Here is a 57,671-nt window from a genome sequence, read left to right on the forward strand (position 1 = left end):
ATATTGTGTAGGTCCATAGACAACCTGATGATTTTGGATGGCTTGTTTCCTTCGTTCATTCTCTTGCTGTAATTGCTGCATGAATCCTTCATAGCTAATGTCTTTAACAACGTCTTGTTCTTTGGCAATCAGTTGTCTGAGCTTAATGCGCACGCTGTCGTCTAATGCTTGCTTCTTCAACATCGCTGCAGGAATTTGTCCTTGAAACGACGTGGTCCAGAATTCGGGTGTCTGCTCTGCGTTATACTTTTCTTGAAAATAATGAAGGACGCTTGACTTATTCCTTCGAACCGCTCGTTCAAACTCGGAGAGGCTAATGGGAACGTCATTGATTTTTGCAATGTAGTCTTCCTCATCTTTGGCATGCCTCTTCTCTTTCGCCCATGTGGCAGAAGTGATGATCGTAAGTACAAGCAGAAATACGCCCGCAACCACCCACTTTGGTTTTCGAATGAGTTGATGGGCTTGATCCATGACATCACTCCTCCTTCGTCACCAACTAAAGAACTGTCACTCCGAGTCTACAACTAAGATTGTAATATCCGGACCGAATGGAAACAATTTCAATTCATTGACATACACTTTCGTTTTCTTTACTTTTTTTAAGTGAAAATACAGAAAACCGTTGGAGTTGCATTTCCAACGGTTTTTCCTGTAAACATTGATTTTGTTCGAATTAGCCGTGTAGTTTGCGGTACACCTCATAGCTTCGCCGCGCGCACTCGGATATAGCGATCGGATGAAAGCCGTTAATTTCCGAATACATCGTGTCACTTAATTTGGAAGTCCAGTTTTCCGGCAGCTGCTTCGCCCCATCGATGGCGCCCATGATCGAACCGACGGTTGCCCCGTTGCAATCCGTATCCCAGCCGCCGAGTACGGAGGTCGTGATCGCCGTCTCGAAATCGCCTCGAGCGAATACGAGCGCGGCCGCGCACAACGCGGCGTTGTTATTCGTGTGCACCGGATGGTAGTGCTTGAACGATTCCCAAATCCGGTCAACAAGCTCCAGCTGGCTCGTCGCTTCATTCGCGATTCTGACGGCTAATCGAATATCGCTAGATAACCGGCAATGACGCGGAATTTCGCTTAAACCGATCTCGACAATACGCTCCGGATCATTTTCTGCAAACGCCGCAGCAATCATGGCCGATACGAACATGGCGCCATAAATACCGTTCTTCACATGCGAGAACGAAGCGTCGCGCCAAGCTAACTCTGCTGCGAGCTCAGGCCTTCCTGCCGCTCCATAGGCCAATCCGTCAACACGAATTTGCGCTCCAATCCATTCGCGGTATGGGTTCAAATGAGTTCGCACCCAATCCTTCTGTGCTTCGGAATCCTCGCCGCGGTTCCAGCCGCACTGGTTCGCCAGCGCCGTAAAATTCGCATACGATTGCGCCTCCGCGGTAAATACTTTGCCGAACGGCAAATGCTTGAACCACATCAATCCAGTGTCCCACGAGTCCCAAGCCAGCCCCTTCTCCTCCAGCATCAGAAGGCCCAGAACGGTATATCGAATATCGTCATCGGTTTCCATATACTGAATTCGCTCTATCTCGCTTTGCCGTGCATAATCAGCCAATTCGATTCCATGTTGTTCCTGTGCCCGGGATTGTCCTGGCGTATAGTTCTTAATTGGCCAAGCGTCCGCTCCTTCAAACCACAGCTGGACGTTTTTCCAGCCCGGATTTTCGTTTGTACCGTTCATGAACGACCAGCTTTCCAGAGGTTTGCCGAGTGCGCAACCGACGCTTCTGCCGAGCCATGCACCATGAAACTTGTTCCGCCACTGCTCCTCTGTCCAGTCCACATTCATATTGCGAGGACCGTCCGGTCTCACCGCACGAATCTCCTCCAACCCGTTCGGTTCATAATACGGGAAGTTAGCCGCAATAGGAAGCGCTGCCAACTCTTCGTAAACAGCCGTCAGCTTGCCAGCATCCTGTCTCGCGTCTTCCAACTTCTGTTGAAACCCTTCGACCTCGCAGCCCTCTTCTGTACGCTGCTTGATTTCCACTTGCACCAAATTTTGTAGCACTTGCCATCCCCAACTTGACATGAGCTTATCCCCCGATCTTCATCATCATAACTGAATGAATGGTTTACTTCTTCATTCTAACGAGGGAGAGCTTCTCGCGTCGTCTTATTTTCACCCGATATTTTCTCAAAAAGGGCTAACTTTGCGGCCTGCTCACGATAATCGAGCGGAGCAGCGCCAACGATCTGCTTAAACGCGCGGTAAAACGGCCCGGGACTTTGAAAGCCCGCTGCGAACATCACGTCCGCAATCGGCAGATCGGAGCTCGCTAGCAGCTTTTTTGCTTCATTCACTCGCAGTTGGAGCACATATTGCTTAAACCCGATGCCGAGCTTCTCATGAAACAGATGTCTCGCCCGGGATGGACTCAATGCCAACCTTTCGGCGACATCTTCTAGCGATAACGGTCCCCGAAAACGCTCGTTTAGATAGTCGAGCGCAGGCTTGATCCGGTAATACGACGTCAACGTGCGATTCCAGTCGGCGGACGGGGTTTCTTCGACATAATGGCGGAGCAACAGGGCGCATATTTGCAAAATTTTACCCCGCATCATCCCCCGATAGCCTCGCAGTTTACTCTCATGTTCATCTGCAAGCTCAAGGAACAGATTTCCGATTTGCCGGGCTGCCGTAAGTCCGCCAGAAATTCGGTTCTGGAATTTCGTCGGCAAATAGACAAACGGAAGCAGCAGCTCCTGGTCCGCTTGTTCGATAAGGGTCGGATCAAAATATAAGAACAAATACCGACTAGGGTTGTCCGCATGCGATGCGGCGGCATGCCGTTCCAAATGATTGACGACAAATACGTCGCCCGGTTGAACGGGAAACGTTTTATCTCCGAAATAAAACGTTCCGCTCCCCGACAAGCAATAGCCGATTTCCAAATGGTCGTGCGTATGGAAAGGATCTACGTGCACATGCGGCGACCAATCAAATAGGTGAATCAATGGTTCTTTCGCCATGCGACCAAACCGCTCCTTAATGGTTGTTTTTAAATGAGCATCTCCTAAAAAAAAAGCAATAGTAAATGAACTAATTCGTATAAAAAAAATCCCTTGAAGTTGCAAAGGAAGTACCGGCTTGGCGAAACTCTTCAGGTGTACAGTGGTTGGGATGCTTGGTTTTCTACAGAGTTTTCAGAATTCTTTTAGGTACTCTACATCACTTACCGCTAGACTTTTTAATTGTTTGTTTAAAGAATTATTTTATCTTACGCTTTTTACGATAGGTAAGTTGTCTTAAAACATCAAGAGCCGCTTCTCCTATGAAGGGTGTCTAGTCATTTTTTCATTTATGCGTAACAAGTATTGTTTTATCCCATAATCTACCTTATGATAAAAGCACATCTACAAACAAGGAGATACAACATGAAAAAGACTATTGCAATACTTCTAATGCTAGTAATATTACTGCCCTCCCAAGCATTTGCAGCGTCAGTATCTACGTCATACGTAGAGAAATTATATTTCGAGTCTTATAAAGACAGTGTCAAAGAAGTTCGGGCGGCACAAAAGAAAATGAATAAAGTAGTATGTCCAGACGTCCAAACGCTTACTTCCAAGTCTAAAGCTTCCATGGCTAGATATAAGACCGTTGTGAAAAGTAAACCAAGCAAGGACGTTTTAGCCAAAGCAAAAGCAGATAAAGACCAGGACAAAAAGCTACTGAGTAAAGCTAAGAAAGAATGTTCAGCTAGCAAAAAGAACATAAAAAAAGAAAGTAATCAGGCCCTTAAGGATATTGCTGTTTATAAAGCTGGCTTGGTTAAAGTGATTAAGACTCACCTGGAAGGTAAAGATAGTTTAAGTCAGGAACAGTTCACCAAGACGGTGCACGACGGGCTCACCCACATAGACTCCAGCTTTAGAGATATACTTAATTCATTAAGAACCCACTCCCAATAGTTGTTTATTGATGATCAGTAACTATTGGGGAATCTTAGAACAAGTCCTGAAGGCCCGCTGCTTCAGGACTTCTTCTTTTCTTAATTTCAATTCATCAAGAATCACTTCTTCAGGAATTAGATTCCCGAATCCAACCTTCTCTAAAAAATTCACCATAATTTTCAAAGTCTTATTGACCATGTGTAAATTATTCGATTATAATAGATAAAAGTAAATAATTGTAATGTAAAGGAGGATTTACCTTTGCCGGAAAGTGATATTTCAATTGAACCTATAGAGATAGACAGTCTTGTCAGTATGATTAAGATGGCGTACTCTTTCGAAAATTGGGAGAGGGTAATATCATTGTCTACCACACTGCTAGATTCAGTGAAAGATATCCGACTTGAACAATCGCAATTGATAAATACTAACAAAAGATTGAATAGACATATTTCATATTACTTTGGTTATAGTTATCTAATGAAAGGGTTGGCACATCAAAAATTAAAGCAATATTCAAAATCAATCGAATGTGTCTCGTATTATGCTGACTTGAGTTGGCTTGATGATTCAACAGAGTCTGCAAAGATAGTTATCGAAGACTTTCATTTTTTCTCAAAAGCAAACTCATTAACATTAGAAATACTAACTGGAAACAAATACAAAATGTCAGAATACATTGATTATCTTGAAAACAACTCTGATCAGGTTTTATCGGGACTTATTACGATTCTTGAGTCAGCAATTGTACATCACTTTAATATCGATAATGAACTCTCATTATTAATGCGCCATGTTCGCGACTATAGTTTTTACAAAGAACAAGTTATTGCTTCTAAGTACTTATCCCTTCAATATATGTTGGCTCTATACAATTATTTAAATAAAAAATATTCTGATGCACTAGATTACACTATACATAGTTTGGTAGCTTCTGATAAACTAAATAACGATAAGTATTTTAAAAAGTCTATTGCATTATTTGAGATACTTAAAACTTACGCATCAGTCCCTCAATTAACCGAGTATTCAAACATACTCAATAAAATATTTAAGGGAGAGATGGAAAATGAAGAAAGCTTTAATTTTAGCAGTTATTTTGTTGGGAGTAGTGAACAGTAATCCAATAGAAGCAGAAACTTCTTACAATGAACCTATTATTAAAATGTTTAATCACGGTGCAGAATATTAATCATCCTAGCAGCGAATTATTCTACGGAATAGTTCGCTGTTTTTAATAAGGTCTGTCAATAATTTTGTGTAAACTTTTTACCAGGGGTGAATACCCCTGGTTTTTTCATGAAATCTTTCTTTTATGAATACAACTTCTGCATGTACTTCTTGATATAATCCTTCACTATTTTAAACCAATTTTCTTTTCAGACATATTACCCCAGATATCAACAATTAATTCAAGGGTAAAACGAGACAAAATACCCAGGATATGGAATCTACAATATGTTATTGTTAGTTTATACCAATTTTAAGGAGGAAATAAACTATGAATATCAAATCCGTAGCTATAAGCGCCCTAGTAGGAGTATCTATGCTATTTGGAAGTGTGGGTGTGAGTGCTTCTCCTGCCAATACAGATTCTGTCTCTCCTTACGCAAACCTAAGTTTGATCCTTCGTCCCGGAGAAAGTCATCATTTTCAAGGTACTGTCTTTGTAGTAAATAATGCAATGGGAGCAATCACTGTGCAACTACCAAGTTCAGTCAAAGGATTAAAACCTGGACAAGCTGTAATCGATGTGTATGCAAATGGGCAATATACCAGATATGATGTTTTCGTAAAAGCATTCTAATAAAAGGAACAAAATACTCTCATAACTGATGTTTATTGTGTCTGAGACACTACGCAAATAGTCCATTTACTTTTGCGTAGTGTATTTTTATCTGCATTTTATTTTATCATCAGAAATTTCCGATCTCATCGAGAAGATGTATGGTTATTTTTGTCCTTTCATGCTGTTACATCTTTTGATACCGTTGGTACATTATCCGTTTCAAAATATAGTGGCAGTGATTCCATCCAAGAAATATAATTAATCAAATCTAATGATTTTCTTTCAAATTGCTTTATTGTCTCTTGCCCGCATTGTCTAAGAGAAGTTTCCCCGATCCAATAAATCTCCCAGTTGCACTAACACTTGCTTATCACTATTCCAATGTTCATCAATCAATTTATTAAAAGTATGAAAGCAACCGTGCACATCACCAACTACAAATAACTCCATGTTCAGCCCCCAAGTCAAAATCGTTTTAGAAGATAATATTTATCTCTTTAGAAAAATGTCTTGCAGTACTTACGCATAACGTTCTTCATACCCTAAGGATTTTTTGTTAACTACCAACAACAAATTCAACCATATACTGTTTACAAACGAGTTCATAACCAATCGACTGATATAGACGAATTGCGCCTACATTCTCCTCTAGGACATTCAGGTATACGTTTGGTGTAACCAATCTCCCCGTGCGAGTTAGCTCTGCGCAGACCTTTTTTCCGTAGCCTTGTCTTCTCCATGCGACGTCAGTTCCGATATTCCCCAGTTCAACGTAATCCTCACTATAAACGTGGTATCCTCCTACCGCAACCAGCTCCCGTTGTTCAATTACACCATAGAACGGGTGACGTAGTTCTTCTCTTGTAAAAGCCATTGTATGTAGTTCGGCCATTTTCGACTCAATAAGGTCAAAATAAGGCGGTCCCAAGTGTAAAACGCATTTATCGACTGGTGGCAACGCTTCCTGATGGATATGCTTCATTAGAAGTAGTTTTTTCGGAGACTTGAGAAGCTCAAGCTGAGAAGCGAGAACTGCCATTTCTTCTTCATTAACAATAAAGTTACCGATGGCATCGTTAGGTAAATGAAGTTGTTCTTTCATGAATGATAGCATTGACCGGAGACAAAATGACTTTTGGACGGGAAAGACAGAAAAAGCATAAAAGGGAAGCCCCATTAAAAAAGCCATTACTCCTAGCAACTCGCCCTGGTCTGTATACTGTCCGTAATGCACCGTATTTTGCTTACGGAATGTAAGGTATGAATAGTACAGAAAATGCTGTTCCCTATTTATCGAACTCAAGATTACTTTCAACTCTGTTGGCGTTAATTCTCGAAACATATTCCCTGCCCCCATCAACGATTGCTGTTACAAGCTACAAATCAACCCCAAATTCGTTCCATTTAAAAATAATGTTTATCCCTCATTAACATGAAATCTTTTGTTTTCATTCTAGTATAAAGAATCAGGGTGTAGTGTAATACTCCCCATTGTGATTGTCAACACTACATCAGACAAAGTTTAAGGATATTTGGTACGTTGCGATGAAATTCCTATTTTGTGAATCCTAGCTGATGGTTTTTCATCAGAGATTTGTTTGGATGAGAAACTATCATGATGCTCAAATGGTGTCGTTATAGTAGCGGCCAACAATAAAAAGGTCTTGTCTCCTAGATATTTGGAGGCAAGACCGATGCTGCAGTAATTATCCTGAAATCACTTTATCCTTACCAAGTGAGTTCCTCTGCAATTTTGGTATTAAGGCATAGGCAAACGTGAATAGCGGGCTTAACCATAAAAAGGTTGCATAGGGTATATATTCGATAACCGGAACACCAAGTGTAGCTGCAAAGAAAGCACCGCTGACGCCCCATGGAATCAATGGGTTAACGAGCGTCCCGCAATCTTCGAGCGTACGAGATAGCGTCTTCGCTGGAATATTTCTGCGGGTATATTCATCCTTGAACATTTGACCGGGCAAAAGGATAGAGAGATATTGCTCGCCGGTCATGCCGTTTACCGCAATAGATGATGCACCTGTCATGAGGACAATGCTGCTGTTACGCTTCAATGGTTGAATAACTTTACGGAAGAATGCTTCGATGACGCCGCAATGCTGTAACAATCCTCCTAATGATAAAGCAATTAAGATCAGAGATACGGACCACATCATAGATTGCAAACCGCCGCGGTTGACGATGGAAGCGACCGTTTCGTTGGTGATCGTGCTTTTGTAGCCGCTCTGCATTACACTGAACCAGAAATCGATTGCCGTCTGCTGCTGAATCAAGGCGGTTACTAGAAGTCCGGTGACAATACCGACGACTAGCGTCGGGAGGATCGAAATCCGCTTAAAAGAGCAAGCAATAACTGCGATCGGCGATACCAACGTTAACCAGTGAATATGGAATCCGTCATGCAATGCAAGCTTGATTTGTTCTATCGATGATAAATCGATGGTATTGGTCTTTGGCGCGAGCAGGAAAAAGACAGTTGTTACGACAAGAGCAGGCAGCGTTGTGTGTACCATGTTGCGAATATGTGTGAATATGGATACGCCAGCCACCGCGGGAGCAAAATTCGTCGTATCCGATAATGGCGACATTTTATCACCAAAACAAGCCCCACAGATGATCGCTCCAGCAGCAAGGGTTGGAGAAATACCCGTCGTTAACGCAATCCCCATGAAGGCGACGCCAACCGTGCTGACTGTCGTGAACGAGCTTCCGGTGAACATCGAGACGACGATGGTGATATATAACGCGCTCACTGCAAAATAATGCGGTTTAATATAATCCATACCATAGTATAAAATCGTCGGGACCGTACCGCTCATCATCCATACGGCGATCAGAATACCAATGAGCGAAAGGATGAGAATCGGCATAATGGCCGTTTGAATGCCTTGAATGATAGCGGATTCGAGCTTCTTCCAAGAAAAGCCGAATAAGCGCAATAAGGTGGCTGTGCCAACCGTTGTTGCGAGAAGCGGGAGATGCGGTTCTGCTTTTAAAAGAAAGATTGATACAAACAGAAGTGCCAGAATAAAAACGATGAGAATAATGCTTTTTGAGAAACTCAGCTGTCGATCCATGATGATAGGACTCCTTATACATTGTTATGGCTGAATAAGATTCATACCCCTGCACTCTTTTGCTTTTAAGCTTTTTTGCTTTTCGGCATTGAAGTACAGAGGTAATATTAACGATAAGTATGAATAGAGTCAATGTTATGAACATACAAAGCTGGGTTTTTCAGCTAAATGGAGCGATATTCATATCGTGATGGAGAGAATGAAAAAATGCCAAAAAAGGCGACAGCTTCGAGCAGTCGCCTTCAGACAAACTTGCGTATTTATTATTTGGATTGAATATACCCTTCAGCTTTAAGCAATTCAGCAATTAGGACGGCACCGCCTGCTGCGCCACGTAAAGTATTATGCGATAGTCCTACAAATTTATAATCATATATCGAATCCTCGCGCAATCTTCCCACCGAGACTCCCATACCGTGCTCAATGTCACGATCCAGTTTCGTCTGTGGTCTGTTCTCTTCTTCAAAATACGTTATGAACTGCTTTGGTGCACTTGGCAGATCAAGCTCCTGCGGTCGTCCTTTGAATTGCAGCCAGCGATCCATAATTTCTTCTTTCGAAGGTTTGTTCTCGAACGATACAAATACAGTAGCTAAATGTCCATCCGTTACGGGAACGCGAATACACTGCGTAGTAATTAAAGGTGAATTTGCTTTTATAATTTCGCCATCTACAACGCTGCCCCATATGCGCAGCGGCTCCTGCTCACTTTTCTCTTCCTCACCACCAATAAACGGGATTACATTATCTAACATATCTGGCCAATCCGTAAAGTTTTTGCCGGCTCCAGATATCGCCTGATACGTCGATGCAACCACATTTGTTGGTCTGTAATCGAGTAATGCATGAAGTGCCGGTACATAGCTCTGAATGGAACAGTTGGGTTTAACAGCAATAAACCCAGTCGAAGTTCCCAGCCGCTTTCTCTGTGCAGCAATCACTTCAATATGCCCTGGATTAATTTCCGGAATGACCATCGGAACGTCAGGTGTCCAGCGATGAGCTGAATTATTGGAAATAACGGGTGTACCCGTTTTTGCGTAAGCCTCTTCTAATGCTTGAATTTCATTCTTTTTCATATCAACAGCGCAAAAAATAAAGTCGACCTGAGCGGCAACCTCCGCTACTTTCGAAGCATCCTGAACGACGATATTTTTCACTTTTTCAGGAATTGGGCTAGACAGCTTCCATCTGCTTTGCACGGATTCTTCATATGTTTTGCCTGCCGAACTGCTACTTGCTGCAATGACCGTTACTTTAAACCAGAGATGTTCATCCAGCAATTGAACAAGGCGCTGACCAACCATACCTGTTCCACCGACAATACCAACTTTAAGTTTTTCTGACATTAGTTACTCAAATCCTTTCGTGATGACATTATGCTTCCGTGCATCAACCATCATCCGCAGTACAGACAAGGCTATGCAATGAGCTTCTTCTAGATAATTATTCAAATAGTCTGAATTGGTGTACGTTTCTTACATGTGTACTGCGATCTCCTTACCAAACAATAAAAAAATCCCACCCCCAAGACCGTAGTCTTAGGGACGAGATTAGTATACTCGTGGTACCACCCCAGATTTGCCAATATGTCGCCATATTAGCCTCATCAAGTACAGCATTACAGTGAATGCATATACTCTAGCTCTGTAACAGGAGCTCCTGTCACACCATCCCTTTCTAATAAAGTTCCGATGTGCTGCTCTGAGGCTTTATTCAATAAGGAACCCTTTACTCCTTTTCAACTGCCGGAGCTCTCTGTGAAAGAATTCATTTATTTACTCGTCTCTTCATCGCATTTGATACGATTATCATATAATAAACCATTTCAGGGGTAAACATTATTTTTTTAATTTTATAATAATAGCTCCAGACCACATATATGCCGACTATAAATGCGGTCTCGATTCGATGATAATATTAGGCTTCTATCAGATGCAAGTACACCAAAGTTCCAGCATGTTACAGCTATACTGCTTATTATTTATATATGTCTTGAATAATTGCAAGATCGAAATCATTTACGACCTCGTAAGTCCAGGAGTATTTCTTATGCATACTGATACTATTGTGTATTCTCATGAGGTTCTGATCGTTGAACAACACTGAAAACGTAGGGCCGTTTTTGGGATGAATATACATCCGATAACTGGCTTCTCCTATTGGAGGATCGCTATCGCTGACCCTTAATTTGATATCAGCAAAAACATTCATGATCATGTTTATTGTCTTTCTGTCCGTAATTTTGATTCCTAGATCGTCGGGTTCGTGGAATTCTTTCATCAAATGGATCGAACGAATTTCTTGCGATTCACCCATCTGATCGAGGACTAGCGCCTTAAATGATGTCCTGGATTGGATCGCTGAAAACACGAGAGCACTCAGAACAATCAAAGCAACAAAGGTTATAAAAATCTTCCATGACCTATCACTCATGTCGACACCTGCCAATATTTTCTAGAAAGTTGAAGTTGATCATAATCACACTAATGATCTTCTTGTACCTTCTGAACGATCTTTTCTATACAGTTTTCTAAGCCATCTATAAATGTATCGACCTCTATGTCATAAACCTCTTCCTTGTGTACAAACTCTAGTTGTTCTTGGGCTTGCCCTATTCTTCGGTCATGGAAAATATACACAAAAATATTGTTTTCTATTTATACCCTCTTTATATTGTTGTATGATATTGCAGATTCGCACGATCATATTTATATTCTTATCATTGTGAGTTGGATTATTAGGCAAATGTAAACCCCACTCATTGTACCCATCTTCAGTACTGACAAATCCAGATGCATAAGGTCCTCGGCCATCTAGGTTTATATGCTCTAATGTAAGATTCTCTTCATGAAACACAGCTGCTAATATGTTTTCTGTTCCCAGGAAGAATACAGGATATTTTATATTTTTAAAAAAATCTTTATACTCTTTTTTTGCTACTTCTTCAAGATATTCTTTAGAGATTATTAATCCATCGAAATGTTGATTTTCGTCTTCAACTAAATCTTGAAGCTTTATATTCACGTAATTCACATTATCAATTGCTGGAATTTGATTAGTTCCTAATACAGCTATCTTTAAAGCGATAGAGGGACCACTTGGAGTTTGATGTTCAGAAATCTCTTCTTTTTGATTAGAACAGCTGACCAACATAGTAGAAAACAATAAGAGAAGTAAACAGAATTTTTTTATCATTAAGACTGCTCCCTTTTCTTTTAGTGTTAGATATGGTTTCACAGCTAATGAGATTCTCCTTACTCTTCGAAATGTTCACATTTATTCCAGACTCGGAAGCCCTCAAGAACCAAAGCTTAAGGTCACGACTTAAGTAGTTACATGTATATAATTAACAATTTCGAATTTATTTAGAAGTTATGGTTTGCTGAAAGTAGGCACTACGAAGATTACTAGTAGGCCAGCGATATATTACTCCTTAGATCAGTTGGTCTGTTTTATTTCTCAGAAAAGCTTTGAATTCTTCAAGAGATGCAAATCGGTTTACTTTGACTTCATGGTTTGTGAGATGGCTTTCTAAAAGATCGTCTAAATTTTCTATTGCTGTTTGAAGTGGTGTTAAGTCATCAGGATTAAGAAGATTGATTAGGTTGGGAAACCCAAGCTCCTTATATAAATCCAGATAAACCATAGTGTGATCTAATGTGCTTGGCCAATGCCCCTTTTCAGCGAAATAAAGGAAGTGGGCAATTTGATCCTGTACACCAATAGCCCCGTAAAAGGCTGTTGAATAATCGTTCTTTTCACATGCTGTTACAACCTTATCTAGCACCCCTTTTACCTCTTCGTAATATCCCAACATTCTGTCCGGATAAGAAGGAGAAGTGGTGTATATTTCCTTTTTATTCAAAACCAATTCAAGAGTATCCGATACTAGCTCTTCACAAGCTTGTCGAACTTTTGAAGCAACCTTAGCTGTCATGATTGCGTCAATCAACATTTCTAAACGAGCTGGTTTCAATGGAAGTCGCATAATCTGATCCATGTTTTTGCCCCAGCCCTTTGTATAAAAAGTCTGGTTTAATAGTGCAAGACATTCAAGTACTTTCGTTAAAACCTCGTACGCTTCTATACGGAATAAGGTCAGACTATCAGACTCCTCATTCCGTCTCATTTTATATAAGTGTACATAGACATCGTGCAACAGCGCTTCAGCTCTCTCTGTGAGATGCTGTCCATTCTTTGGATCTTGCATATCGTTGATCTTCTCTCGCAGCTTCATAAAACGAGTATGGTCTTCATCTGATCGAACGTACAGTATACAACTGTCCGCAATAATCGTAGTTTTTGAGTCCTCCATTAGAGCCATTTTTTCAGCCCGTTCCCAACTAATAGGCCAAAAGTCAAAGCTTATATCATTCACAATAAACTGAATGCTCGCACGGTAACCATCAGACGTTGCTGGAATGAAGAAAAAGTCTAAATCCGACCGTTTTGTTGCTGTTCCTTGAGCATACGAACCATAGTAAGCAATTATAGCAATGTCATCTGAACAATGGGTCCTGATATGATTCACTAACGCGTCAGAAACATCAAATACGTTTAACAATTAAATTCCTCCTCTAAATCCTCATCACTTATCTCGAGATCTCAGCACAAAAAAAGCCGTGAATGAACATAGTTCATTCACGGCTTTTTGTAAAAGACAACTATAAATAGACCGACGTCTACTAATAGCAATCTATACGAAGCAGTGATGATCAATATGGTTCAATCAGACATGCATGAACATTGGTAAGACAAAATTCACCTCTCTATACTGAGTGTGAGATGCCTACTTAGCTCATGTGCTATTCAGTTAATTATTAACCGATAACTATTGTCTGGAACATATTCATCATCAAAGCACTGATCCCACCATTTCTTTAAATTATTCCAAGTATAACCCTTCCTCACTTAATCAGCCAGCATTTTTTTGGCGAAGCTGAGCACATCCGATTTCGCGCTTTCAGCCCAAATGGTGTAACGTACTTGCTTTTCCTCATCCACCCAATCCAAATGGTCTGTTCCCTTCGAATCTGTTGTATATATACATTCTACACCGTTAATCTGAATGGTTTCAGTCTTCTGGTTGGGTTTCGTAGACGGTACAGGCCTCCCGCCAATCGGCTGTGAAGGATTTAGGTAGGTGGCAACTACGGAAACCTTCACTTTGCCTTTCTCATAATTGAGGATTGTGCTGAACGATTCACTAACCTTTACAGATTTGGAGTATACGGATTGTCCGCCTTCTGCTGCCTCGGCCTTCAGCTCTTTTTCCAATTCCTTGTACAAAGCAGACGTCTCATCTGGGCTCTTCAAATATAGAATCCCTTCCTTGAGTTTATATCCTTTTGGCAGAGCAGTAGGCTTCGTTAGGGACGGTGCTTTCATTTCCTTGGCTTTGGCTAAATAGTCGTTATACTTATTAAGAACGAAGCCTTTTCCTGTAAAGAATATTTTATCAAGCCGGTTATATTCTTTGTCTGAAACATAATAAGCGATCATTTGTCCCGATTTAAGTCCTTTTGTCAGTTTGTCGATTTGATCATCGATCGAGGCTGTTTTGTTCTCTGATTTGGTTGAAGCGGCAGCTATGGGCTTCATTTGTGTTGCTGATGTACTTGCTGCAAATGCATTGGCTGATCCAACCATCATCGTCGCAGCGAGAAACAATGCGATTTTCATCTTATTATTCATCATGTAACTTTCGTGCTCCTTTTGGCGTAAGGCCTTTTGATTTAAATTACATTTCGTATAACACCTTACGAACAATAAAAGGGACGATTTGTTACAAATAATTCAAAATTTATATTTGAGTATCTATTTATCACGATGATGCCCGCGGCTATCTTAGCAAACTCGTCATTAGGCAAAGGATCCTTCGGATCGTCGGTAATCATATATAATACTTCCTCGGTCTCACTAAGCCATGTTAATCTGCGGCTTTGACCAGTAGAGGAAGACAAGATCATTTCTGTTCCCTTTACTGTCAGTTTTACTGCTTGTTTTGAGGGAACCTTTACCGTCGAACCCTTAGATCTGGCGAAAGCAATCATAGTCAATTGACTCTCCCCTTTACGGTATTGGATCACTGTTGAGGCTACCTGGGACCAAGGGACGATTTTGTAAAACAGCTCATGCTCCTCCTCAGACTTCTCGGCCTTTTCCTTAAGTTCATTCAAAAGACTTTCATATTCCGGTGTATTCAATACAGGTTCGTTCGTAATTTGAATTCTGCCATGATCAAATGTATATCCTTCAGGGACATAGGCAGGATTCTGTATCTTGGGAGCACCTTTTTCCTCAATATCTTTTGCAAGATCATCATAATCTTTGTGCTGGTTCGGGAGATAGAAATAATTCAGGGGGTGCTCTTTGGCATCCGCAGTCATTTGCATATCCTTGATATAATAAACAGCCTGCTCACCCGGTTTTAACTTTTTCTTCAGCTCCGCCTCTGTCTCCTCTCTACGTTTTTGGTTATATTCTGGGACTGAGAATTTCCACGGCTCCATCGTAGATAGAATGATTTGTCCTTCCTTGTTTTTGATTTGTACCAAATATGTGCTCGCGTATACAGTAATGGAGGAAAGAACAATAATAGCAGAAAGTGTAGCAATGAGAATGGATCTCCGACGATTACCCTGTTGTTTCCCATGTCTCAATTGGTGGATTTGGCGTACCTTTTGCATAATAGCGGGGGTCACGTCTACATCTTCATCAACGGAGTGTATTTCCATGCTTCTCAAAGCTCGATCTTGGTCCGGCTGTTCTGGATTTCGCATAGCTCCGCACCCCCTTTCTCCTTAATCAGCTTCATTACTTTCTGTTTCATCCGCGCATATTTTTTCTTCACTGCACTTGAATTCTTATCCAGAATTTGAGCAATCTCCGTAAACGGTTTATCTTCAAATACTCTTAGTACCAGTAGATTACGTTCTTCATCCGACAGCTTGGTCATCGCATATTCCAGCGGCTCACTGAACCATCGGCGTTCCAGCGTCTGCTCCGCACTTTCAACGACCCCTGCCGCTTTAATAAGCCGATTCACCCTTATGCGAACGCGTCTCTTACGCAGCATATTGAGACAGTAATGATAAGCAATCTTGTATAGCCAAGATGAGAACGATACCTTTACTTCATACAAGTGGATCTTAGTGAATGCCTTGATGAATATGTCTTGAACAGCGTCCTGGGCATCCTGCCTGCAGCCGAGGATTCGGCAGCAGTATATGTATATTTGTTTTTTGTACGTTTCGACGATCAGTTCGAAACAATCCACCTCGCCAGCTTTAACACGCCTTATGTGTTCCTCTATCGAGTCCAACTCTTAGACACACCCCGCTTTTTCCTTGTATAAGTTATATAACACTTATTCATACGTAAAAGTGACACCTAAACACTGAGTTCGAGTGGAGTGCCGAGAGGAGTCGCTTTTGCTGCCCCTGGCGCGTAGTATGTTTCTTCCACTTGAAGTAAAGCAATAGATGATGAAGACTCTGAACTTATCATTGAACCAACAAAGAAGGCTGCCGGAGGCAGCCTTCTTTGTTAGTCGTTGAATATTTTTTTGGTTGTTACGGGTTTTGTTTATTTCACTAAGCCTTTTTTACTCCATAACTCTTTAAAAGAGTCACAATGTTCTACTAAATAATCAAATTTGCCTTCACCAACGACAGAACCATTCCCCACCACAATTATCTTATCAACATCTTTTATGAAATTTAATCTGTGTGCAATAATGATTATTGTTTTGCCCTTGAATTCATTGAAAATGGTTTCCATTATGCTTTTCTCAGTAATATTATCAAGCGCTGACACAGGTTCATCAAGTATTAAAACATTTCGTTTTTGTGAAATAATTCTGGCAAATGCTAATCGTTGTCTTTCTCCTCCCGATAATTTAACCCCTTTCTCGCCGACCAAAGTATCCAATTTTTCTGGTAAAGCTAATATTTTTTCCTTTAAATGAACTTTTTCCAAGATATCATAGATTTCTTCGTCTGAAATAGTATGATCAAAGTCAACATTGCCCCTAATCGAAGTATCAAAAATTGGAGTATCTTGTGATAAATATGAGATATGATCATAATAACTATTCAAATTAATATCATCAATATCCATACCATCCAATAAAATATTACCTTCGTTCTTTTTTAGTAATCCTACTATTAACTTTATAATTGTTGATTTTCCACCCCCACTTAATCCCACAAAAGCAACAGACATCCCTTGCTCAATAGAAAATGATAGATTGTTCAATGTTCTAACTTTTCCATAATCAAAGGATACATTCCTGAATTCAATATTCCCTTTAATTTCATTAACTGCTACTCCAGATTCTAAATTTTCATCTTCTGGGGCGTTAATAAAAGTCTCAAATCTTTTATACGTAACTTTGTTAAGCTTATAATCTACAAATAAAATATTGAAAATTGCGATAGGTGTATAAATCTTATCAATAAACAAAAATAATGCGACCATAATCCCAATCGATGTCTCGCCTGCTAGAATGCTTTTTATGCCGTAAATCAATACAATTATTTTTATAAGTGTAATAAACAGCTCGAAAATAGCAAAGAAAGATTCATGTATCATCTTAAGTTGAGAACTTTTATTTACTATGTTACGTGCTGTTTGGGTCAGTTTATTTATCTCTTTATCATATCTTTTATTTGTTCTAAAAACGACCAATTCCATAAATCCACGTATTGAGTATCTAGACATATTTTCTTGTTCTTTGAGAATGGTTGACTTAATTTTATACAAATATTTCAAAAGCATATTCGTTACAAAAAAGATTACGACATAACCAACTGCAATAACCAACATAATTCTTATGTCATAAAAACTAATAAAGAATAAGCTAAACAGAATGGTTGGTAATAACTCATGTACTGTTCTAAGGAAAAAAGAGAAAATGATACTATTCCCAGCTGATGCACCATTTTCAATAACCTTAATCATTTGTCCAGTACCAATTTCTTGATACGCTTGATAATCAATTCTTGATATCTTGGATAATGCAATAATCTTTAATCTTTCTGTTATACTATTCGATAAATGTGTACTAGGATATTCGTCAAGATAATTGAAGATAACCGTTCCACCTAACAATACCCCATAAATAATGATTAAATTTGATATTTCCCCTAAACTGTTGATTTTCACAGCTTGATCTAATATTTTTTGGAAGACAACAATCCCTAAACTGCTTAAAAATTGAATTGTAAAACCTAAAAAAGTATATAAAAATATCCACCATTTAAAGTACAAAAGACACTTTTTCAACATTTTAGATAAACCCCAATCTTTTAAATGAGTATAAAAAAACCAGGAGTCCACGCAATTCAACTATAAGGAACCTTCATTTGAATAAATTCACGGTTCTTCATGTTAAATAGCTAAGTGCCCTGGCTTTAATTATGACTTGCCGACACCATTCAAAGTTCTAGTTTTAGTACAATCAAAAGGACAGACTGCCCCCTTGATAGCTGGTACGCGTTTTTACCCAGCCCGAAAACTAGTTACTTCGAACGATACGGAAAGACATCCTTTTCACCTCAACTAAAAGATTATTTATATTGTATCTCTTCAATGGTTATTGTTCAAGAATTTTCCCGACTTTACATTGATTGAAACACTTGGAGTTATTCTTTCACAACCAGCCCGAATATTTTCGTAAACAGAATTGCCTGAGCCGGAGATATAATACAGCCCTTCAGATCCTCCAGTGTACAGCCCAGGTTATGAAAGTCCGCTCTGCTTAAGTCAATTCCGGCTAATTTCGTGCCAGAGAATTGAGCTTGATCGATGATTGCTTCATCAAATTCGACTTTGTACAGTTCAGAATGATAGAAATCCGACTTGAGTAGCGAGGTGGAACGGAAAGACACCTGCTTCATATTCGCAAAGCGTAAGGCTGCGTAATCTCCGGTACAGTGATGAAAGGATGTGTTTCGAATCGTTGCGGCTGTAAGATCAAGTCCGAGTATTTTGCAGTGGTTAAACTGAGCTCTGTGAATAATTGCATCACTAAAATCAGCATTAGACAAATCACAGTGGTTAAACACGACGTCGGTCAGTTCCACATGTTTTAGTGAAACGTGTTCAAGCGTAACATTTTGAAACACCGTCTGGTCGAACAGTGCTTTATTTGCATTAAGATATGAAATTTGTTCGTCCTGAAAGATGACTTGTCTAAAGGCAGCGTCATCCTCTATTCCGCAGTCCGTCAGCAGGATGGGTTCGAGCTGTCTGGGGATTTTGGGTGATGTAATCTTTACGCTGTCACTGGTCGTTCGGGAAGTTGATGACATGATAGATTCCTCCAGTAAGTTCAGGTATAAGTTCAGGGTCACTCCCTCATCTTAGGACACATTGTTAAGGTGTAATAAAGTACACACTTGCATCCTCACCTTTTTTCAAAGTGTCCAGTCTATGGCTACCAGTTTACTCATTAATGGTTTGTTATTCAACTATCGTTTCACGTGAATGTACTTAACTTCTTTAGCTATAATATTTGTCATTGTCTGGTATAACGATAAAAATAATAATTTATACCGATAAGATTTTTTTATGACTAAAATATGAGAAAAGAAGGCCCGGATCATGAGTCAAAATTATTACTTGCCGTTCATCAGTAAACCGATCAAAACTGTGCTCAAACCATTGCAGGAGATTGGAGTAATTCTCTTCTCCTCCCTGCTTGTGGCGGCTGGTCTCAATTTGTTCCTGATTCCCCATCAGCTTTTATCCGGTGGGGTTACGGGGGTTGCTTCCATCATTGGTTATATAACTGGGTGGAATATTTCCGTCGTATATTTTTTGCTTAATGTCCCTCTCATCTTCTGGGGATGGAAGGCGGTCGGACGGAGATATATCGTCCTTAGCTGCGTCTCGGTCGTCAGCGCCACTTGGTTTATGGCTATGATTCCTGTTATCCAGATAACCAAAGACCCTATTCTGGCCGCCGTATTCGGCGGCATCATCTCGGCGGCGGGCATCGGCTTTTCGCTGCGGGTCGGCGGCTCTACAGGCGGGTTCGATATCCTCGGCTCCATCGTAACGCGCAAATGGGACGTTCCGATGGGCAACTTCTTGTTCCTCTTGAACGGCATAGTGATTTTGACACTTGGCATTTTCCGGAGCTGGGACCTGGCGCTTTACTCCATGTTATCTACGTTTGTGAAGGGAAAAGTGGTCGACATAATTCATGTCGGGCATATCAAGGTCACCTGCTTCATCATAACAAAGCAAAAAGATCAGATGCTTTGTCAGCTGCGCAAGCTGCACCATGGAATAACGTGCATCCATACGGAGGGGGGGTACAGCGAGCAAGAAAACTACACGCTTATGACAGTAACCACCCGTTATGAATTGGCGGCCGTCCGAAAAACGGTAGTCCAAACTGACCCTGACGCTTTTATGAATGTGGTGCAGTCCACGGAAATTGTCGGACGTTTTGCGAGACCGAAGCTTTAGCCGCTTCCATTGCGCAGGTTTGTTTGAGCATCAACATCTTAAACTCAAACAACGAAGGTTGCCGAATCATAGTGTAGGCAGCCTTCAAGTTAAATCGAATACCTTTCTTTTGTGCACATTCCTTGCCTCACCCAATCGTTATTCGTTGCTTAACAGGCGGTCGAAATTATCGACAACCTGTTAAGCAAACCTTCCAGTTGAGGATGTAGAAACGAGAGTGTCATTATCCCGCCAACCACATACGGCAAAGGTACTAACTTTAATATCGTAGTCCAATATGAGAACGAAGTGGATGTCAGTGCACTTTGAAAATCTGTCTAAAAGGTCCTTCCCGGTCAAGGTCGACCCTTAGCATTATGTAGACTCCTCAATTTAATATATATATATAATTCACTAATCTAATCCTAATGAAATAGTTATTTGATTAAGTTAATCCCTCGGATAATTAACTTGCATGATATCCATGAAAGGAACTTTCGTAATATCACCACTCTTTTTGATGTGTACTTTGCCTGTCCTGGAGTCCATCTGATCGATCTTGCCACGAACAGCCTCTTCCCATCCCCAAACAGTTAAAACTATCTCTGATTCCTCTTGATAAGCCTCTATGAGTTGATTTCCGAGTTCTTCTAACACAAACTCATCTCTTGTTGGTCTTTTTGCTACTTTGGATTTAGCCATATCATAGCCCTCCTGATATTGTGTATATTCATGCTGCAGTCTTGTGACTAAAAGGGATGCTTAACCATTTTCCCATTCTCTATCATATATCCAAATGGAATCTCGGACATCGAAAGAACTCTCCCCCTCTTGGAGCTAGAAATTCATAGTCTTATTGACTAGCGATGAACAATATAAGTTTTTTAATTCTTTCACTTCGTTAACTGGAGTTGACTTAATAAGAACATGCTTGGCTGCATTTACTCCGAAATTATTTACATGAAAATAATACATTCCACTTTTTGATTCAAAATGAGCCGTAATGTTGGGGGGTCTTGTTCTCTCTTCTAGTTCGTTCATTCTGCGGTCAAGATAGACTTGTCATGTCTTAACCTCTCCCTCTCCATTATATACTATTGTTTTCCTATGATTGGTTGGAAGTGTGATCTTAACTCTTTTTCTATTTCTCCTACTATTGAGTATAAATCTTCGTAGGCAAGTTCGCTTAGATTTGAATTACCTCCCAAGAAAGATAAAGGGGCGTAGAGATTGCATGCAAAGATAGGGGTCGGCTCATACGTATATTCCAACAGCTTCTGTGTCAGGTGCTTATCTGTATCGTATTCAGTAATCGTTATTTTATATACTTCTAATAGTACGGTACAATGGAAGAATATCGGAAATTGGAATTATTATCACAACTGGAGGTTTCGATGAATTTGAATACTGTACATAATCAACTTTACGATTTAAGCAAGTTAGAAACGATGCTGCATGAAGACCATATCGCGTGGAGCTTTAGAAATATGAACCAGATTATGCCCAAAAACGATATTCAAGCCCCGGAACACAAATTTCTGTTTCAAATAAACGAACAGCCGTTAAGCGAATTAAATTACGAATTCGACGGCAGAAGCATCAAAGTCTCGGATTATTTGCAAAAGGTGTTCGCCACCGGGTTTCTGGTCATAAAAGACGATACGATTGTGACCGAGCAGTATTTTAACGGGTATAATGAGCATTCGACTGCGATGTCTATGTCCGTGGCTAAATCGATAGTTTCCGCATTAATCGGCATTGCGTTTGATGAAGGGGCAATGAAAGATGTTCATGATCCCGTGACCTTATATTTGCCCGAGTTAATCGGAAGCGGCTTTGACGGGGCGAGTATTAAGGATATACTGCAAATGTCTTCCGGCGTTCGCTTTAATGAAGATTACAGTGACAAAGATGCGGAAATTCACACTTTCTTGAGTGATGTGTTCGGCGAAAAGGCTGTTCCCATTTCTGAATACGTACAAAAACTGACAAGATTGCAGGCGCCTGGACGTTTCCAATATAAAAGCGTTGATACTCAAATTTTGTGCATGCTAATTGAAAGAACAACCGGAAAGAAAGCCTCTGCTTATTTGGAAGAAAAAATATGGCAGCCGCTTGGCATGGAACACGATGCTTATTGGAACACCGATCTGCATGGCACCGAGATAGCATTCACGTTCGTTAACGTGACACTTCGGGATTACGCCAAGTTCGGAAGACTTTATTTACATAATGGAGATTGGAATGGCCGCCAAATCGTATCTAAAGAGTGGGTCAAGCAATCGGTTACGCTCGACGGCCGGGCGGATTTGCTACCTGGGGCAGCTAATGATTTCTTTGGGTACCAATACCAATGGTGGGTTCCTCAAGACAGCAACGGCACTGAATTTATGGCGCGCGGCATTTACGGGCAGCATATTTATGTGAACCAGAAGGAACGCACGGTTATCGTTAAAACCGGAGTTGATCCGACGATATTTAATGTTCATGATTACGAGGCGGTCACTGCTTACCGCACGATCATCGAGCATTTGAAATGATGAATAAACAAGCTGCAGTCTAGTGTGGCTGCAGCTTGTTTTGCTTATCTAGCACGTATCCCTTCGTTCCTGACATAGTCTCCCAAGGTTTGATATAATTGTCTTGAATCTGTGACTGTTCTATTTTCTCATTAGCAAGGAGGTAAATTCCATCCGTAACGATGAGCTGAACGATTCAAAAGCACACGCCGAGCCATTAGATGATACTACAGAACCAGTTCATGAATGGGAAGAAGAATTTTGGAACATGGAGAACGACGATGAAGATGATGAGCTGAATCCTCCACCCCAAAGAACATGGATCAAAAAAACAATTATTGTGATGCTGGCCCTTCTACTTTTCGGCAATCTGATCGCTTTTATACCGCAGATATATAATCTGCCTTCACTCCGTTTTTTGAAAAAGGATTCAGAGTTATCGCAAGAGGAACAGATCCAGAAATATAAACAATCCGTTGTTAACGTCAGTGTCGGCGATAGAAAAGGCACAGGCTTTAATATCGCACCGAGCGGCCTCATTATTACGAATCAACATGTAATGGCAGATGACAAGGCTGGCATTATTCAGTTCCTTCATGGAAAATCATATCTGGCAGATGTCATTGTCAGTGACATAGAACTCGATATCGCCATACTTAAGATTAGAGACCATGAGACCAACCTGCCTACGCTGCAACTGGAAACAGAGACATCGTATCAAGAGGGCGACCCTATAAATGTCATTGGCAATCCGTTAGCATTTTACCGAATCGCCACTGAAGGTACCGTGCTAGGATTGACTTCATCTGAGAAGCGTGAGCTTCCCATGCTTATGATACAGGCGCCTATCCATAACGGAAACAGCGGCAGCCCTGTGATCAACAAGGAGGGGAACGTTATCGCTGTTGTGTTCGCCACCTCAAATATGACACAGGAAGATCAATCCATCACCGTAGGGCTCGCCATACCAATCGAGTATTTGCAGAAATATGCAGAGATAATTTTTGAATAACAGTGCAAGAATTGATTCAGGCCAAACTAAACAACCTTAGTCCGATGGAATATCGAACTAAGGTTATTTTATGTGTTCAGTTTTAAAATACTGTCTACTCTACGGGGGCACGGTCACAGTCATCTGATAGTAATCTCGCCTATGGCGCAGGCAATTTGATCACAGCAGTTAACCCTTGTCCAGTGTCGCTCTCTAGTATAAGTTGACCCTGGTGAGCTTGCGCGATGCGTGCAACCATAGGAAGCCCAAGACCATGCCCCTGGCGAACGGGACGGATACGCCCTGTAGTATAGGGAAGCACAACAATGTCGGATAAATACTCTTTGGGGATGCCAGTCCCGTTATCAGAAACTACAAATAGATAATAGGAATCTTTCGGTGACCGTAAGGTTTCCAGCATAATCTCGCATCCTTCCGGGTTATGCAGCACGCAGTTATGTACAAGATTCGTTACAGCACGATACAATAATCTCTCATCCCCCATAATGTATAGGCTCTCTTCTTGGATATTTAATGTAATTGAATAACGTTTATCCAGGCCATTATTCAGAAATTCAGTTGCCACCTGTCTAGCCATAACCGAAAGCCTGATTTGCTTCAAGTGAAGCGGCTGCATTTCGTACTCAAGCATAGAAACAAGGTTCAAATCACTCACCAGAGAACGCAGCCTCTCCCCTTGGCGGCGTATAATGCCAGCCTGCTGCTTCTGTTCAGTCGTCAGCCCCGGCTGGTCCTCCAGTTCACTGGCATACCCCAGAATCATCGACAGCGGTGTACGTATATCGTGGGAAATCCCTGAAATCCAATTGGATCGTGCTTCATCCCTCGCTTTAAGAGCGTCATTTTTACTCTGCAAGATGTTGGACGTAGCATTTATACTTTCTGATAAATCGTAAAAAATCCCCTTGGTTTCGACATGAACCTGCTTCTCCTTCGCAAGTGATTGAATTCCGTTAATCAGGGGCCTTATGCCGCGAATGAGTCGGGTACCGATCAGCACTGATAGCAATAAGGCCAACGCCACATTACACACCAGCAATAACAAAATTCTTATAGGTAGCGACTTGAGCCAGTCAGTCAAAAAATTAAATTGATATTTTCCATAACTGTTTTTAGGATAGCCAACAACCAGCAGTCCCTCTTTATGCTCCCATACATACACCGGATATTCTTTTAGATAATAATGTGAAAACTTGGCCACATCCGTGATGTTATAGGTATGGGGAATCTCTTCAGGGAGCCGGTCACTCCACTTCATCTTCCCCTCTGAATTCAACAGCATAGCCCAAGCCTGATTCGTAGCCAGGAGACTTATCGCCTGTGGAGCCAAGGTATAGTTTCCATCCTTACCTTCGAGCCCCGCGGCAATTTGCTCTACAACTGACTCCGGTGATGGCTGTGTATGGATTTCCTTAAATATAAGAGAACCAAGTAGAATCAGGTTGAATAGCAGTAACATCAAAGAAACCAGAATTGTCGATCCGACAAATCGCCGTAAAATTCGGACAACTCCATCCATTAGCGGCACTCCTGTACCATAAGTTTGTAACCTAAACCTCTTACCGTTAGCAAAAACACGGGGTTAGAAGGGTCCTCTTCTATTTTTTCCCGAATTCTTCGAACATGAACCATTAATGTATTCTCGTAACCATAGCAGTCATCTCCCCATACCGCTTGGCATAAAGCATCACTTGTTACAATTCGGCCCTGATTCTCATACAACTTAATCAGGATGGAGTGCTCTTTGGCTGTCAGTGATAATTCTGTCTCTTCTCTCTTTACTACAGCACTTTCCAAATCGATTAACTGTCCACCGAGTCGAAAGACAGGTAGTCTCTCGACAACATTGGAAGCATACACCCGCTTCAGAATAGCCATCAGCCGCAAAATCAGTTCCCTCGGCAAAAAAGGTTTGACCATATAATCGTCAGCCCCCATCCCTAGGCCCAACAGCCGTCCTCATCCTCGCCACGCGCAGACAGAAACAGCACAGGCATGTCCGAAAAAGATCGGATTGATGAGAGAAGCGAAAACCCGTCTCCGTCAGGCAGCATAACATCCAGAATGGCCATATCTGGTTTCTCCAGCCTGCAAATGGACAACGCAGTGTTAGAATCCTTTGCTGTGTAAATACGAAAAAAGCCCTCTTTCCGCAAGAATCGCTCAATCATTTCCCGAATTTCCGGTTCATCATCAACAATCAATATTTTTTTATTCTTCATCAAGTCCAAATTACATCACCCTATTTAATTATACATGATAAAGTTTTGCATCCGATTTTCCCATTTCTATTTAAGGTAACTGTAAGGTTATCTTCAGCTGAGTGCAAGAAGCTCGCTCTATATTTAAAACAAGATAAACAATTATTGAAATGGAGCTGAGTTGATTGATGAACGTTTCCCCTATAATTGAAACCCGTAATCTGTCCAAATCTTATGGCGGCACACATCGGGTACACCAGATTAATTTAGCTGTTCAAACTGGTCAGATTTTTGGCTTTCTCGGTCCTAACGGAGCCGGCAAAACCACAACGTTAAAAATGCTGCTGGGGCTTATCAAGCCTACTGAAGGCACAGTCAACGTGTTTGGTAAAGATTTGAGGAACAATCGCCCGGACATTCTGAACAAAACAGGTTCTCTTATCGAATCTCCATCTTATTACGGTCATCTGACCGGCTTGGAGAACATGAGAGTCATGCAGCACCTGCGAAACGTCCCAAGCAAAAATATTGATGAAGCACTCAAAATTGTTCGCCTTGAGAACCAGAAGCATAAACGAGCTGACCAATATTCGCTGGGCATGAAACAACGTCTTGGTATTGCCATGGCCTTACTCGCATTTCCGAGTCTGCTGATCTTAGATGAACCTACGAACGGCCTTGATCCGGCAGGTATCGGCGAGATCCGGGAATTAATAAAGTCACTCCCTAAGCAATACGGGATGACCATTCTGCTCTCCAGTCATCTGTTGACAGAAATCGAACAGATCGCTACTTCTGTAGGCATTATCAGTGATGGAAAACTTCTTTTTCAAGGAACGATGGAATGCCTTCAGGCAAGCAACAAGGCAAAGATACTTATTCAAACGAATGATATGGCCCGGGCTGAAAAAGTGCTTTTAACTCAAGGGTACATGCCCAGAATACTGGGAAAACGGCTTGTGCTCGAATATTTGCGCGATGAAGAAGTAGCCCGGATGAACAAACTGCTGGTTGAACACGACATCCCGGTAAGTCGTATTGAGGAACACCAAAAAAGTCTGGAGGATATTTTTCTTGATCTTACCGGAAAGGAGCGGAGTCTGTGATTAAAGCATTATCGCTGGAGTACTTCAAAATTCGTCGTAAAAAGATATGGGTCATGCTGACTCTATTCCTTAGCGCAGAGATGATATGGGCATCCATGTCCATGAGCATCTCCATTTCCCGCAGTGCAGCTAATGCAAGCTGGGAAGCACTGATCTTTAGCATTTCTTCCATGAACGGTCTGTTTTTGCCGATTATTTCAGCAATTGTTGTGTCGCGCTTATGTGATATGGAGCACAAGGGGAGCACCTGGAAAATGTTAATGACCACCAATACAGGGCGTAATCATGTGTACGCAGCCAAATACATATGTGCCAACAGTCTAATTCTGTACGGAATCGTTGCGCAAGTCGTGTTTATCGTAGGGTTCGGATTATTCAAAAACATCTCCGGACTGCTGCCCGTATCACTGTTGATACAATTCATTGCAGGAACGCTGTTAACCACCTTAACCATAACGGCTTTACAACAATGGTTATCGCTTGCGGTGAAAAATCAAGCCTTTGCCTTATGTCTGGGCATGTTAGGCGGTTTTATCGGAACAACGTCAAGCCTATTTCCTTCAGCAATACGCCATTGGTTTATCTGGTCCTATTACATGGATCTAAGCCCGGTCACGTATATCTACAAAGCTTCCTCCGGAACATACGTGACGGAAACGATGCCACTCGGTTTGCTGATAGTGTCAATTGTAACGACTATAATTTTTTATTTTGCCGGTAATACCCATGTCTCAAGGCAAGCTATCTAAGGAGGAAACTACATGTTCAGGAGCATTTCTGCCGAATGGCTTAAACTTCGTCATTCCCGGATCAGCCTGGTACTGGCAATCCTGCCTGTCATCAGTCTGCTGATCGGAGGTTTTAACTTTTACGTCAATCAAGCTGCCCTGCAAAATGGTTGGTATAGCTTATGGACACAGGTCAGTTTATTTTACGGGGAATTTTTCTTGCCTATACTCATTGCCATCTGCTGTGCTTATGTATGCAGACTGGAACATGCCAACCGGAACTGGAATATGATACTGGCTTCCCCTTTACCCATAACCAACCTGTTTATCGCTAAATTGATCATTGTAAGCATTTTGATTTTATCAGCGCAGACGTTATTTATGGTGATGTACTGGTTAGCTGGCCAGTTGTTCTCCATCCCTGGCCCGTTCCCAATGGAAACGGTGATTTGGAGCCTCCGCGGCTGGATTGCTTCCATCTCCATTGCCGCTCTGCAATTAGGTTTGTCGATACGTATACGGAGTTTTGCTACACCTATAGGTCTCGCTTTGTGCGCCGTTTTTCTTGGCCTGGGTATGTATATACTGAAAATCGGCATGTTGTTCCCATTCTCCTTGCTGACCATCGGAATGAGTGTACTTAGTCAGCAAGATCTTACACGTACGGAGAACCTGGCCTTCCTCCTCATGAATGGTATCTATATCATATTGTTTGCTGTCTGGTCCATCCATCGACTGAAACACAAGGACATTTAATCCTCCTGAATATATTAGAGAAAGGATAACCCGGAATGAAAAGAACATTTACATTACTTGCTCTGGTAATTATTATTTTGACTTGCTTGTGGCTGTTCTTCATGGACCCCGATAAGCTAACCCCCGACAATCCGGCAGGCAAAACGACGTATTATACCATCGTAGATAATTCTTCAGCAAAAAAAGGTGATAACGGCAGGTACAATTACGAATTAACAGGTTATACAGACCAAGGAAAGCCAAAACAGTTGAGCTTCTCGACCAGCAAACAACTTCAAACGGGGGCATATATAAAACTGTATGTAACTTTGTTTCGTGGAGTAACGCATTGGGAAGAGATTACGTCGGACGAAATACCAAGGCAGGTTAATTTTTCAGAAAAGCTTTGAATTCTTCAAGCGATGCAAAATATTTCCCTCATTTGTAATACAGTTCACCTCGCTATCTGTAACGGCAAGTTTTAAGGCCATCCTTTACCGGATGGCCTTTTCTTTGTAGAATATGCTTTACTGTCTTTTAGTTAAAGAGCCTTTTATTCGTCTAACAAAGCTGCTTGTCGCTTGTAATGATCCTCGATCACCAAACACGCCATTGCTTCAATCACCGGTACAACGCGAGGACAGATACAAGGATCGTGCCTGCCTATCGTCACGATCTCCTGTTCGTTGCCATATGAGTCGACGGTCCGTTGCGGAATCGAGATGGATGAGGTCGGCTTTACGGCAACTCGGAACACGATATCCGCCCCGGTGCTGATCCCTCCGATGATTCCGCCGGCATTGTTTGTGCGAAATCCACTTGCGTCCATCTGATCGTTGTGTTCGCTACCCAGCATCGATGCCGCCTGGAAGCCCGCACCGAATTCGATGCCCTTGATCGCTCCGACAGACAGCATTGCCTTTGCCAGCTCCGCATCCAACTTGTCGAATACGGGCTCCCCAATTCCTGCTGCAACGCCGCTAATCCGGCATTCCACGATTCCCCCGCAGCTGTCGCCCTTTGAAGCTAGTTGTTCGATCCGCTCGATCATGCGTCCCGCCGCCACGGGATCGCAAGCCCGCACTGAGTTGCGTTCGATCGCATCGGAGTCAAATGTCTCGCATCGGATGCCACCGATCTCGATTGTATACGCCAGTACCGAGACGCCCCGCCGTTCCAGCAGCTTGCGCGCAACCGCTCCTGCGGCCACTCGCGCTGCCGTCTCCCTGCCCGAAGCCCTACCACTCCCGCGATGGTCACGCAACCCGTACTTTTTCTCGTAGACAAGATCCGCGTGCCCGGGCCGGAACATCGATTTGATGTCGTCGTACGCCGACGGACGCATGTCCGTGTTGTTAAGCATTATGCACAGCGGAGTCCCCGTCGTTCGACCCTCGAAGAGACCTGATAATATGCGGATCTTATCATATTCCTTCCGAGGAGTTGTGACGGAGGATTGCCCCGGTTTTCTGCGATCCATCTGAATTTGGACGTATGCTTCATCCAACTCGACGCCTGGCGTTACGCCTTCAACGATGACGCCCACCGCCTCTCCGTGCGATTCCCCGAACGTTGTAACTTTCAACCGCTCTCCGAACGTGCTTCCCGCCATGTCCATACACCCCTACTCTTTAGAATTTCTTCTTCTTTAGTTTAAGGGTATACTTGTAATAAATGAAATTGTAATATTCGATAGTTGTCATAGAGAGGATTGATGACAAATGATTGCCAACACGGAGTGGTACCGTATTTTCCTCCATGCTGCCGACTCTTCCAATTTGACCAAGGCCGCGCAAAGCCTTCATATGACGCAGCCTTCCGTGAGTTATGCGATTAAGCAGCTAGAAAAGGCGCTCGGGGTCAGTCTGTTTGACCGATTATCTAAAGGTGTCCGGCTAACACAAGAAGGACAGGCCCTGTATCAGCATGTCCGGCAAGCGTTTGAGGAACTTGAATCCGCTGAGCGCCGCATGAAAAAGCTGAAGCAGTTTCGTGAAGGACATCTTCGGATTGGCGCAAATGGCGCGATTGTAAAAGACTTCCTTCTTCCCTTACTTGACCAGTTTCATTTCCGTTACTCCGACATCCACATCAAGTTGTCGCAAGGGCAGACGAGCCTCATATTAGAGCGGTTGAAGCACGGTTCGTTGGATCTCGGCTACGTATATCTGCCCGTATCGGACGAAAAAATCGAAATCGTCACCTCTTATGCTTTGCCTTATTGCGTGGTCGTTGGAAGGGACTTCGCAGACTGGTCACTGGAGCCACTGACGACGGAGAGGTTAATGGAGCTTCCTCTCTTGATGCTGTCCCCCGGCAGCACGACGCGTTCCTTCATCGAAGGGTGGTTCCGATTGCAGGGGGTTGAAGCGGAAGCCGATTTCGAACTGAATAGCCTGGAAATGCTAACCGAATTCGCCGAGCGCGGGTATGGAGCGGCATTCATGCCACGAGACTTTGTAACGTCACGTATATTGTCCGGGTCCTTAATGGAGCTTCGCACGGTAGTTCCACTGCCTGATCGACATATCGGTATCGCTGTTCGGAAGCATTCGTCTCCGTCGCTTGCGGCCGAGGCGTTCTTAGAAATGCTGCTGAACTGACGTGTTTTTGTTGTCTCCTCTACGCTTATTCTGAAGTGTCATAAGGGTTGAATTGAAGATGAGTAAATTTATAATTTGCGAATATTAATCTCAGAAACAGAATGTCCTTCACCTTTTGTTAAGATCAGATCTGCCCTATTTTTGGTAGGTAAAATATTTTCGATAAGATTCACTCTGTTTATTTCGTTCCATATACGATGAGCAATTTGTAAAGCTTCTTCCTCTGAAAGATTGGCATACTTTTGAAAATAGGATTCAGAATTCGTAAATGCAGTTCGACGGAGTAGATTAAAGCGTTCTATGTACCATTTTTCAATGTCAGATTCGTTTGCATCAATATATATGGAGAGATCAAAGAAATCCGATATAAATGTTTTAATTTGTTTTTTTGCTTGTTTCGGAGGCGAAAGTACATTTACTCCTTCAACTATAACTACATCTGGACTGTTTATAACTTGCTCCTTATCAGGAAGAATATTGTATTTCAAATGGGAGTATACTGGAGCTTTTACCTCGGTTTTACCTGACTTCAATTCAGACAGGAAGCTAAGAAGTTTTACAACATCATAACTTTCGGGAAAGCCCTTCTTTGCCATTAGCCCTTTTGATTCAAGTTGTTCGTTCGGATAAAGAAAACCATCCGTTGCGACCAATTCCACGTTTAGCTTATCAATCCATTGTGAAATTAAATATTGAATGATTCTTGCAGTGGTACTCTTTCCCACAGCTACACTGCCAGCTATTCCAATGATAAAAGGAACTTTGTTGGTTTTTAGTCCAAAAAAATTGTTACTTGTTCTATGTAGATCTTTTTTGTTCAAATAATGTAATCTTACCAGTTGAGTTAAAGGAAGATAGATTTCTGTCACTTCTTTTAATGACAAGCGCTCATTTATTCCTTGAAGAGATCCAAGGTTAATGTCATTTAGAGAAGCATCGTTATTGTTCTCTCCCAAGGTTGACCATTGTGTCCTATTAAAAGAAATGTATGGAGAGTATTTTTTGTTACTTGTATTGTGCATTTTTAAGCCCTCATTTGCTATTTTGAAATTTTTTTCAGGTGCTTGTTTACAGATTTTAGCCGATTCATCCCTAGCCTTTAGGCATGGGATGAATCGGCTTAGGGCAAGGGCTGTCATTAGACAGCTTCATTGTCCTACACTGCCAGTTCGTATTATGAGGTCAACCAGTTCTTTCTGGTTGATCCTTTTTTCATTTGCATAGAGGATTAAGGTAGCCTGGTCGAACGTAACTGCCAGTGGGACTTGATCCCGAACGCTATAATGTTCACCCCTACTTGTCATAACCATGATTGAGGCTGGTTGGGACGTAAGATCCCGTATAACAAGCGATGCTATGGAACGACAAGAAGAAACCGTAGGGGCTGCCGGTGAATCTACACAAACAGGGAGAGATGAAATGAATCCAGTTATCGGTCTAGATATTTCTAAACAAGAAAGCCATGGACAAGTCTTTTTAGAGCGCGGAAAACCTTACAAAGGAACCTTCCATTTCGAGCATACTCGAGAAGGTCTGGCGAAATTACTTCATATTGTTCAAGACGTAGAGCTTGCTGCCAAACAACGTCCCTTGCTTATTTTGGAAGCAACCGGGCATTATCAAAGCCCCGTCGTTCAGTTCCTCGAGGAGCATCACTATCTTTACATTGTTATAAATCCGCTCATCTCCAATCGGCTTAGGAAGTCTAACCTTCGTAAAGTGAAAACAGATGCTGCTGATGCTTACCTTTTGGGTGAAATGTACTACAAAGAAGAGTTTGAACCTTTTAAGAAAAGGGGTGTGCAACTGCTCAATCTACGCTATCTAACAAGGCAATTTGAGTCGCTTTCAAAGATGTGTGTGCAGATTAAATTGCAATTCCAAGCTGTTCTAGATCAGGTTTTCCCTGCTTACAAAGGTGTATTCGGGGCTATGTATTCGAGCATTTCACTACGTTTTTTGAATGAATATCCAACTTCATATTCAGTTTTACAAACGGACGAAGAAACGCTTAACGCCAAAATGAAAGAATTGCTTTCAACGAGACGAGGCCGTTCCGACGACTGGATTAGCGAACGGGTAAAGCGGCTGCTGGATGCGGCAAAACAAAACCCCTTCGAGCAAACCATGTACGCTAGCCACTTAGTTAATTTAAGAGTTCTCATCACCCTCATTCTTCAGTACCAGGAGCATCTTGCTGAGTTGGAACAAAACATAGATGCCCTGGCAGAAGAAATCGAAGAGTATGATTTAATTCAGTCCATTCCCGGTATTGGCCATAAAATTGCAGCAACAATTTTATCGGAAATTGGGGAAATTGACCGATTTGATCATCCGAAAAAACTGGTAGCCTTTGCTGGTATCGACCCAAGTGTCTTCGCTTCAGGTAAGTTTACGGCAACCCGGAATCGAATCACCAAACGTGGATCCAGACAGCTTCGTTATGCGCTAGTTATGGCTGTCCAATGCGGACTTATCCGTTCTCGTAACATACGGATAAAAGCGTTCTACGATCGTAAACGAGCTGAAGGGAAGCCGCATAAAGTGGCTCTAGTTGCATGTGCAAATAAGCTGATTCACTGGATTCATGCCATATTGAAAAACAAAAAGACATTCCGTCCAACTTAAAGAAATTTTATTGGCATAGCATTCCAATAAATGACAAAATTGGAGGGTTATTTGGCATGCTCATTTTAACTATACCACATGATTTAGAATCACTTTACTGGTAATCTTGACAAGCTATTAGCTGGTATAGGGTATAGTGAACGTATGCTCGCTCTTTGAAAATAGTATACATAAGGGGTTGTGGCGACTAACTCTTTCGCCACGTAAAATGTATGAAGTCGTCAAGAACAAGACGCTAAAACATTTGAGCAAACAACCTGTCTCATCTGGTAACAGGGTGAGAGCCTAAGATGCTATATGCACTGTCTTAGGAGGGGCGATGACACGCCCTAAACTTGAGATTTGTCCGAAACAGAAATAGATTGAGGGCGTTAACTACTCAAGAATCCTATCTACACCAGCAGACTTGCCCCTTTAGGGGTGGGAGTGTCAAATAATATAATACTAGATAATTTTTTGTAGGTTTCTTTAGCGTATCCCCTGTCCGCGTACACAGCCAAAAAGGTCAAAAATGGAGAAACAGTGGAACGTGTGTCCTCAAATTGGGATTAACATATATCGTTGGACAGTCAATTTTATCATATTCTTCACGTATAGGAAAAGCCAACTGCTCATTATTTATTGAAAACTGTGCGTCTACTCCAATTTTGTTTCCACGAGCATCTACTCTAATCCAGCGGCCTAACGTTTCAACGTAATACCATTCGTTAATGAAATAAATGATGATTTATAAGTAAAGTGACAGCTTTAGTGCTACACACGGTGCAGACTACGGTATACAGAAGGTGGCATACCCGTATTCTTAGAGAAAACACGGCTCAGATAAAAGCCGTTCTCATACCCGCACTGTGCAGCGATTTCAGCCAACTTCAGACGTGGCTTCCCAGCAGATGCCGTGCTCTTCTTGTAAGCCGAACTTCGTTCAGAAAATTCGGACGGTGTCACGCTGAAGGCTTTACGGAACCGACGAGTTAGCTGTACAGGCGTCAGCTATAACTGTTCGGCCAGTTCTTGCATCGAGAAGCTTTCATAAGCTTGCTTCATCAATCGCTTCCCGGCTTCATCCATAAGTACATCGCTTTGTCCCGAATTCCCCTCTTGTTCGCTCTGTTCCAGCATGATCAGCCTTAGCATGTCAATCACCATATGCTGCTTAAGCTACATGAAGGCTTCGTCCCTTCTGTCGAATTGTCTTAAATACCGATAGTCAGAGCGTAACCTTTCGGTATCGATTACCTTGAGCTTTCCGCTCCATCCTCCTTCTTTCGCAATAAACGGTTCAATCAACCATACGAATTGCAGAAAGTGAAATGACAATGGCTCGAGCATCTGCTTAATCTACATCACCATCGCACGCCTTTTGAGATTATTCCTGAGCTGGTTAAAGACTATCAAGTCCAAGCTTGGATCCATGGCGAATGGATTACCGTACAGGCTGGCATGTATGAATATCGGTGCGAGCTTGTTAACGAAGCAGGGATGACATCGAGTGAAACAATAATAGTAAATGTACGTGAATGATGAACGCCTAAGGATCTAAGGATTGCATAGCTGAATGCTGAACACGAAAAATCGCCCCCACCTCGCGAGGTAACCCCATTCTCATACAGTCGGTACTTCGACCCATTAGTACCCCACCACAGGTTCATGCTGACTTTGAAATTCCCATCCCCGTCCCAATTATCATGTGAGAGAACGGGTTTGCCCGGCGCTGCGCTGTTCACACGCACAACCAGGACATCGCTTCGCGTCGTACCGAATGCATTCGTCAGCTCAGCGACATATTCATACGTCCCGTCCTTCTTGTTCGTAAAGGATGTGACAGCGGATTGGGCATGAGGCGAATCGTCATTAAGCAATTGCGTATCAATCAGGATGTCGTTCTCATACAATTTGTAGCTTGTGCGTTAGTACCCCACCACAGGTTCATCGTTATGTTGTAGCTGCCGTCCTTGATTCCCGTATCATGGCCGTTATCGGACCGCTTTTTAACGATTTATCGCATCAATCAGGCCAAACGATTTCTCATGGATACGCCACTCTCTGTGACCGAAATCGCTTCTGCCGTCGGCTTTGGCGACCTCTCGCATTTTTTCCATACGTTCAAATCGGAAACTGGCTTAACACCAAGTGCGTTCCGTAAACAGACCGGAAACTGAGGACTCACTCGTCTGGATTCAAGGAGCGCATGTGAAGAGTGTAATGATTGTAAGATAGACAATAAGCAATCATTTCGTTTTATTTTGCTTGATTTTCATTTAAAAGATTAAGATCCCATCGTTCTTCAATTAATTTCGTTCCGGTCCATTCTTCATTTTGTTTTTCTTCAGTTAATCTAAAATTATATTTTTGGTAAAGATAGCGAGCCGTATCTAACGTGCTTACCGTCCATAAGAACACAAGCTGATAGTTTTGTTCATTACAGAAGTTGAGGGCAGTCTCCATAAGTTTTTTCCCTATACCCATACCTTGATAATTTTCATCTAATACAAACCATCTTAGCTGTGCAACTGTATCACTGGATTTCGTAATTGCAATCGAACCAACGATTTCACCATCTACCTCAGCAACCCATAGCTCTCCTCCATCGGTAGCAATCATAAATTCTGTTAAACCTTTCATGACGTAATATTCAAACATCTGTCCGTACTTATATGTCTTATTGTATAATTTTCCATGAAGGTGTGCGACGTATCCAACATCTCCAGATTGAAATGGTCGAATGAAGACTTCTGAATAGGAAAAACACTCTTTCGAGTAAATTGATTCAATTGTTTCCATAGATGTGACTAGTTTGGCCAAATCATTTTTTGATAAATTTCGAATCATTTTATCTACTCCGCGATTTGCATTTTCAACCAAGCCTTTATAAATTTTTTTGCCTTCTTCGGTTAGATAGAGAGAATACTGACGTTTATCCTCTGTTGATTGTTTTTTTATGATTATTTTTTCATCCTCAAATCGTTGGACAATTCGGCTCATATAACCTCGGTCAATCCCTAGATTTTCTCTAATTTCAGTTGCAGTACAATTATTTCGATAATTGATTTCTGTTATAACTCGTGCCTCTGTTAATGGAAAAGGTTGATTATAAATTTCTTGATCGATTTTACCTAGAATATTTGCATAATGCCTGTTGAATTTTCGGATTTTTTCTACATATTGAATTGATTCCATAGGTAATCCTCCTAATATTTTGAAACTTAAAACTAAGTAATAGCATAATCAATATAGTTGACTCAGTCAACTATATTGCAATTGATTTTTTAAGTCATTTTTCCATTCAATAGCATTCCGTTGAATATGTCCTCCGGAAGAACATTCATTTAACAGTATTTAAATTCAAAAAAGTGCTGGCAATTGTGCCAACACTTCACTTTTAAACACGAATAATTCCTTACCCATCTTCACATTACAGGTATGACAACATTTTATCGGTCCCGGTTAACAATATAATTCAATAAATGCTTTAGAAAAGAGATATTGCGGGGCAACTCTTTCAACGCTTCCATTGCAAGGCAATAGTGTTCCCACATCTCTTTACTTGCGCCTTCCTGACCAAGGATAGTCACAAAAGTCGAAGTGTTATTTTCAACATCCTTGTTGGTAGGTTTACCAAGTAAGAGCAGATCTCCTTCCATATCAAGTAAATCGTCCTTAATCTGAAAGGCAATGCCCGCATGATAGGCAAATTTCTTCAAAGTCGCAATTTCCGTCTCCCTAACCTGAGCAAGTATAGCAGGCATAACCAGAGAAGCCTCAAATGCAATTCCGGTTTTGTAGAAGCATATCATATTCAATTGCTCAAGTGTCAATGCTTTTCCTTTGGAATGCAAATCCATCGTCTGTCCGATACACATATCTGCTGCCCTTTTGGAGGAATATTGTATCAAGGCAAGCACGGTTTTAGGATCGAACTGGTCAAGGGATGATTGTTCTTGAATCGCCTTCTGGATCAGAAACAGACCGGTTAATTCTGCAGTGGCGCTATTTTGTACCTGATGCAGGGTTGGACGCCCTCTACGGGTAGACGCATTATCCTGCGATGGTAGATCATCAAAGATCAAGGATGCGGTATGCATGTATTCCAATGATATCAGAAGCGGCTCGATTGCCGAAGCTTGCAGTCCATATTCGTTAACGCCCATGATCCAAGACATTATGGGCCGTAGTCGTTTGCCATCCCCCTCGAGACTGTAATTTGCAGCATCAATAAGCGGCTCTTTCATCGGTGAAATTCCTTTATGTTTGGGAATCTGCAATAGGTTGTTGATCTGATGGCGGACAGTTTTGACCGTATCGAAAAAGTCTTCCTTTTCTTTCCGGTCGTTTTTCAGAACAGTCACCATCTGGTCCCGAAGCAGTTTATCGAAGAAATCCACATCATCCGCTTTTCGAACCATATGTTGGATGAGACGATTGAATTCCGGATTTCCGGAGGCAAACACCTCCATAATTTCGTTATACTTTTCAATGCCGATGCGTTTTTTACATCGTTTTAGACCGTTGATGGCACGATCCAGTATTACCTCACGGGTCTTGGCATTGGAGTTATACACGTTATGAATCAAATGCGAGATGACCGCCCAGTATAATTCAAAGGGATTTATAAGATCCGAACGATGATCACGGTATTTTAAATAATAGGTATAGGGTGTTACCGCCCCGTCTCTCATATCGTCAAACATATCCGCAAAATCATCAGCCAACTGGTTGTAGATGCCATAATAGAATGTTCGATTATCAAATCCTACATCCTCCGGGGCACTAATGACGGAACGGACAATCAATCGGGAAGAAGAAGATTTTAGGATGATTGGTAGATAAAGATCTTCGTTGGTGTAATTCGCATTCGATAGATCCTTTACACGGTCCATATCCTGGGAATGAAAAAACACATAGGACTGCTCGAAGAATGTTTTCTGTGTTTCTGGTCTCTGATGTCTCTTAATGTACTCAAAAGCTTCTCGGAGTTCCGAGTGTACGTAATGGATCGAATCCATGTTATTTCCGGCCCACTCTCCCAAGTCTGGTACAGATCCAGTAAGAAGCGCGGTACGTATCATACGGGAATACTGTTCTTTCTCTTGATCGTCTAAGACCCCAGAATCGAGAAGATCGTCAATAAAAGGATAGGTCAAACCATAGGAATAACCTAGCCTGATGGCTTGATCTAGTCGTAGGGCACGTTCCGCAGGCAATATTTCATCGTCCATCTCTTCCATCGCATGTAGAACAACACCGATTATGATTTTGATCAGTTTGCGCTGGGCTTGCTCTGCGTTCATTTCCTTCGGAATATGGGAAGATACGTTTTTAAGTTTGTTTATCACCCAGATCGTGGCGTTTTCTACGCCTTTTTTCTGGGCCCACCGATACACCCCGGCCAAACTTATATACTCTGGTTGGTCTCCCCCGTTTGCTCTGGTAGTATGAATCAAGTGATTTTTGATGTCGACAACTAAACGCTGAATCCTGGTCTGTGTGTCAGGAGAATCTAGAGCTTTTCCCAGATCCCTCATGTACATATAGGAAACGCTTCGATCCAAGTAATCATCCAATTTACCTGTATAATTCAACCACTCAATATATCTATAATAATCCCGTGAATCAGGTTTTTTCTTTCCCCTCGAAAAAATAAATAGCCATGAATGATGATGAATATGATTCCTTTTCCACAATTGAAAATCTTCGGTCAGGGTAGGCACATAGGTCTTATCCATAACCTGAGCATAAAGTGATGCAAAATACTGAGCTGCCTTCTGCTCAGCCATCCGATACGATGTATCGGCATGATCTGTAAACTTCTCATTCATACGCTGAATTACCTCAACTTCTCTTTTTGTTTAACATGTATGCATTTCTCTATGGACTTCAACTGATTTTTGAATTGCCCGTCAGATCATGTTCTTATCTTTATACGTGAAATAATCTTTTTTGGTTACGAAAATCGTTATGAAGGTAATGGAATCCGCTCTGAAGATATCTGGAAAATGTCACTGAAATAAAAAAAACCGCGATATACACGGTTTGTTATGTCGCCATCATCACGATAAGATAGACCAGAACTACCAATATCATCTTTTCACCAAGGGATTATGCCTTGATCATTGAAGAAGCCTCCCGTCTGCCCGTCCTCCAGAAGCGTGGCCAGTTGAACCACAATTTCCGCCGCCTGCCTGACATCGCGCGTCCCCCGAAACTGATTTAAGCCTGTTTCTGTAAAACCGGGACAGGCAGCATTCACCTTAATCGCCGTATCCTTCAACTCGTGCGCAAGGTGAACTGTCAGCTGATTCAGCGCCGTTTTTGAAGCGTTGTAAGCCAATGGTTTGAATGCATAATGTCGAAAACGCGGATTGCTATTCAAAGTTAGCGATCCCATGGCGCTTGACACGTTAACGATGCGACCGCCAGACGACTTTAGTAGTAGCGGCAATACGGTCTGGGTGACGGCAAACGCGCCGAAATAGTTGGTTTCAAAGATGTGTCGCAAGGTGTTTACGTTCACATTTAATAACAGGTTTCGTCCCGGATCGTCCGGGGCGATGGCCGCATTGTTGATTAACACGTCCAACTTGCCGTACAGCTCCGTAATTTGAGCACCTGCTGCATCAATATCGGCTTGCTTTGTTACATCCAGTCGGATAAAGGAAGCTCGCAGCCCCTCCGTCAGCAACTGGCGTTCCGCCTCTTTGCCGCGCCGTTCGTCTCGCGCCCCCACCAGTACGGTGAAACCCATAAGGCCCAACTGTCTAGCCGTTTCAAGGCCAATGCCCTTGTTCGCTCCCGTAATCAGCGCGATTTTGGATGGTTGCTCAGAATTCATTAAACATCACCGTTTCCTGCCACCTACTGAAAGAAATCGGAAGCATGCGTATTTTCCTCTATCATAAGGTCCCATTTCCCCACCTGTCCACTCTCGTATCTGAAATACTTCCTTTCCTCGCCCCATACTTACCTATCCGATAAATCAATAAAAAGGAGCTGCCTCATAGCAAGCTCCTATTATCATGTTACGTAAGTTTAATCGTCATCTTTTTTTCGTTACTTTTATTTAAAATTTTTGTTGCCCTTTTAATTCCTTCTGTCCCCATGAAACTACTAACAGATGCTGCTAATACACTTAAAGAAACTAATTTAACTACATAGAAAATTCCTGCTCCAATTATTAAATCTAGGATTACAAATCTCCTTATTGTAGAGCCATTTATAACGTAAATAACTATTTGGCTGTTTTTATCCGTTTTCAACAGCATCACACCTTAATTTGTTTATAAAAAGGGTATGATAAAATAGCCTGGTCATATTCTCTTTTCTTTTGCGAGTAGCTAATATTACATTGTAAAGCCCCCTAATTAGTTAGGGAGGCTTTATACGATGATTTACAATTTTAACTGCTAATCCTTTTGATGTTCGTAGTGCTACCCTTGTGTTGCCTTCTTGAAATTCGCAATGGCTTCCTTCAGCTTAGCTGTAGCTTCATCTACGTTAGCTTGCGTGAAGCCTTCAGTCTTCAGCTTTCTCATGATATTAATCGAAGCCTCAGCTAAATGCCCCTTTTCCTTACTATATTGATCACCTGTTTGCTGAAGGAGCGCCTTCGCTTCATCAAGAAATTGCTGCAATTCGGTTGTGTCCACCATTTGGTGATCTTCTACCTGCATTGTCGACTCAAAAGCTTGCGATTTGCCATTGTATGTCATCGTAACTTTGATCGTTGCCGTGCCTTCTTTTACTCCCTTAATCTTGATACTGTTGCTGGATTCGCTTACCTTCCGAACGGCATCACCAATAATTTCCCATTGGTAGGAAGCTTCTTCTGTCGGCAATGCATATCCGTTGCTGTAGTTGCTCAACAGTTTGATCGTTCTTTCTTGAGCAGGAATGGAGAAGAAATGATATTCACCGCGCCAACCAACTTTTTTGCCTTTTTTCAATTCTGCCGATTTGTTAAAAACTTGTAGGAAATATGATTTTCCATACTCCTGCGTAAATACAACCGGCTGATCGTCAGCGAGATACTGCATTTGTCCAAGCCCGTAATTGCGATCAAGCGATACGAGCAGTTGATGCTGATTCGCATCTTTCACCGCAGAGCTAAGCAAATACTTATCAACATCGGGATGTTGGGACTTTGTCCCAGAGTCACTATACTTACCCGCTTCACTTCTTGCGACTTCCGTCTCTCCATCAAAGTAACGAATTTCATGATTCCATGCTCCATTGACAGACTGAAGTCCATAATAGCGATACAAGGTGATATCTTCCAAAGGCTTAATCTCAGTATGGACTAGTACTTTGCCACCCTCAACTTCATACGTAAACGTTTCTTGCAAAATTTCACGGCCGCTGCCGTCCTGCTCCTTCGTATTGAAGCCTTGGATCCGATTGACTACCTTTATCTTTACTTTGCCACCGGATATGATCTTCCCGTCTTGAAGCTCCTTCCCGTCAACCCACACTTTATATTGTATGGTTCTGCCCGTCGTAGAGCTATTCTCTCCGCCATCGTAGTTATGATTGCCACCGGTGAAGTCCTGACCTTTACCATTTCCATTCTGATTTGCGCCTACAATATATGGGCCGATCCAATCCGAAATATCTGGCTGCAGCATATCTGAAGGACGTGCCAAGTCAGGGCTGGTATCCTTATTCACATTCGGACTAAGACGCCATTCTTTCATTCCATACAGCTTGTTTGCACCGGCATGATCGAACACGATCCACATATCGTTGCTGCTATTATATTTGTGTGCAATCTTGAGTTTGCTACCTTCCTTCACAACATATTGGGTGTCTCCCTGCAGTGGAAGAACCGGATTATTGATTCCTCGGTTGATATTTAGAGGTATCTCCGTCCCCTTCAGCTGATTGTATGCCCATTGCGCGACTTCCACGACTGCAGATTCAGCTTCATATGGCCCAATCTGTGCACGAATCACAGCTGTACCTTCTTGAACAGCTCGAATCTTGCCGTCTGGCGTTACTTCAATGACACCAGGATCAGAGCTGGTGAACACCGCATCTTCATTTACTTGCTCTTTGCCATTCTTGTCGATGACAACCGGTGCCCATACCGCACCAATATCCATCGTAGTCAGCTTGGATGGAAGAGATATCCTATAGTCGGGTGGAGCGCTGTTTTCTTCATATTTCATCAACTTTAAATCGTCAACGTAGAACGTAGCATCCTCCGTTTGCTTGTTGCGCATGAGTGCAATGCGAATCATATTTTGGGTATTGCTGCCTGCTTTCTTCATTTCTTGTATCGATTGTTCAATAACTGTCCATTGCCCAGGTGGGAGCACCAGGTTTTTGGCATAGGTTTTTCCCCAATCATACTCATACATGTACATAACTTTGAGCTCTTGAGGTTGGGGAGAAGGATTGTACACGGCAAAGCTTACGGTATCGTACTCACTCCAATCCTTGGGCGTGTATGCTGGGTACGATTCTTCTGGTGGGACTTTCCAGAATCCGTCATAATCCGAATCAATGTAAGCCCCAACCCAGCTATCTTCTAAAACCTTGAAATCGATCTTTAGTGATTGATTGCCTTGCTGAACATAAGTTGCATCGGTTACCGTCGCACGTTTCACATAGTTGCTGTTGTTCGTACCGTATGCCATATCCCCTTCAAAATCAACGAGGGGCTTCGATTCCTTCACAGGACCTCCAAATGCATTCTGGAGAGCAATGTCACGATAAATCGTCTGCTGATCACGAACATCAACCGTCACCTCACGACTCTGCATTCCCTGTTTCTCTACAACAAATGAATTTTGTGTTGCGTATAAACCGTTCATCTCAAACTTTCCGTTCTCATCTGTTGTTACGACAGTTCCGGCCTTATCGGTTAGCGTAGCATCAGTAATACCATTCCCTTTAGGATCTACCACTCGGCCCTTATAGTTTCCTACCGGAGCTGTATACGTTCCTTTAGCAAATTTATAAATGTCTGTATACATCTGTTTTGCCGCTGGGATCTCTGAGTGGTAAAGATCATAAATGGCATAAACATCTTGATAATATGCAATCATGGCATCATTCATAAATTGCTTTTTGACACCTGTAATCAGGTAATTATAAAAGGCTTGACGATACCTTGGAAGATCAATGATTCGTTGATCAAATTCAACCTCAACTCCGGTTTCATTGGCGTAGGCAATATCTGCAGTATCCTCTACACGTTGAATTGTAGAGTCCTCGTCAAAGTAGTGATTCGGTTGAATTGCAGAAAAATCAAACCCGAGCCGATTACCATTGGCCTTCTCCAATGCCCCAAACCAAGGGATCCACCCTAGACGCATCCCTCGCTGCTGCAAATATTCTGAGGCATATTTCGCACTCTCCTGCTCACCAGCAACGGCTTTATCCAAATCTTCCTGCAGCCAATAGAATCCACTTAGCTTCAGATGCTTATAATTTTGCTGCTCAAAACGAGCTGTCATTGTATCTACATACCAGCGTATTAGCGCTTTTCGTGTATCCAGACTTTCCAGATTTTTAACGATTCCATCACCATTGAAATCCCCGAAGTCTTTACTTTGTGGATCTGGGAACGGCAAGGTTAAATAAACATTCACCCTCTTGCCTGGATCATTCAAATCACCACTTACTTGCTCAGTCGCGGCCTCAAGACCATCCAGCTGTATTCCTTTTTCGAATACCCGATCCATCGCCCATTCCCAGTCCTGCAGGGTACCAGGCTTACTGGCGGCTACCCAATCGTAATAACGTGCTAGACTGCCTTTGTATGGAGAGGATGTAGTCAGCATAAGGAATGTGTCAAAGTAATAGTCCTCTGCTACGTCTTCTTCATTCAGGTAACCAACATAAGGTAGGAACTGATCCTTGCCATAATCCCCTACCTTCACGCCATCATAATTGTCTGGGTTATAGTAGCCTGTGTAGATGAGCGCAATGTTTGAAGCAGCATTGGATTTTTCACTGTTCTTGGGTAAGTACGCTGCAGAGGTGACTGGTGAGAAGATGGAAGACATGCCTACAGAAACAAACATAAATACAGCTGTTAGTACGCTGATCCGTTTCTTTAACCTCATTATACGAATTCACTCTCCTTCAAGTTAGATAAAACGCTTACAAAATGTTGTTGTTTTATACTCCGCATTCATCTCCTTTCTCCTAACTATCTAAATGTATGGAATATAAATCCTTTTAATAATAACAAATTGGATAATTATTTTAATAATTTATAAAAAAACGACGAGTTAGGCATTCCCATACTCGTCTATTCCTGCGGCGAACTCGCCTTTTGTATGCTGATCAAAAAATAAATTGGATTAGTGGTAACCAGCTCCTCACCAATTCCGGGAATTGATTTCAGCGGTTGGGCACCCACCAATTACATTTATTCAAAATTTTTTACAGAAAATCAAAAAATTAATTTACTGAGAATACAGTTCTAATATTTTTTGTATAGGTAGATTATCCGTAGTACTCATATCAACAAAATAAGGTGATTGCCATTTTTGGGTCGATATCGCTTGTTTACTAGTTGGATTATCCCAACTAGGATAAATCCTTATTGCCATTTTCCCTCTTGTAGTGCTCGTCTTAAAGATATTTTGTTTTGCAAGAATTTCTTTTGGGAAAATAAATTGCCCTAACTGATTATTACTCATAGAGGTATTGATAACCAATAAATCAGGAGCCTTTTCATATGTAAAGGGTTGATTTTTATTATTTTCGTCTTTTTCCCAAAAAGCAACAAACTGCCCTACTTTATTAGGTGTTATTTTTGCGACTCTAAACCGAACTGATTTAGAATTTAAGTGAAATGTTCCAGCGCCGTAATCTGAATTTTGATTTTCTTCTTGAATGGATTTTAAAATTAAATAATTAGGTTCGTAAACTATTTTGTTTACATGAGCTAACGCTCTATAAAACTTATTCACTTCTCTACTCCTTATTTCTCCTAATAGTATGTTATTTTCTATTTTCTAGCTTATCAAAAATTTACATTGAATTCATGTAAATAATGTGAAAACTATTGTTACAAGGGTGACTGCTCTACCATCACTACTCAACTTGTATATTCGGACTGACCATCTAGGATTAAAGGCGCGTTATCCAGAAATTCCAATACGTCCTGTTTGGATACTGAGATGAAGAAAGTTTATACTAGAGATAAGGGCTGGCACCGTCTCTTCACCTCTCCGTAAATCTTACCTACTTGTAGAATTAATTCCCGGTATTGCGAAGCATCTCATTCAACGTTTCCATTGCAAAGGCAGTAGTGTTCCGACATCTCTTTTCGGGCTCCTTCCTGCATGTTGCCGTGTATACAATTGCAAAATCTTCGAAATGATTGTTCTGTTCAAGATTATTGGGCTTTTTCAGTGCTAATTAGTTCATCTAAAAATTGATTGACAGCGTCAAAATACTTTTGGGATTCATCAAGATTAACAGTATGACCACTTTTACTAAATACAACGAATTTCGTATTTTTTCTCTTTGAAGCCATGTCACGGTCTCCAGTCGATGTGCCAATGATAATGATTTTGGGGAAAGAATATGTATTTCCGATCTTCCATGATGAACAATTCTCTATCGTTCAACCCTGCTGCTTTGAGAAAACAGCCAAACAAAAAACCGCGATATACGCGGACTCATAAGTATATATGTTGTTGTCTTTGGATCGGGCACATTTAAGAGGCTATTCCTTTTCTTACATTCCTTCATTTGACCGGTACATAAATATGAATCATATTATGCTGTTCTTCGAGCGTTTGAATATTTATCCAGTGTTCCATATCAAATGCGCGAAGGTCGTCAAAATTGTTCCTCTCCAGCCATTCATTAATCGAATCGTATGTAGCATCAATTTCCGATTCCGTACCTTCATGCATAAATAAAATAAATCGTCCTTCAGGTACAGTATGGGTAATCATTCCATCCGGAATATCTTGAAATTCTTGAACCTCTGTCGCCACAATATGTGTAAAAGCAACATCCGGCGTCCATTCACATTCCGGATATATTTGAACAAGATACATGCCATCATCTATCTTGTTCGCAATTTGTGCAGAGTGAGTTACAAGCTCCTCGCGTAGTTTCTCCACAATACGTGCTTGAATATCGTCATTCAAACTTGCTTGTATGGAATACCCTACCAATTTGATCTCTTGTTTTACTATGATTTTAACATTATCCAATAACATTAGAAGCCTTACCTCCTGAAACTTTATTTTCGGAAATGGCATTTATCTTCGGTGGGCGACTCCAACAAGGTATACACCGCCGAAGATGTATTGTTAGGAAAAAAAGATCCGGGTGATTCAACTATTATCGTTGGTGGTGGTCTTTTTGAAGAAATTCAAAATGAAGTGCCAGAAACCTACTTGCTTGGAGACGCCAAAAAAGTGCAAAATATCATGTATGCGATTTGGGATGCCTATGAAGTCGTAAGAACTATTTCTATAATTATTACCTTATTTTCTTAATACAAGTTGAATGACATGGGCTAAACCGGTGTGCGCCTTTCCTTCCACTCGCTCTTGTTCTCCATAGAAGAAATGGATCACCTCATGACCTTCGCACCAAGTAAGAATTTCTTTTGGTTCGTAAAGCATACCAAGATCTTCAGGTCCGCCTGTACCATACTTTAATTGGTCCTTGGAGTATACCTCAAGCATAATAATCCCTTCAGGCTTTATAGCATTTTTTATTTTATTTAGAACCATTGTCTGAACATCTCTATAAAAATGTCCAAATACCATTATTGCAGCATCATATTCCTCGAATGGAACACTATCTGCCAAAAGGTCTAATTTTTTTGTATGCACGTCAACTGCATACTTCTGAGCTAGTTTTTTAGTTTTTTGCAGACCACTCTCTGCATAGTCAATTGCTGTCACTTCATGATCTTTTTTTGCCAAAAAAACAGCATTTCTACCCTCACCCTCTGCAAATGCTATAACTTTTTGACATTTTTCTAATCGAAAGGCTTGTTGTTGAACAAATACGTTAGCTTCTTCCCCAAACATATATTCCTCTGAATTAAAATGCTCATGCCATGTACTTTCCATGCAATAGCCTCCTATGATTAATGTATTACTATCACTATGCCTAACTATCGCTCCCTAAAACTTAGGAAAGCAAATAAAATGGATTGGTCACCTTAAACTTGCGTTTGCTTTTGGGCCAGGTCCGCCAGTTTTGTATTTTTGAGATGCGACTCCATCTTCTCTTCCGCTTCCTTCATTACAGCTTGAATCGAGCATTCGTCACCGTGAACAAAATTACATTCAAATAAGGAGGCGCTGCCCTCAATGGCGTGGATAATATCCAAAAACGTAATGTCGTCTTTTTTGCGGGTTAACCGATAGCCTCCGTTGGCTCCGGAAACCGATTCGATCATCCCTGCTTTCACGAGCCTCGTTAAAATTTTGGAAAGATAGGTTGGTGAAACGCCCTGGGATTCCGCCAACTGCTGAACGCCTACCGGCTTAACCGGAGAAGCGGTGACGAGCATGAGCATGGTGTGCAGAGCATAATTCGTCGCTTTTGTAAATCTCATGGTAGCACCTCATTTAAAGACTTTTTGTGTCTATAATATCCTCGAATTCGCTGATGTGTCAAGTTTCGGATTTTCATAAAAATCTACCTGTAACTTAGGAACTTAGCGCATGATTGATCGCTGAACTCTCCACTTTTTCCATTCTTATGAACGAAACGACCCAGTCAAAATCGGCTAATCTACTCCTGTTATAACCGCCTTTACACCCGGTATTTTCATAGCTTCCGACGAATCAATTCATTTTATTTTATCCGATCTCATCCCCCTCCTTTTTTCAAGTACTCTATAGACTTTATATATACAGGATTTATTGTCCGTATTATTAAAAATTACACAAATGTACGAATGAATCTCATCCATTAGGACAACCTACATCAATAAAATATCAATTGTGGTGAGAAAAATAATGATACAAAAAATATCCTACATTCCACTCCAGGCTATTGTAATATCTTTACTGATTTTAGCCATGACTGAAGGAATTACGCACAACCCTGCCTATGCCGAACCTTCCTTGCCGATTGTGGCTGACCAAGGCATTTATTCTATCGAAGTTTACCCTCAATATCATCAACTGATTGTACGGGCACAGGGACAGAAATTCAAAACATATCGCATTGCTGTTGGAAATCCATCCACTCCTACCCCTGTTGGAGAATACCAAGTTGTATATAAGGGGAAAGATTGGGGGCCTTCCTTTGGCCCACGATGGCTTGGTTTAGACGTCCCATGGGGAAGCTACGGTATTCACGGTACAAATAGGCCGTACTCCATTGGGCAGCATTTGAGTCACGGTTGCATACGTATGCGTAACAACGATGTCCTTGAATTATTCGAGATGGTCCCAGTCGGTACAAAAGTAACCATTTATGGCCATGTATTGGGAGGGCCGAATCATGAACCAAGGGATTTGGCGGAAGGCGATGTTGGAGGAGATGTGCAACTGATTCAATCCCGTTTGAAAAGTTCCGGTTACTTCGAAGGGATATGTAACGGTAAGTTCCGCTCGAATACAAGCGCAGCTTTAAAAAAATTTCAACGTGATCACCATTTGGCGCAGAACGGTGTCGTCTCGAAAAAGGTGTATGAAGCATTGGGATTGTTGGAATGAAGCATAACTCTGAACTCTTGTAACTTCTATTCTTCTTACTAAAATAAAACCCAGCATCTTTATAATAAACGCTGGGTTCAACGTAATTTCCGACCGACTTACGCTTGAAATGACTCATCAATTCGATTTTGACAGAAGGTAGAGGAAATAAGGAGTGACGAAGATCGTAATAATAACTCCCGTTGGAATATCTGCGCCCATACTGACGGTACGGGAGAAGGTGTCTGCCGCCAGGATAACTAGCGCGCCTATCAGCGCGGCAGTGGGTATCATGAACTTGTGATTGGGGCCTACCATCCTGCGGGCCATGTGAGGACCAATCAATCCCACGAAGAAAAAGTTGCCGCCAAGCGCCACGCTGCCAGATGATAGCGCGACTGCCGCCAACGTCAGACCGATAAACTCCCGTTTGATCGCAACGCCTAGACCAGTTGCCATTTGATTCCCAAGTTTTATAGTGTTCAACGTATTCGATTTATACAGAACATAAGAACTGATAAGAATCACCCAAGGAAACAGTACCATGATGTATTTCCAGTCGTCCCCCCATAAATTTCCGATCTGCCAGCGCAGAGCAAAATCATACTGTTTCTGGTCGAGACCAAGCGTAATCACCAGCGACAATGCACCGTATCCGCTCCCCATGGCCACACCGGTTAAAATCAAACCTGTAGGTGAAAGCTCCCTTCCCTTTCTGTAGGCAAGTACAAATATCAGCAGCGCTGCGGTGATTCCGCCAACAAAGGCCAGCAACGGCAGCAACAGTGGTGATAAGAGCCCTTTCGTCGCAAAAACAGTAATATATAATAGAACAAACAATCCGGAGCCCGAGCTGATTCCCAATGTTCCTGGACTCGCCAAATCATTTTTGAGCAAACCCTGCATAACACAGCCCGAGATGGACATACCCATCCCCACTAAAATAGCCAATACGATACGTGGCAAACGAAGGTCAAATACGATTAGATTTTGCTTCTCCGTCCCCTGTCCGATGATCACTTTCAGCACCTCGATCGGAGATAAATTTAATCTCCCGACATTCATGCTAATCACCGCCACTATAACCAGCAGTACGGACAACAGCAAAATAGTAGCAATCGGTCTTGCTGACGCGGAACGCTTACTAACGAGTTGAGTCAACTAAACTCCCTCCTTTGTTTGCGCACGAGATAGAGGAAGTATGGAACTCCGATCAATGCAAAAATAATTCCAAGAGGTGTCTCGTGAGGGCGGCCCAACATTCTGCCTAGTAAATCTGCACCAACCATAAACACAGCGCCGTATAAAGCGGAGGCCGGCATGATAAAGCGATAGTCCACACCAATAATAAATCGCACGATATGCGGAATGATTAGCCCGACAAAACCAATTGGACCCACAACAATAACGGAAAGGCCCGTCAATATTAACACAATCACCGTTGAAGAGCCTTTAATCAATTTGACACGAAGTCCAAGACCGGCCGCGAGCTCCTCTCCGAAGTTAAGAATCGTTATAGATGGGGAGAGAGCGATCGCCCATATCACTCCCATCACAAACAACGGTGAAACATAAGCAAGCTGCATCCATTCAACGTTGGCTGTCCCCCCAGCCGTCCAATAGGCCAAGTCCTGACCAATATCGTATTTGATGGCAATATACGTGCTGAAAGAACCAAACAGCATTGAAATCGACATTCCTGCCAGCACCAGACGTTGTGGTGTCATTCCCCGCTTACCGACGGATGCCAGATAATAAGTGATGGCTGTAGTGATGGCCGCACCCATACAGGAATATATCATCGTTTCCACATAAGTGCGTCCGGGCAAAAAGGCCATGCACAGCGCAATTGCAAATGTAGAGCCCGAACTGATTCCGAGTAATCCGGAATCGGCCAATGGATTGCGCGTCGTGCCTTGCATGATAGCTCCACAAACAGCCAGGCTGCAGCCAACGACAATATCCGCTACCGTGCGTGGTAGCCGAAAAACATGAATAATATGATGTTCCGTGATGGCCGGATCGAAATTGAACACCGCTCCCCATGCCAATTCAAGGCTCATGTCCGCTGCGCCGAATGAAATTGATGCTGCGGTTACTAAAATCAGCAGAACTATACCTGCCAACATGAACAAGCTAAACTTGAGCCTTCCATTGTAGCCCTTGTTTGTATCTTTTGCTTCCATTAACATAGTGACACCCTTAGATTATACGTATTATTCATCATTACTTCTTTTCTAGTTCTAACAACCGATCCACGATATAATCCAACTGGGCGGTCATACTGGCAATATCAGAGTAATAGAACAAGCCGCCATATTTCCCCGGTATTTCTATGATATTTCCATTCTTGACAGCTGGAATGCTATCCCAAATTACCGTATTTGCATATTCGGATTCATATCCTTCTTTCAGAAACCAGAGAACGTAGTCCCCAAAATATTGAGAGGCCACTTCATAGGACAGGGAATCGCGTCCTTTCTCTGATTCCTTGATCAATTGCTCCAGCTTTTCCGGCTTTTTCAGTCCAAGATATTCATAGAGCAACGTGCCTCCCCTTGAACCCGTCTCATACATAACCCCGTATGATTCTCGACCCCAGTCCTGGAGAATACTGAAGGTTTTGTCTTTGAAAATGCCGCTACTCAGTTTTTCCTTCGCATTTTTTAGCTTCTCCTCGAAGACGGAAATCGCTTTTTGGGCCTCTGCTTCATGACCAGTTGCTTCGCCGAGGAAGGATAACCGCTCAGATGAGCTTAAGTCCCCTTCAGGGGCCACAATAACCGGGGCAAGCTTGGAAAAATTCTCGAAATCCTTAGGATCAAAAGTAATGATCAGATCGGGTTCGTATCTCAAGATTTCTTCGGATTCCCATTTTTCAGTGATCGGAATGCCCTCAAACTGATCGTAAAAAGGCATCGCTTTATCAGCACGAGCGTTTATCGCAACAGGCTTGATTCCAAGCGTAAATACATCCCCGACATACCAGTTGACAATGACACGTTGAGGATTAACAGGCACTTCCACTTCCCCCATCACCGTCGATACTTTTCGAGTGCCAGACTTCCCCTCAGTCTTCTCTGATTCTGATTTCTCTGCTCCATCTGTCTCAATGGGAGACGTTTTAGCAGACGTCTTATCCTCACCACTAGATAAATCCGAGTTGTTGTTTGTATTGCTGCAACCGGCCAAAACCATCATTACGACAACCAAGGCGCATACGATTAGACCCATTTGCTTGTTCATTTTGTTTATCATCTTCTCTTCTCCTTCTTAAGTAGAGTAAATGTCTGAGCATACTTGTCCTATGGAGCCATATTACAAAAAATAGGTTCGCAAGAGACTTACGCAAGACTTCAATTGATAATGATTATTATTATCAATGAAAACAGATTACCAATATCTATATATTTTGTCAACCGATTCTTTTCAAAGTTTTGTTAAATGAAAATGACAAGAGAACTTTAGGACATAAATAAAAAAAACCGCGATTAACGCGGTATCTAATGTCTCTATGTTCTTGTCGATATCAGTTAACCCGACCCCGGCTTGGCGCAGAACGGTGTCGTCTCGAAAAAGGTGTATGAAGCATTTGGATTGTTGAACTGAAGATCTTACGTTTTGAATATAAAAAAGATCGGCATTTACGCCGATCTGAACAAAGTGTGCTCATGATCTCTGTTAGAGAAACATCTCATTCATGTTTGCTAGTTTCTTTTCAGTCCAATACCGCTCTCATATGCTCAATCGTTACCGCCCAGTGAGATGCAGTCCAATACTTGGCTTTGTTCTTCACAAAAATAATTTGTGGCGATTCATGCTTTATATTTAGATCCTCTGCAATTTTATTGGAAACCGGACGGGATTCGATGACTTTAACAAGAATGTAATCCAAATCACGATTTGGTGTCTCCTTCAGATAATGATCATACTCTGCAAGAGCATTAGCACTAACTGGACAGGTCGTACTATGCTTTAAAATAACTTGACCGCGTTCTGAAGACTTCTCCAGAATCGCACTCCACTCTTCTAAGGTCATAATTTCTTTCCACTGCATTTTTTGGTTTATCTCCTTTGAATTAAAAATAAGTGTACCCACAATACTTCAATTATCTATTTTACATAGTTTTGCATACTTATTCGAGATTTTCATTTGAGAAATTAAGTATTAACTGATCGGTTGTATAGATATTTACTCCGATATTCATCACTTCATCAATCCCTTTACGATAGATGCCGGAAATAGCGTCTTCAACCATAACCACTTTAAAATCCCGTTCACTTGCTTGATAAATGCTTGTTCTTGGACAATTCGGAAAATTGCATCCTATGAAAATTAAAGTATCGATTTCTTTCTCTCTTAAAAACTTTTCGAGGTTGGTTTGGTAAAATGCTCCCCATCTTGGTTTATAAATAGCCCATTCTGAATTAGCTATGAGTTGAATCGTTCCCTTCAATAGTTCCTCACAGTTCAAGTTTTTAGCATGGGTGGGCTTAATGGAACCAACAAGATCTGCCCCAGTCGAGCAAGGTCTGACTATTTCAGCACCGGATTCAACCATTTCCCTACGACACATGTCTACATTCGATCCATCTTCTTTATACAAACGGATAACATGAATAATTGGAATTTGCTTTCTCCTGGAAGCCTCTAAAATAACTTTCATCTGAGGTAGTACTTCATTCGTTCCTTGTATTTCTGCGATGGCACCAGGCAAGCTAAAGTCGTTTTGAGTATCAATGGTTATTACAGCACATTTATAAAAGTTCGGTTTGGTATATTTATCCATCATTGATCCTCCCCCTCCATACTGGAACATTGGGTTACCAAAAGCACACACCTTCATGAGTTATATACAAATCACCTGTACACTCTTTATTTTCTATTTCAAACATACATTGTTTCCGCAAGGTACCCCTAAGTTTGATGATTAATATTTATCCGGATTCCATTTCCCACTTACGAATACATAACAATTCGCCCATTTTCTTCTTTTGAATACACTGTAATGAATACAAACACGGAGGGTGGAATTAAATATGGGTCTTGGTTATCGTGAAGCTATCCTTTTTACTTCAAACTATGGAGGAGTTTCCTATGACATTTGGCTTTATCAACCTTTGACGGGTCATATTTTTAAGCTAACCCAAGATCTTGCTGAAGAATTTTCGATTCCTTATTGGTCGCCAGATACCCAGTACATTTCCTTTATTGGTAAAAACAATATCGTTTACGTGTTTAATTTAAGCAATAGGGCATTGGCACAAATTGATCAAATCGAACCTTATACTTTACTGAGTTGGTCTCCGGATAGCCTATACTTAAGTTACGTGAGAAACGGTCGAATTGTTATTTATAACATCAACACCCATGCCAGCAGTACAATCGTTGAAGAGGGGGCCACCGACGTCCAGTGGTTTCCTTCAGGAGAAGCCCTCCTGTTTGTCGCTCCGGATGGAGCGGGCAACGTCCAACTATACAAAATCAGCAGAGACGGCACGAACAAGCAGCAATTAACTCAAAATACAGAGGGACCGCTCCACAATGTTAGAATTGCACCTAACGGACAGTTTGCACTATATACATCGCCAGGAGCCAGCATTTCCTTGATCACCACTGTGAACCTGACAACAGGAGAAAGCTACCGTCTTGAGGGCGGACCACAGGCTAAAAACTATTTCCCAGAATGGTCACCCGACTCTTCACATATCGCATACAGCGCCACTGATATCGTGCAAAATCAATATGTTTCTCTAATCCAGACCGGCAGTAGAGTTGGTGGACAACAAAAAACATTGGCGGTCTCAACTTGCTTCTCCACCCCCGTGAGTTGGTCCCCGGACGGGAACCGAATCGCTTACTTATCGGGATGTGAAAATCAAGAGCCAGCGGACCAAATTTGGATCGTTGATGTAAGAAACCCTAATAACCCGATCAAAGTCGTTGAAGCAAGGTGGATCACAGCTCTGAATTGGTCACCACCAATACATGATGCCCATCCAAAACGATTGTATCTCAATCATGAATACAAGGTATCTTTCTTCTACCCTGCCAATTGGAGAAAAGTTACAGAGGAAAGGTACGAAGGAATCGATGGATTTTTTCAGATATCCGCTATCTCCTCAGAGAGGGGAATTCACGAAGTATGCAGGTCGGAAGCATTCCATATATTGAAACCCTATGGATCCAATCCCCAAATCGTTCCAACTCTTCTCCAATCACAAGCAGCCTGTTTCATATTTCCTTCCGAAGACCAGCCCACAGAAATGAGAAATCAGGCGGCACTTATCGTTAAATATCCTTATCCTATAGTAATTCAAGGGAATTCATACCAATATTTTATCTTATGGGCTGATCGAAATCACTTGATCCCATTGGGACAGACTCTATCATATATTTAAGATGAAATTTAATACCATTCGTTTCCAAAAAGAGCGAACGGAGAATTCCGTTCACTCTATACCTGATTTTCTTTATCCGGTGGAGCTTTCGTTCTCCTTAGATGCTTACTCTCCAATCGTAACCATAGTTGACGCAGCAGCCTCGATATCAATCCGTAATCATGCTTTCAGCCATTTTTTGAAGCTCTTTTTTACTCAACAAATCTTCTTCATTTACCCAAATCGAATAGGCAATACTTTGTTTACTATCATACCAGGCGATCTCATCTCCACCAGTCTTATTATTGATATAAATTGCCTCCATATGTTTCAGCTGTATTTTCTCAGAAGAACCATTCGTCGGCTGCGTTACGCTTAGTCTTAGACCATAACCCGCATGGATAATAATAGCCCCTCTGTTCTTAGCGTTTGTTAAGTATAAAAACGTATCATTAGCCTTCGACCAATCCAGTTTTTCGATAAACAATTTTTCCTTATTCTTAGAGGAATTTGCTTTCACCATCAAATTTTTCTCCAATTTATCATACTTTTCTCGCTCGTAACGCTGAGGTCCCAGAGGAAATACTTGTCCATAAGAGAAACTTATACCCTTAGGAAGATATCCGGGTTTCTTAAGAAGAGGCGCCGAGGTACGAACCTGCTCTGTCAGAAAAGCCTCATAAGAACGATATTCGATAGGAAGATATCCGAATTTAATCGGATTTGCGGTGTCATAACCGTTCAGTTTATTTATGTAATCATCCTTGATATAATAGGCCGCCAACTCGCCGGGTTTAAGGATGGTCAATACTCTTTGTCTGTATTCTTCTAGTGAATTGCTTAATTTTGCAGGCAGTGTAGTAGTCGACGGATCGACTGTTTTGACCACTACCTCCCCTTTACTATTAAATATTTGGATATGTCCGGTAGCTGCGTAAGCAGTGAATGAGGCAAGAAATATGCAAGATACGACAATTGACATAACCGTTTTTCTCTTAAAGGAGCGAAAACCTGAAGTTTTTTTATGCTGCATCATATTAATGTCATGCCTGAGATTGGACGTAATATCAATGTTACGAAAATGATCATCCGATACGGAATGTTTTTTCAACTCTTCGTTTGAATCAATGACTGCTCCCATTTCTCTTCCCCCTGCCATTTATTCATTTTATCTTTTACTTTTTTCTTAATTCGATTCAGCTTTTTGCGTATGGCGTCTGGGCTTTTGTCGGTAATTTCACCAATTTCACTATATGACTTGTCGTGGAAAACATACAAAATCAATAAGCTTCTTTCCTCAATAGGAAGGCTGACAAGCGCTCTGGATAATGGTTCACTGAATGTCCCTCTAAAAAACTCCTGCTCTGCGCTTTCCGCGAATATCTGCCCCTTCAATAATCTGCCTAATTTCTCGTATAATTGACGTCTATGTATCAGATTCAGACAATGATGATAGGCGATCTTGTACAACCATGCGTTGAAACTGACCGAAGGCTTATAACTTGAAATAGATTTGTAGGCTTTCAGAAAAATTTCCTGTACGGCGTCCTCCGCATCCTGCTCACTACCAAGCAGCCGACAGCAGTAAATATACAATTGCTGTTGGTACTCCCTTACGATAGGGATGAGTGCTTCCTCCTGTCCAGCTTGAACTTGATGAACGTATTGTTCAATCATTGCCGTGTTGATCATCTTCCCCTCCTCTCTGGTAACATGTATATCTATATAACAATGCAATGAACGACAAACGGACACCGTTCTGAATTTTTATTTGAATACGAAGGTGGCGGCGCTAGCAGCCTGCAGTACTGCGATTAAACGCAAAAAAAAGCTACCAATCCGTGGCAGC

General features: G+C 41.8%; 55 protein-coding genes, 2 pseudogenes and 1 other annotated feature (1 of these 58 running past the window's edge). Of the genes and pseudogenes, 16 read left to right on the forward strand and 41 right to left on the reverse strand.

The genetic code is table 11. The features are described 5' to 3' along the window. The 3 genes from MNQ98_RS16620 to MNQ98_RS16630 form a co-directional block, all read right to left on the reverse strand. A protein-coding gene (locus tag MNQ98_RS16620; protein WP_241929258.1) for a peptidylprolyl isomerase crosses the window boundary here: on the reverse strand, nucleotides 1-474 show its 5' portion. It extends 615 nt beyond the left edge of the window; the window shows 474 of its 1,089 coding nt (coding positions 1-474); its start codon is at nucleotides 472-474; the stop codon falls past the left edge of the window. Nucleotides 475-676: 202 nt separating this feature from the next. Then, nucleotides 677-2,062 carry an ADP-ribosylglycohydrolase family protein gene (locus tag MNQ98_RS16625; protein WP_241929259.1) on the reverse strand — a complete coding sequence of 462 codons (1,386 nt, stop codon included), beginning with the start codon at nucleotides 2,060-2,062 and terminating at the stop codon, nucleotides 677-679. A 56-nt stretch (nucleotides 2,063-2,118) separates the two neighbouring features. Further along, a complete protein-coding gene (locus MNQ98_RS16630; protein WP_241929260.1) occupies nucleotides 2,119-3,003 on the reverse strand; it encodes an AraC family transcriptional regulator in 885 nt (294 codons plus the stop codon). A gap of 405 nt (nucleotides 3,004-3,408) precedes the next feature. Here MNQ98_RS16630 and MNQ98_RS16635 point away from each other — a divergent pair, with 405 nt between their 5' ends. The 3 genes from MNQ98_RS16635 to MNQ98_RS16645 all read left to right on the forward strand — a co-directional run bounded on the left by MNQ98_RS16635 (nucleotide 3,409) and on the right by MNQ98_RS16645 (nucleotide 5,734). Further along, nucleotides 3,409-3,945 (forward strand): hypothetical protein, encoded by a 537-nt coding sequence (locus tag MNQ98_RS16635; protein ID WP_241929261.1) that lies wholly within the window; start codon nucleotides 3,409-3,411, stop codon nucleotides 3,943-3,945. Between the two features lie 243 nt (nucleotides 3,946-4,188). After that, on the forward strand, nucleotides 4,189-5,049 hold the full coding sequence (locus MNQ98_RS16640; RefSeq protein ID WP_241929262.1) for a hypothetical protein: 861 nt from the start codon (nucleotides 4,189-4,191) through the stop codon (nucleotides 5,047-5,049). 379 nt (nucleotides 5,050-5,428) lie between these two features. Beyond that, nucleotides 5,429-5,734 (forward strand): hypothetical protein, encoded by a 306-nt coding sequence (locus MNQ98_RS16645; RefSeq protein ID WP_241929263.1) that lies wholly within the window; start codon nucleotides 5,429-5,431, stop codon nucleotides 5,732-5,734. Nucleotides 5,735-6,031: 297 nt separating this feature from the next. Here MNQ98_RS16645 and MNQ98_RS16650 read toward each other — a convergent pair whose 3' ends face one another. The 13 genes from MNQ98_RS16650 to MNQ98_RS16705 form a co-directional block, all read right to left on the reverse strand. Continuing rightward, nucleotides 6,032-6,166: a metallophosphoesterase gene (locus tag MNQ98_RS16650; protein ID WP_241929264.1), complete on the reverse strand. Its 135-nt coding sequence runs from the start codon at nucleotides 6,164-6,166 to the stop codon at nucleotides 6,032-6,034. A gap of 106 nt (nucleotides 6,167-6,272) precedes the next feature. Beyond that, nucleotides 6,273-7,058, reverse strand: a complete 786-nt coding sequence (locus tag MNQ98_RS16655; protein ID WP_241929265.1) for a GNAT family N-acetyltransferase — start codon at nucleotides 7,056-7,058, stop codon at nucleotides 6,273-6,275. Between the two features lie 364 nt (nucleotides 7,059-7,422). Beyond that, a complete protein-coding gene (nhaC, locus tag MNQ98_RS16660; RefSeq protein WP_241929266.1) occupies nucleotides 7,423-8,811 on the reverse strand; it encodes a Na+/H+ antiporter NhaC in 1,389 nt (462 codons plus the stop codon). 263 nt (nucleotides 8,812-9,074) lie between these two features. Beyond that, entirely contained in the window at nucleotides 9,075-10,160 is a 1,086-nt protein-coding gene (gene asd, locus MNQ98_RS16665) for an aspartate-semialdehyde dehydrogenase (protein ID WP_241929267.1), read from the reverse strand. Nucleotides 10,161-10,351: 191 nt separating this feature from the next. Beyond that, nucleotides 10,352-10,614 (reverse strand) — a binding site (T-box leader). A 177-nt stretch (nucleotides 10,615-10,791) separates the two neighbouring features. Further along, on the reverse strand, nucleotides 10,792-11,247 hold the full coding sequence (locus MNQ98_RS16670) for a hypothetical protein (RefSeq protein WP_241929268.1): 456 nt from the start codon (nucleotides 11,245-11,247) through the stop codon (nucleotides 10,792-10,794). A 50-nt stretch (nucleotides 11,248-11,297) separates the two neighbouring features. Further along, complete coding sequence (locus tag MNQ98_RS29915; protein ID WP_481856646.1) at nucleotides 11,298-11,453, reverse strand: phosphotransferase-like protein; 156 nt, start codon at nucleotides 11,451-11,453, stop codon at nucleotides 11,298-11,300. Then, nucleotides 11,437-12,051 carry a hypothetical protein gene (locus MNQ98_RS16675; RefSeq protein WP_241929269.1) on the reverse strand — a complete coding sequence of 205 codons (615 nt, stop codon included), beginning with the start codon at nucleotides 12,049-12,051 and terminating at the stop codon, nucleotides 11,437-11,439. The genes MNQ98_RS29915 and MNQ98_RS16675 overlap by 17 nt, the downstream gene beginning before the upstream one ends. A 196-nt stretch (nucleotides 12,052-12,247) precedes the next feature. Beyond that, nucleotides 12,248-13,378, reverse strand: a complete 1,131-nt coding sequence (locus MNQ98_RS16680) for a kanamycin nucleotidyltransferase C-terminal domain-containing protein (protein ID WP_241929270.1) — start codon at nucleotides 13,376-13,378, stop codon at nucleotides 12,248-12,250. A 347-nt stretch (nucleotides 13,379-13,725) separates the two neighbouring features. Beyond that, complete coding sequence (locus MNQ98_RS16685; RefSeq protein ID WP_241929271.1) at nucleotides 13,726-14,511, reverse strand: hypothetical protein; 786 nt, start codon at nucleotides 14,509-14,511, stop codon at nucleotides 13,726-13,728. 62 nt (nucleotides 14,512-14,573) lie between these two features. Further along, nucleotides 14,574-15,596, reverse strand: coding sequence for a hypothetical protein (locus MNQ98_RS16690; RefSeq protein WP_241929272.1), 1,023 nt, complete (start codon nucleotides 15,594-15,596; stop codon nucleotides 14,574-14,576). Next, nucleotides 15,557-16,138, reverse strand: a complete 582-nt coding sequence (locus MNQ98_RS16695) for an RNA polymerase sigma factor (RefSeq protein ID WP_241929273.1) — start codon at nucleotides 16,136-16,138, stop codon at nucleotides 15,557-15,559. Before MNQ98_RS16695 ends, MNQ98_RS16690 begins: the two co-directional genes overlap by 40 nt. A 263-nt stretch (nucleotides 16,139-16,401) precedes the next feature. Continuing rightward, complete coding sequence (locus tag MNQ98_RS16700; protein ID WP_241929274.1) at nucleotides 16,402-18,105, reverse strand: ABC transporter ATP-binding protein; 1,704 nt, start codon at nucleotides 18,103-18,105, stop codon at nucleotides 16,402-16,404. A gap of 356 nt (nucleotides 18,106-18,461) precedes the next feature. Continuing rightward, complete coding sequence (locus tag MNQ98_RS16705; protein WP_241929275.1) at nucleotides 18,462-19,130, reverse strand: pentapeptide repeat-containing protein; 669 nt, start codon at nucleotides 19,128-19,130, stop codon at nucleotides 18,462-18,464. 292 nt (nucleotides 19,131-19,422) lie between these two features. On the opposite strand from MNQ98_RS16705, the gene MNQ98_RS16710 reads away from it, so the two are divergent. Beyond that, a complete protein-coding gene (locus MNQ98_RS16710; RefSeq protein WP_208919567.1) occupies nucleotides 19,423-20,295 on the forward strand; it encodes a YitT family protein in 873 nt (290 codons plus the stop codon). A gap of 429 nt (nucleotides 20,296-20,724) precedes the next feature. On the opposite strand, the gene MNQ98_RS16715 is transcribed toward MNQ98_RS16710, so the two are convergent. After that, nucleotides 20,725-20,976, reverse strand: a complete 252-nt coding sequence (locus tag MNQ98_RS16715; RefSeq protein WP_241929276.1) for a YolD-like family protein — start codon at nucleotides 20,974-20,976, stop codon at nucleotides 20,725-20,727. A gap of 692 nt (nucleotides 20,977-21,668) precedes the next feature. On the opposite strand from MNQ98_RS16715, the gene MNQ98_RS16720 reads away from it, so the two are divergent. Together MNQ98_RS16720 and MNQ98_RS16725 are read left to right on the forward strand one after the other, a co-directional pair. After that, nucleotides 21,669-22,814 carry a serine hydrolase domain-containing protein gene (locus tag MNQ98_RS16720; RefSeq protein WP_241929277.1) on the forward strand — a complete coding sequence of 382 codons (1,146 nt, stop codon included), beginning with the start codon at nucleotides 21,669-21,671 and terminating at the stop codon, nucleotides 22,812-22,814. Between the two features lie 247 nt (nucleotides 22,815-23,061). Then, nucleotides 23,062-23,805 carry a S1 family peptidase gene (locus tag MNQ98_RS16725; RefSeq protein ID WP_241929278.1) on the forward strand — a complete coding sequence of 248 codons (744 nt, stop codon included), beginning with the start codon at nucleotides 23,062-23,064 and terminating at the stop codon, nucleotides 23,803-23,805. A 139-nt stretch (nucleotides 23,806-23,944) separates the two neighbouring features. Here the strand turns inward: MNQ98_RS16725 and MNQ98_RS16730 are convergent, their stop codons facing one another. Both MNQ98_RS16730 and MNQ98_RS16735 read right to left on the reverse strand, forming a co-directional pair. After that, nucleotides 23,945-25,324: a sensor histidine kinase gene (locus MNQ98_RS16730; protein ID WP_241929279.1), complete on the reverse strand. Its 1,380-nt coding sequence runs from the start codon at nucleotides 25,322-25,324 to the stop codon at nucleotides 23,945-23,947. After that, nucleotides 25,324-26,027: pseudogene (locus MNQ98_RS16735) on the reverse strand (response regulator transcription factor). The gene MNQ98_RS16730 and the pseudogene MNQ98_RS16735 overlap by 1 nt, the downstream one beginning before the upstream one ends. 167 nt (nucleotides 26,028-26,194) lie before the next feature. Between MNQ98_RS16735 and MNQ98_RS16740 the strand changes: the two are divergent. Genes MNQ98_RS16740 through MNQ98_RS16755 form a run of 4 tightly spaced genes read left to right on the forward strand, consistent with a single transcriptional unit; the run spans nucleotide 26,195 to nucleotide 28,985 of the window. Continuing rightward, the gene (locus MNQ98_RS16740) at nucleotides 26,195-27,112 is read left to right on the forward strand and encodes an ABC transporter ATP-binding protein (RefSeq protein ID WP_241933945.1); all 918 of its coding nucleotides are present in this window, start codon (nucleotides 26,195-26,197) and stop codon (nucleotides 27,110-27,112) included. After that, nucleotides 27,109-27,861, forward strand: coding sequence for an ABC transporter permease (locus MNQ98_RS16745; RefSeq protein ID WP_241929280.1), 753 nt, complete (start codon nucleotides 27,109-27,111; stop codon nucleotides 27,859-27,861). The genes MNQ98_RS16740 and MNQ98_RS16745 overlap by 4 nt, the downstream gene beginning before the upstream one ends. A gap of 12 nt (nucleotides 27,862-27,873) precedes the next feature. Further along, complete coding sequence (locus MNQ98_RS16750; protein ID WP_241929281.1) at nucleotides 27,874-28,596, forward strand: ABC transporter permease; 723 nt, start codon at nucleotides 27,874-27,876, stop codon at nucleotides 28,594-28,596. Between the two features lie 35 nt (nucleotides 28,597-28,631). Further along, on the forward strand, nucleotides 28,632-28,985 hold the full coding sequence (locus tag MNQ98_RS16755; protein WP_241929282.1) for a YxeA family protein: 354 nt from the start codon (nucleotides 28,632-28,634) through the stop codon (nucleotides 28,983-28,985). Between the two features lie 143 nt (nucleotides 28,986-29,128). Here MNQ98_RS16755 and aroC read toward each other — a convergent pair whose 3' ends face one another. Then, entirely contained in the window at nucleotides 29,129-30,187 is a 1,059-nt protein-coding gene (aroC, locus tag MNQ98_RS16760) for a chorismate synthase (RefSeq protein ID WP_208919547.1), read from the reverse strand. A 109-nt stretch (nucleotides 30,188-30,296) separates the two neighbouring features. On the opposite strand from aroC, the gene MNQ98_RS16765 reads away from it, so the two are divergent. Continuing rightward, complete coding sequence (locus MNQ98_RS16765; RefSeq protein WP_241929283.1) at nucleotides 30,297-31,178, forward strand: LysR family transcriptional regulator; 882 nt, start codon at nucleotides 30,297-30,299, stop codon at nucleotides 31,176-31,178. A gap of 68 nt (nucleotides 31,179-31,246) precedes the next feature. Here the strand turns inward: MNQ98_RS16765 and coaA are convergent, their stop codons facing one another. After that, the gene (coaA, locus tag MNQ98_RS16770; RefSeq protein WP_241933946.1) at nucleotides 31,247-32,200 is read right to left on the reverse strand and encodes a type I pantothenate kinase; all 954 of its coding nucleotides are present in this window, start codon (nucleotides 32,198-32,200) and stop codon (nucleotides 31,247-31,249) included. Between the two features lie 397 nt (nucleotides 32,201-32,597). On the opposite strand from coaA, the gene MNQ98_RS16775 reads away from it, so the two are divergent. Further along, nucleotides 32,598-33,806 (forward strand): IS110 family RNA-guided transposase, encoded by a 1,209-nt coding sequence (locus MNQ98_RS16775; RefSeq protein ID WP_241933947.1) that lies wholly within the window; start codon nucleotides 32,598-32,600, stop codon nucleotides 33,804-33,806. Between the two features lie 753 nt (nucleotides 33,807-34,559). Here the strand turns inward: MNQ98_RS16775 and MNQ98_RS29920 are convergent. The 3 genes and pseudogenes from MNQ98_RS29920 to MNQ98_RS16785 all read right to left on the reverse strand — a co-directional run. Then, on the reverse strand, nucleotides 34,560-34,751 hold the full coding sequence (locus MNQ98_RS29920) for a helix-turn-helix domain-containing protein (protein WP_481856647.1): 192 nt from the start codon (nucleotides 34,749-34,751) through the stop codon (nucleotides 34,560-34,562). 45 nt (nucleotides 34,752-34,796) lie between these two features. Then, on the reverse strand, nucleotides 34,797-34,940 hold the full coding sequence (locus MNQ98_RS16780; protein WP_241929284.1) for a hypothetical protein: 144 nt from the start codon (nucleotides 34,938-34,940) through the stop codon (nucleotides 34,797-34,799). A 461-nt stretch (nucleotides 34,941-35,401) separates the two neighbouring features. Next, a pseudogene (locus MNQ98_RS16785) lies at nucleotides 35,402-35,784 on the reverse strand (early set domain-containing protein); the annotation flags it as partial. A 49-nt stretch (nucleotides 35,785-35,833) separates the two neighbouring features. Here MNQ98_RS16785 and MNQ98_RS16790 point away from each other — a divergent pair. Further along, entirely contained in the window at nucleotides 35,834-35,965 is a 132-nt protein-coding gene (locus MNQ98_RS16790) for a helix-turn-helix domain-containing protein (RefSeq protein WP_241933948.1), read from the forward strand. A gap of 79 nt (nucleotides 35,966-36,044) precedes the next feature. Here the strand turns inward: MNQ98_RS16790 and MNQ98_RS16795 are convergent, their stop codons facing one another. The 8 genes from MNQ98_RS16795 to MNQ98_RS16830 all read right to left on the reverse strand — a co-directional run bounded on the left by MNQ98_RS16795 (nucleotide 36,045) and on the right by MNQ98_RS16830 (nucleotide 46,993). After that, complete coding sequence (locus MNQ98_RS16795; RefSeq protein WP_241929285.1) at nucleotides 36,045-36,983, reverse strand: bifunctional helix-turn-helix transcriptional regulator/GNAT family N-acetyltransferase; 939 nt, start codon at nucleotides 36,981-36,983, stop codon at nucleotides 36,045-36,047. Nucleotides 36,984-37,237: 254 nt separating this feature from the next. Beyond that, entirely contained in the window at nucleotides 37,238-39,622 is a 2,385-nt protein-coding gene (locus tag MNQ98_RS16800) for a polyprenyl synthetase family protein (protein WP_241929286.1), read from the reverse strand. A gap of 269 nt (nucleotides 39,623-39,891) precedes the next feature. After that, entirely contained in the window at nucleotides 39,892-40,635 is a 744-nt protein-coding gene (locus MNQ98_RS16805) for an SDR family oxidoreductase (RefSeq protein WP_241929287.1), read from the reverse strand. Nucleotides 40,636-40,822: 187 nt separating this feature from the next. Next, nucleotides 40,823-41,059 carry a hypothetical protein gene (locus tag MNQ98_RS16810; RefSeq protein WP_241929288.1) on the reverse strand — a complete coding sequence of 79 codons (237 nt, stop codon included), beginning with the start codon at nucleotides 41,057-41,059 and terminating at the stop codon, nucleotides 40,823-40,825. A gap of 171 nt (nucleotides 41,060-41,230) precedes the next feature. Beyond that, nucleotides 41,231-44,872, reverse strand: a complete 3,642-nt coding sequence (locus MNQ98_RS16815; protein WP_241929289.1) for a DUF4855 domain-containing protein — start codon at nucleotides 44,870-44,872, stop codon at nucleotides 41,231-41,233. A 345-nt stretch (nucleotides 44,873-45,217) separates the two neighbouring features. Continuing rightward, nucleotides 45,218-45,727, reverse strand: coding sequence for a MepB family protein (locus MNQ98_RS16820; RefSeq protein ID WP_241929290.1), 510 nt, complete (start codon nucleotides 45,725-45,727; stop codon nucleotides 45,218-45,220). 428 nt (nucleotides 45,728-46,155) lie between these two features. Further along, complete coding sequence (locus tag MNQ98_RS16825; RefSeq protein WP_241929291.1) at nucleotides 46,156-46,296, reverse strand: hypothetical protein; 141 nt, start codon at nucleotides 46,294-46,296, stop codon at nucleotides 46,156-46,158. Nucleotides 46,297-46,510: 214 nt separating this feature from the next. Continuing rightward, the gene (locus tag MNQ98_RS16830; protein ID WP_241929292.1) at nucleotides 46,511-46,993 is read right to left on the reverse strand and encodes a GyrI-like domain-containing protein; all 483 of its coding nucleotides are present in this window, start codon (nucleotides 46,991-46,993) and stop codon (nucleotides 46,511-46,513) included. Nucleotides 46,994-47,044: 51 nt separating this feature from the next. On the opposite strand from MNQ98_RS16830, the gene MNQ98_RS16835 reads away from it, so the two are divergent. After that, nucleotides 47,045-47,275, forward strand: coding sequence for a hypothetical protein (locus MNQ98_RS16835; protein WP_241929293.1), 231 nt, complete (start codon nucleotides 47,045-47,047; stop codon nucleotides 47,273-47,275). Here MNQ98_RS16835 and MNQ98_RS16840 read toward each other — a convergent pair. Together MNQ98_RS16840 and MNQ98_RS16845 are read right to left on the reverse strand one after the other, a co-directional pair. Next, nucleotides 47,264-47,860 (reverse strand): class I SAM-dependent methyltransferase, encoded by a 597-nt coding sequence (locus tag MNQ98_RS16840; RefSeq protein WP_241929294.1) that lies wholly within the window; start codon nucleotides 47,858-47,860, stop codon nucleotides 47,264-47,266. The genes MNQ98_RS16835 and MNQ98_RS16840 overlap by 12 nt on opposite strands. A gap of 92 nt (nucleotides 47,861-47,952) precedes the next feature. Then, nucleotides 47,953-48,351, reverse strand: a complete 399-nt coding sequence (locus tag MNQ98_RS16845; RefSeq protein WP_241929295.1) for an Rrf2 family transcriptional regulator — start codon at nucleotides 48,349-48,351, stop codon at nucleotides 47,953-47,955. Between the two features lie 469 nt (nucleotides 48,352-48,820). On the opposite strand from MNQ98_RS16845, the gene MNQ98_RS16850 reads away from it, so the two are divergent. Beyond that, a complete protein-coding gene (locus MNQ98_RS16850; protein ID WP_241933949.1) occupies nucleotides 48,821-49,462 on the forward strand; it encodes a L,D-transpeptidase family protein in 642 nt (213 codons plus the stop codon). A 117-nt stretch (nucleotides 49,463-49,579) separates the two neighbouring features. Here the strand turns inward: MNQ98_RS16850 and MNQ98_RS16855 are convergent, their stop codons facing one another. The 5 genes from MNQ98_RS16855 to MNQ98_RS16875 all read right to left on the reverse strand — a co-directional run bounded on the left by MNQ98_RS16855 (nucleotide 49,580) and on the right by MNQ98_RS16875 (nucleotide 54,234). Beyond that, on the reverse strand, nucleotides 49,580-50,602 hold the full coding sequence (locus MNQ98_RS16855; protein ID WP_241929296.1) for a FecCD family ABC transporter permease: 1,023 nt from the start codon (nucleotides 50,600-50,602) through the stop codon (nucleotides 49,580-49,582). Further along, a complete protein-coding gene (locus MNQ98_RS16860; protein WP_481856774.1) occupies nucleotides 50,599-51,570 on the reverse strand; it encodes a FecCD family ABC transporter permease in 972 nt (323 codons plus the stop codon). The genes MNQ98_RS16855 and MNQ98_RS16860 overlap by 4 nt, the downstream gene beginning before the upstream one ends. A 97-nt stretch (nucleotides 51,571-51,667) precedes the next feature. Further along, entirely contained in the window at nucleotides 51,668-52,699 is a 1,032-nt protein-coding gene (locus tag MNQ98_RS16865) for an ABC transporter substrate-binding protein (protein ID WP_241929298.1), read from the reverse strand. 460 nt (nucleotides 52,700-53,159) lie between these two features. Then, entirely contained in the window at nucleotides 53,160-53,498 is a 339-nt protein-coding gene (gene ytxJ, locus MNQ98_RS16870) for a bacillithiol system redox-active protein YtxJ (RefSeq protein WP_241929299.1), read from the reverse strand. Between the two features lie 79 nt (nucleotides 53,499-53,577). Then, on the reverse strand, nucleotides 53,578-54,234 hold the full coding sequence (locus MNQ98_RS16875; RefSeq protein ID WP_241929300.1) for a cysteine hydrolase family protein: 657 nt from the start codon (nucleotides 54,232-54,234) through the stop codon (nucleotides 53,578-53,580). 247 nt (nucleotides 54,235-54,481) lie between these two features. Between MNQ98_RS16875 and MNQ98_RS16880 the strand changes: the two genes are divergently transcribed. Then, nucleotides 54,482-55,843: a hypothetical protein gene (locus tag MNQ98_RS16880; protein WP_241929301.1), complete on the forward strand. Its 1,362-nt coding sequence runs from the start codon at nucleotides 54,482-54,484 to the stop codon at nucleotides 55,841-55,843. Between the two features lie 148 nt (nucleotides 55,844-55,991). Here MNQ98_RS16880 and MNQ98_RS16885 read toward each other — a convergent pair whose 3' ends face one another. Beyond that, on the reverse strand, nucleotides 55,992-56,963 hold the full coding sequence (locus tag MNQ98_RS16885) for a hypothetical protein (RefSeq protein ID WP_241929302.1): 972 nt from the start codon (nucleotides 56,961-56,963) through the stop codon (nucleotides 55,992-55,994). Then, on the reverse strand, nucleotides 56,930-57,514 hold the full coding sequence (locus tag MNQ98_RS16890) for an RNA polymerase sigma factor (RefSeq protein ID WP_241929303.1): 585 nt from the start codon (nucleotides 57,512-57,514) through the stop codon (nucleotides 56,930-56,932). The genes MNQ98_RS16885 and MNQ98_RS16890 overlap by 34 nt, the downstream gene beginning before the upstream one ends. Nucleotides 57,515-57,671 lie beyond the last annotated feature (157 nt).

This window comes from Paenibacillus sp. N3/727, from assembly GCF_022637315.1.
In the GTDB taxonomy this organism is placed as follows: domain Bacteria; phylum Bacillota; class Bacilli; order Paenibacillales; family Paenibacillaceae; genus Paenibacillus_AQ; species Paenibacillus_AQ uliginis.

Bases quoted from the DNA above. Each gene is read 5' to 3' on its own strand.
- MNQ98_RS16625 (WP_241929259.1), bottom strand. From the start codon at position 2,062: ATGTCAAGTTGGGGATGGCAAGTGCTACAAAATTTGGTGCAAGTGGAA.
- MNQ98_RS16630 (WP_241929260.1), bottom strand. From the start codon at position 3,003: ATGGCGAAAGAACCATTGATTCACCTATTTGATTGGTCGCCGCATGTG.
- MNQ98_RS16635 (WP_241929261.1), top strand. From the start codon at position 3,409: ATGAAAAAGACTATTGCAATACTTCTAATGCTAGTAATATTACTGCCC.
- MNQ98_RS16645 (WP_241929263.1), top strand. From the start codon at position 5,429: ATGAATATCAAATCCGTAGCTATAAGCGCCCTAGTAGGAGTATCTATG.
- MNQ98_RS16650 (WP_241929264.1), bottom strand. From the start codon at position 6,166: ATGGAGTTATTTGTAGTTGGTGATGTGCACGGTTGCTTTCATACTTTT.
- MNQ98_RS16655 (WP_241929265.1), bottom strand. From the start codon at position 7,058: ATGTTTCGAGAATTAACGCCAACAGAGTTGAAAGTAATCTTGAGTTCG.
- nhaC (WP_241929266.1), bottom strand. From the start codon at position 8,811: ATGGATCGACAGCTGAGTTTCTCAAAAAGCATTATTCTCATCGTTTTT.
- asd (WP_241929267.1), bottom strand. From the start codon at position 10,160: ATGTCAGAAAAACTTAAAGTTGGTATTGTCGGTGGAACAGGTATGGTT.
- MNQ98_RS16670 (WP_241929268.1), bottom strand. From the start codon at position 11,247: ATGAGTGATAGGTCATGGAAGATTTTTATAACCTTTGTTGCTTTGATT.
- MNQ98_RS16685 (WP_241929271.1), bottom strand. From the start codon at position 14,511: ATGATGAATAATAAGATGAAAATCGCATTGTTTCTCGCTGCGACGATG.
- MNQ98_RS16690 (WP_241929272.1), bottom strand. From the start codon at position 15,596: ATGCGAAATCCAGAACAGCCGGACCAAGATCGAGCTTTGAGAAGCATG.
- MNQ98_RS16700 (WP_241929274.1), bottom strand. From the start codon at position 18,105: ATGTTGAAAAAGTGTCTTTTGTACTTTAAATGGTGGATATTTTTATAT.
- MNQ98_RS16705 (WP_241929275.1), bottom strand. From the start codon at position 19,130: ATGTCATCAACTTCCCGAACGACCAGTGACAGCGTAAAGATTACATCA.
- MNQ98_RS16710 (WP_208919567.1), top strand. From the start codon at position 19,423: ATGAGTCAAAATTATTACTTGCCGTTCATCAGTAAACCGATCAAAACT.
- MNQ98_RS16715 (WP_241929276.1), bottom strand. From the start codon at position 20,976: ATGGCTAAATCCAAAGTAGCAAAAAGACCAACAAGAGATGAGTTTGTG.
- MNQ98_RS16720 (WP_241929277.1), top strand. From the start codon at position 21,669: ATGAATTTGAATACTGTACATAATCAACTTTACGATTTAAGCAAGTTA.
- MNQ98_RS16725 (WP_241929278.1), top strand. From the start codon at position 23,062: ATGGAGAACGACGATGAAGATGATGAGCTGAATCCTCCACCCCAAAGA.
- MNQ98_RS16730 (WP_241929279.1), bottom strand. From the start codon at position 25,324: ATGGATGGAGTTGTCCGAATTTTACGGCGATTTGTCGGATCGACAATT.
- MNQ98_RS16740 (WP_241933945.1), top strand. From the start codon at position 26,195: ATGAACGTTTCCCCTATAATTGAAACCCGTAATCTGTCCAAATCTTAT.
- MNQ98_RS16750 (WP_241929281.1), top strand. From the start codon at position 27,874: ATGTTCAGGAGCATTTCTGCCGAATGGCTTAAACTTCGTCATTCCCGG.
- MNQ98_RS16755 (WP_241929282.1), top strand. From the start codon at position 28,632: ATGAAAAGAACATTTACATTACTTGCTCTGGTAATTATTATTTTGACT.
- aroC (WP_208919547.1), bottom strand. From the start codon at position 30,187: ATGGCGGGAAGCACGTTCGGAGAGCGGTTGAAAGTTACAACGTTCGGG.
- MNQ98_RS16765 (WP_241929283.1), top strand. From the start codon at position 30,297: ATGATTGCCAACACGGAGTGGTACCGTATTTTCCTCCATGCTGCCGAC.
- coaA (WP_241933946.1), bottom strand. From the start codon at position 32,200: ATGCACAATACAAGTAACAAAAAATACTCTCCATACATTTCTTTTAAT.
- MNQ98_RS16775 (WP_241933947.1), top strand. From the start codon at position 32,598: ATGAATCCAGTTATCGGTCTAGATATTTCTAAACAAGAAAGCCATGGA.
- MNQ98_RS16780 (WP_241929284.1), bottom strand. From the start codon at position 34,940: ATGCTAAGGCTGATCATGCTGGAACAGAGCGAACAAGAGGGGAATTCG.
- MNQ98_RS16790 (WP_241933948.1), top strand. From the start codon at position 35,834: ATGGATACGCCACTCTCTGTGACCGAAATCGCTTCTGCCGTCGGCTTT.
- MNQ98_RS16795 (WP_241929285.1), bottom strand. From the start codon at position 36,983: ATGGAATCAATTCAATATGTAGAAAAAATCCGAAAATTCAACAGGCAT.
- MNQ98_RS16800 (WP_241929286.1), bottom strand. From the start codon at position 39,622: ATGAATGAGAAGTTTACAGATCATGCCGATACATCGTATCGGATGGCT.
- MNQ98_RS16805 (WP_241929287.1), bottom strand. From the start codon at position 40,635: ATGAATTCTGAGCAACCATCCAAAATCGCGCTGATTACGGGAGCGAAC.
- MNQ98_RS16815 (WP_241929289.1), bottom strand. From the start codon at position 44,872: ATGAGGTTAAAGAAACGGATCAGCGTACTAACAGCTGTATTTATGTTT.
- MNQ98_RS16825 (WP_241929291.1), bottom strand. From the start codon at position 46,296: ATGGCTTCAAAGAGAAAAAATACGAAATTCGTTGTATTTAGTAAAAGT.
- MNQ98_RS16830 (WP_241929292.1), bottom strand. From the start codon at position 46,993: ATGTTATTGGATAATGTTAAAATCATAGTAAAACAAGAGATCAAATTG.
- MNQ98_RS16840 (WP_241929294.1), bottom strand. From the start codon at position 47,860: ATGGAAAGTACATGGCATGAGCATTTTAATTCAGAGGAATATATGTTT.
- MNQ98_RS16845 (WP_241929295.1), bottom strand. From the start codon at position 48,351: ATGAGATTTACAAAAGCGACGAATTATGCTCTGCACACCATGCTCATG.
- MNQ98_RS16850 (WP_241933949.1), top strand. From the start codon at position 48,821: ATGACTGAAGGAATTACGCACAACCCTGCCTATGCCGAACCTTCCTTG.
- MNQ98_RS16860 (WP_481856774.1), bottom strand. From the start codon at position 51,570: ATGTTGGCAGGTATAGTTCTGCTGATTTTAGTAACCGCAGCATCAATT.
- MNQ98_RS16865 (WP_241929298.1), bottom strand. From the start codon at position 52,699: ATGATAAACAAAATGAACAAGCAAATGGGTCTAATCGTATGCGCCTTG.
- ytxJ (WP_241929299.1), bottom strand. From the start codon at position 53,498: ATGCAGTGGAAAGAAATTATGACCTTAGAAGAGTGGAGTGCGATTCTG.
- MNQ98_RS16875 (WP_241929300.1), bottom strand. From the start codon at position 54,234: ATGATGGATAAATATACCAAACCGAACTTTTATAAATGTGCTGTAATA.
- MNQ98_RS16880 (WP_241929301.1), top strand. From the start codon at position 54,482: ATGGGTCTTGGTTATCGTGAAGCTATCCTTTTTACTTCAAACTATGGA.
- MNQ98_RS16885 (WP_241929302.1), bottom strand. From the start codon at position 56,963: ATGGGAGCAGTCATTGATTCAAACGAAGAGTTGAAAAAACATTCCGTA.
- MNQ98_RS16890 (WP_241929303.1), bottom strand. From the start codon at position 57,514: ATGATCAACACGGCAATGATTGAACAATACGTTCATCAAGTTCAAGCT.